Genomic DNA, 57,671 nt, shown 5'->3' on the forward strand with positions numbered 1-57,671 from the left:
TTTCGGGATTGATTTTGCCTTGATGGATTACAGATTGACAGGTACCTTGGATTATTTCAACAAAGTATCTTCAAATATCCTCCTTGAGGTAGTTCCGGCCGATCCGGTGCAACCAACCTCAACTTTTTGGGACAATATCGACAATATGGAAATCCACAACAGTGGAGTTGAGCTTACCTTGAATTACGCTAGCAAAGAAACAAAGTCATTTTCATATGAAATTGGCGGTAACATCACATTTATTCAAAACGAAGTAAGAGACTCTCCTTATGCTGTCTTGACTACTGGAGCAGCTCAGGGTGCCGGACAAACTGGCGCAACTATCAACGGATATATCAACAACCAGCCAATTGGAGCTTTCTATATGCTTGAGTTTGATGGAATCGGAGAGGATGGCCTCAATAGATTCGTAGACATCAACAATGATGGACAAATCCTGGACAATGACAGAAGTGTAGTGGGAAGCGCTATTCCAAAGGTTATCTACGGATTCAATACAAATTTTCGATTTGATAATTTCGACTTAGGACTAAACTTTAATGGGGCTGCTGGAAACAAGATTTACAATCACACCACCATGTCTTTGTTTACCAAAGCCCAACTTTCCAGGTCAAATAATACCACAGATTTTGCCGTACAATTTCCAGAAGAATCTTTCAACAACTCCAACACTGTGTCAACAAGATTCTTGGAGAGCGGCTCTTTCTTTAGACTGAACAATGCCACTTTGGGCTACAATGTGAATCCAAATAGCTTTGGAATGGGTAATACTTTCCAAAATATCCGCCTCTCAGTCACTGGTCAGAATCTCTTTGTAATCACGGATTACTCCGGATTTGATCCTGAGGTAAATACAGGCTCTACTTCTGCCGGTATACAGACTTTCGGAATCGACAGATTCACCTACCCAAGAGCCAGGACATTCACCATTAACTTAAATGTAACTTTTTAAACACGAACAGATCATTAGTTAATCTTTCAGAAAATCTTAAAGAAATGAAAAATATCAAGTTTAAAATAATTCTTCCAATTGCTGCATTTTTGCTGGCTTTTATCAGCTGTACTACTCTCGACGAAGAAATCCTCGATGAGTCGCTTACAGGCACAGGTGAAGCGGAAATCGTCAGCGGTTCCATTGCTCCGGTGTATGGCATGCTTCGTCAGGTATGGCTTCATACCGTGAATTTCGGACTTCAGGAAGTAGCGTCAGATGAGGGGATTCTTCCGTACCGTGGTGGTACGGATTGGTTTGATGGAGGTAAGTTTATCGCTATTCACCAGCATTTGATGACTCCTGGCAACAGCTTAGTTGGAGACGCTTGGACTTACATTACCTTGACGCTGTCCAGAGCTGTAGCAGCTGAGGAGCAATTGACACTCGAGGTGGAAAATGGCAATACCAACGCGCAAAATCCTTTGTATGAAATGGTAGCCATGAAGGCGTACTTGAATATGCTAGCGTTGGACAACTGGGGTCTGGTTTTTAGAAAAGACGCTTCTGACGAACAGTCTATCATTTTACGGGGTGAGGAAGCACTAGAATACATTGAAAATGAGCTACTCTCCGTAGTCAATGTGATCAGTAGTAGCAATGGTCCTGGACGTATGAATAAATCCGCCGTTGAGGGACTTCTGGCTCGCTTGTATTTGAATGCTGCTGTATACCGTGACCCATATGGTACGCCTGATTTCAGGACTGAAGATATGGATAAGGTGATCCAATACACAAGTAATATCATCAACGGACCTTACACTTTATCCCCTGAATATTTCGATTTGTTTAATGACGACAACAATACCAATAGGGAAATTATCTTCTCTCTCGACCAGCGTGGTGTCTTGCAGACTGAGCATAGCAGATGGCAATACTGGTCAATTTCGGGTGATCAGGTTCCAAGACCTGAGTACCCTAGCACTAGAGGAACTGATGCGGTCGCTGCAACACCGGATTTCGTGCAAACCTGGTATGACGCATATGGTAATGTGGATCCTGCGGATGCAGATGCACGTTTCTTCATGCGCAATACGATGGTTCCTGAAAATCTTCAAGACTTAACAGGGGTTAATCCTACAAATGATGAAGATCACTATTACACAGTAGAAGATACCGAGTTTGAAATGGATAGAGGGATTCTTCGAAATATTATCTGGGGACCGCGAAAAGATGAAACCGGAGCGATTATTCGGGATACTGATGGGAAAGTGAAAATCTATCCAGTGATTAACAGAAGAAGTAGTGGAGCAAATATCCGTTACGTGGATCACACCTTCCAGGTGGATTTTACCAGCGAGGGTAGCTTGCACAATACTGGAAATCGATTCTCTAAATATCAGTTTAGCCGAACCGCACCGAATTGCTGTTCAAATAGCAGTGTAGATATCGTTTTGCTGAGATTAGGTGAGGTTTATTTGATGCGTGCTGAGGCCAAGTTGAGAAAAGGTGATAATGCAGGGGCACTTGCAGATGTCAATACCCTCAGAACTTCGAGAACAGCTCGTCCTGCGCAAACACCTGCTCCTTTGGCTTCGATTGATTTGGATATACTATTCCGTGAATCTGGCTTTGAGCTTTATTGGGAAGGTTTGAGAAGAACCTATCAAATCAGATTTGGTAAATATGAAGATAGTTGGACAGAAAAGACCGATAGTGATCCCAACAAAAGACTATTCCCGATTCCGCAACGAGCGATCGATGGAGCTTCCAACATTGAAGGTTTCTTGGCTCAAAATCCAAGTTACTAAAGTCTAGTAAACCTTTAGAAATATAAAAGCCGGTGAGATTTCTCATCGGCTTTTGCTGTTTTTTTAGGTTTTTGTGTTACTGATCATGCCTTTGGCACTCATAAATTCAATAATGATTTTTCTACCCCGAATTTCGCTGCGCTGTATTCGGGGCTGGTATTGTGAATGCCCTTGGCATTCTTCATATAGAATGTCTGTTGGCCAATTGAATAATTAAAAGGTTTTTAAGTACTTACGTCAGTTGAATTTATTGGGCCTGCTATTATAACCTAGAAATAGGCTCATTATCCCGTTTTTATAATCTCGGCAGGATTTCCCTTGCCAACGGCAAGGCCAGTAAAAGCCCAGAATGCAATTCTGGGTTACTAGCGGATTTATGACATAGGAGAGTGCCAACGGCACGACCAATATGATTGACTTTGCTTCAATCCTGAATTTTCTTTATCGTATTGTTTTTCAGGTCAATGGAAAAATGGTCTGAAGGATTCGACTGATAGAGCTTCTCGAAAATCGCAAAAAACTGAATCAATTCACGGTTCAGGTTTTGAACCGAAGAGGAGAAGGTTTTTTTGCTGAGGGAAGTAATCAATTCCTCATAAAAGCTAAGTCTATCTTCAGGAATGAGGTTTTTTCCCAGTTCATCGCCATTTTTCAACAAGTAAAAATCATCGATAATAGAATGTTTGGGATTCATACCTCGTGAATTGATTTGTAGTGTTCTCAATTTCTCTTGTAGAAATCTATCACTTTTGATTTCGTCCATTTTACTCCATAGGATAAGCTCTTTAGGACTGAGATTTTCAAGCAGAATAGCCAGATTTTCTGGCCAATCGGATGGGATAAACCTGGATTTTGTTAATTCCCGAAGGTGATTTCTGGTGTATTCGAGATAGTCTTTGGAAGCCAGAATGGTGGTGTCCCAGATCCCTGGATCTTGGTTTTCAAGTAACCACCTATGCTCCATTCGATAGAGATCAAAGAATTCATTCATATGATCTACTTCTGTCAAAGGGATAGTCTCAATTTCAAAATTTTCTTGCGAAGTGATTGTGGCAGTCTTATAGGCAGGCGGAAAGGCCGCCAGGGAAGGAACTTGGATGTTATACATGGTATAGGTGGTTGATTGGTCTTGATAAATTCCGGTATCATTGATGTGCATGTGTCCCGCGAAATGGATGTTGATTCCTGCGGCAGCGTATAGTTCGCTGGTCTCCGAAGTAGGAACGCGTTCGAGTTGAAATTTACTAGGTCCAAAAATTGACTTCATCTCGGTAGATGCTCCGTCATGAAAATCAACCAAGGGATAATGGCTAAAGGAGATAAGCGCTTTACCTCTTTTCTCAGCTTCAGCAGTCACTTTTCTGATCCAGTCGAGTTGGTGATTTTTGTGATTCACAGCCTGATTGAACCCAACAGAGGAGCCGCTCCAATTACCCTCCTCAGAATGTGTGTATACATTTCCATCAAGCGCAAGTAGCCAAATTCCATCTACAGGTTCCACGAGATAGCTGGCATCAGGCAGGAAAAGCCCCGAATCTCCAGCTGGATAAACTCTGTTTTCAAGGTTGGAGGAAGCTTCGGCCTGATCAAAGCTGTAAGAATCATAATCCAGCTCTTCGAAAGGATGCGCCCAGAAAACATCCTGTGTGCTCGGGAAAAAGCCATAAGCAGCTAATGCTTGGGTGATCTCTGGATAACCCCAGTAATTGATCTGATCTGAGATTGCTGCGTCCGTATTTTTATATAAATCAACTGTCCCTGCGATTGCTTGCTCGGAACCATCCACCCCCAAAAAATCTCTTTTCCCGGCAATTCCCCCAAATGGTTTGACTGGATCATGATTTCCAGTAGTCACATAAAATCGCATTCCGAAATTTCTTGCGTAATGGTCAAGGATTTTCTTCAATACCAATACATTCATCGGCTGACCGTCATCGGTAAAGTCGCCCGGAAGTATCACGAGTTGAATTTCTTTCTTCTTCAGGTCTTCCAATGCACTGATGAAGGCAAAATAGTTTTCATTAAAAAGCCGGGTAGAATTTATTTGGCTTTTCATGGTCCGAATAGTCGCGTATTTGCCAGTTTTTGGATTTAACACTCCGGGGAAATCAGGTGACTGCAAATCTGCATAGACATCTTGCAGGTGGATGTCTGACAGAAACGCGATTTTTACCTCAGCAGATGATTGAGCAAAAAGCTGTGGTTTTGGGCTGATTAGGTGTATTGCTGCGCCAAGGATGCTAGGAATAATATATTTTTTGTTCAAAATATTAAGGAGAGTCTATTTGTTGACCAACACTGGATTAGGTCTTTGGTACAGGTTCCCTTCGAAACTAACTTTGTAAGCTGATTTAAAGAAAGTAGAAGGGGAATAATAATCAGTGGAAATTACCTGAGCTCCAGATGCTTTAGCTTTTTCGAAAGTAGAATAATCATTCGTTCTGGCCTGCTTAGTATCTGAATCAGCCCGCGTTCGGATCATGTACCCTTTATTGACCAGATCTCTAATGTAGGCTTCATCTCTCTCCGCATTATTTATAATCCTAAATCCAGCGGTAGAATTTCCTTCTTTTTTGTTGACAAAGAGTACTGCATTCTTTAACTCAGGCTTGGCAGTAAGGTATCGATCGATTTTCTCCTCACTTTCATCCAAAACAAAAAGGAATTTACCTTTTGCATCTTCCAGAGTTGGCCAGTTTCCGGCCAGCACTGCTGATTCCAAATCAGTAAAATCTCCTTTTACCATATCCGGAGTGATTAGCTTATTCATGCCTAAATGCGTTCTAATTTCCAAATCAATGCTGTCCAAAGCCGTGGCTGTGAAAGGCAGAACAGGGCGAGTGCCAGGGATATTTCCAGCTTTTGCATTGATCAAAATAAAGATGGGGTAGTGCTCAGGGTTATTATCGCTCCATTTTTTGAGTGCCGTCAAAGCATCTGCAAAAAGTAGGTAGTGAGATTGAAAATCTAAGTCCTGCACATGAAAAAGCTTCAGTCCCGACTTGGAAAGGGCATTGCCAGGGTCGTAATCAGGAATGGCTCCACCGCTGGTTTTGATGATTTCCAATCCTTTTGGGTTTGAATACCTTCCTCCTTCCGGATCGTGAAATACATCAAGTTCCAGGTTTCTTAAACCTAATTCCAATTGAGCTTCTAAAGGGATATGTGCATATTCCAAACTCTGGGCAGCAGGCGGGTTCACTTTAGCCAAATAAACCAGTAGTTCTGGTGCCATTTGACTCTTGTAGCTATTGTGACTACCGATTACCTGAATCTGGTTGATTTTGAGATTCTGAGCAGAAATGGATGAATAAAAAAACAGGCAAAAAGCGAGTAGAAGTAAGCTGGTGTTGGTTTTCATGAAGTTTAATTTAATTGGTAAGTTCCTAAAAATCCGAGGAGATTCATCGAATGTTGCTTCATGTTTTTGTTATGATTTAAGATGTGAAAAAAAACATGAGTTTATATGTAACTAGTTAATTTACAATAGGATATGGCGAGACTCAGAGTATTAGTGTTTTACCCAGGTGTCTCATAATTTATGAATATGTTAAGCCTTGACTTTTGGGGTTGAAATGTGTCACTTATTCTGGCGAATCACCTAATTTTAAGAATGAATAAATTCTTTTCAACTCAGCTTTTACTTCTGCTATTCCTTTCTTTTAGCCTCTCTGCGCAGAATCAATCGTCTTTTCAAATCCATTCTCACAACGATTACCTGCAAACCGTACCCTTTTGGACTGCTTATAGTGCGGGGGCAGCTTCTATTGAGGTGGATGTGATTCTGAAAGATGGTGCCCTCCTGGCTGCTCACGAAGTGGAAAGTATTGATCCACGACGAACCATTGAAAGCTTGTATTTGGATCCTATTAAAGAAGGATTGAAAAACGATGTTATTTCTACCATCAGTTTTCATTTGTTGGTAGACCTAAAGACGGAAGCCTATTCCACCTTGGAGGTATTAGAGAAAAGTATGCTGAATTATCAGGATGTGCTTTACTCGGAAAGTAATCCAGGGGGATTGAAATTGATCATTTCCGGAAATAGACCAAATCCTGACGATTATAAAAAATATCCGGATTGGATGTTTTTTGATTATCAAAGTAAGGAATTAAGCAAGGGTTTGCCATGGGAGAAAATAGGAATGGTGAGTATGAGTTTTCGACAGTTTTCTATTTGGAACGGTAAAGGAAGAATGGTGGAAGAGCAACGAAAAGCTGTCCAGGATTTTATTGATCTAGTCCACAGTTTTGATAAGCCTGTTCGCTTTTGGGGTTCGCCAGATAGCAAGTCTGCATGGAAGGCATTCTATGAAATGGGAGAGGATTTCATCAATACCGATCACCCAATTGCTGCGGCGGATTATTTAAGTAAGTTGGATCAAAATGTCTATCAGAACCCAAATCTTCACGAGGTTTACCATCCCAATTTTGATTCGGATGGAGCCGCAATTCCTGTGAAAAATGTGATTCTGATGATAGGAGATGGGAATGGATTGGCGCAGATTTCGGCTGCTCTCTTTGCAAATGAGAATCAACTGAACTTGACTGAGTTGAAGAATATGGGTTTAGTGAAAACCCAAGCTGCGGATGATTTTACCACAGATTCTGCGGCAGGTGCGACAGCCTACGCCACTGGTGAGAAAACCAATAATCGAGCAATTGGAGTGGATCCAGAAGGAAAAAGGTTAGAGAGTCTCCCTGATCTGCTCACAGAATATGGATTCTCCAGCGGGATCATCACCACAGATCAACTAACGGGAGCTACTCCTGCATCCTTCTTTGCGCATTATCCGGAGCGCGATGATTCGGATCACATTGCTGCCTATTTGGCTAAAAGTAAGCTTGATCTTTTCATAGGTGGAGGTAAATCCAGATTTGAAAAGGAGATGGTAAACCTCAGAAATTCAGAATTTACTTTGGTGGAAAGTCTGGAGAACTTAGGAGGAAATCGGGTGGGGTACTTTGCATCTGAAAACTCATTAAAAAAAGTTTTGGACGGGCGAGGGGATTATTTATTGAAAAGCACAAATGCTGCGTTGAAGTTTTTTGAGCAGAAAAAGCGCCCCTTTTTCCTCATGGTAGAGGCTGCGAATATAGACTCGGGAGGGCATTCTAATAGCACTTCTATGATCGTTTCCGAGATGCTTGATTTTGATCAGGTGATAGGGGAGGTGATTCGTTTCGCAGATTCACATCCGGGAACTTTGGTTTTGATCACAGCAGATCATGAGACGGGAGGAGTATCCATTCCGCAGGGAGATATTGCTTCAAATACGGTAGAATTGGCTTATCATTCCGATGATCACACAGGGATTATGGTTCCTATTTTTGCTTATGGAGCACATTCCGGTGATTTCAGAGGGGTGTATGAGAATACAGAGGTATTTCATAAAATCATGAAGCTGGTGAAGGAATATCACCAAAAGTAATTTGCTTGCTATCGCTTACCAACAAGTGTGAAGGGAAGCATAAAGATATTTCTGACTAGGTCAAAAGAGAGATCCACAGCAAATCCCAGTAACCTAAATGGTAAAAGCAAAAGCCACACAATAGGGTAGAGAAACAGTGCAATAATCGCTAGTGGCCAACATAGGATAAAAAGGATGCACCAAAGAAGAAAGCTAAGCATAGGGAGTTTTTAGGCTAATATCTTCAATACTTGTTCCAATTTAAAAAATGTCTTGTTGTAGCCGGGACGATCAGTTCATATGAAATTTGTGTAACGAAATCGAACATGATTAGCTAGGTTTCGGAAAATTTGACTAGTACAATTTAATTTTAACCGAAATGCGCGAGGATTACCAGTGGCTTGTGAAAGCAAATTTTTAGATAGGTGAAAATTTATATTCTTGTTGAATTTGGATAAATAGGGTTCATGATTCCGTTGAGATTGATATTTTTGTGTTGAATTGGAATTGAAGGCTTTTTAATAGACTATTTGTGCTAATATTATTGTTAAAAATGAAATAATAGGTTACTTATTTTGACTATTATAGTTTCTAAAATTTTTTTAGAATAGACCTAACAATTAAAATTTTTTTCTAAATTAGATCTGAGGGTATTTGGAAGGAGGGCCTCGGTAAATGGATTTATTTACATTTAAAGAAGGTTTTGTTCAATTAATTTAAAAGATGTTTAAGAAACATATTGAATTAATAATATTCCTTGAATTTTTCTTAATAAGAATGAGCTAAAAGATGAGTCTTAAATTAGATGTCAGATTCATTTTTTATTATATGAATAGCTAAAAGAAGTGTTTTTATAAAAATAGTGTGAGAGGATTGATTTCAATTGAGATTTTTCAAATAATTGAATTTCAAATAATTAACTCCTGCTTGATTTTGATTTCATTTTTGTGATGGGTGAAAGTGTTCAGGTTATTCCAGCTTGATCTGATTAATGTACTAGGTATCAACTAATTTTTACATAATTTTTATTTTAAAAAAAAACAGATTGCCAATGAACTGATCAAAGAGACCTTTGGAAGGAGCAGTCGAAATTTAAGAAGATCCCTCGCTGCGCAATATTCGATCCTCTGTGTTATAAATTATAATTACAGAAATATTTTTAGTAACCATTAAAATAAACCTCTTATACTATGAAATCAAAATTACATAGACGGCTTTTATGGGTGTCTAAAAGAATTCTATATGGATTCTTAATCCAACTTATGTTTAGCACTATTATAATGGCAAGTGCAAACGTAGCTCCCCTTATAAAAAATATACTGAAAGATGTAACTGTAACTGGGAAAGTTCTGGATGAAACTGGATTGCCTCTTCCCGGTGCAACGGTGTCTGTAGCAGGTACTACCTCTGGTACCATTACCGACATAGATGGGATGTACACGATTACTGTTTCTGACAATGCTGAGATAATATTTTCCTATATAGGATATGAGCCACAGCGAATTACAGTGGGTTCGCAAAGTGTAATTAACATAACACTAAGACCTGATGCCACAGCTCTTGACGAGGTAGTGGTGATTGGTTATGGAACTACCAAAAGAAGTGATTTAACAGGTTCTGTAGGCTCAGTTGGTGCAGAAGCACTGCGAGAGCGTCCGGCAGCATCTTTAAATCAAGCTTTGGCAGGAAGAGTGTCTGGAGTTCAAGTAAATAACAACTCAGGACGTCCAGGAGGAAGAACCACTGTTAGGATCAGAGGATTCAGCTCCATCAACTCATCCAATAACCCACTATATGTAATAGATGGTGTTCAGATGCCAATGGGTACTTTGGATCAACAAAGTAGTGCAATAGATTATATCAACCCGAACGATATCGTATCTGTGGAGGTGTTGAAAGACGCATCGTCTACTGCGATTTATGGTTCTAGAGGTGCGAATGGCGTTATTCTAATCACCACCAAAAAAGGTAAATCAGGCGAAGGTAGCGTAACATACAATGTGGATTTAAGTGTTCCTATCATAGGACCAAATAGACCTGAGGTGTTAAATGCCCAGCAATATTTAGATGTTGAGGATTTAGCTTGGGCTAATATGGCTAAATACGATCCAGAAGGATGGAATGCTGGCAAGTGGGCCTACCTAAACCCAGCCCTTAGAAGAACCGATCCCCGTATTTTTGACAGCCAGGGTAATCCTCTTTATGATACTGATTGGCTACAAGAAACCACTCAAAACAAGCTTTCCCAAAACCATCAGTTAGGCTTTACTGGAGGTAATGAGCGTACTTCTTACTCTCTTTCTTTGGGATATAGGGATGATCAAGGACTTGTAAAAACATCCTATTTGAAAAGATATTCTACTCGTTTCACTATAGAAGATAAAGTGAAATCATGGTTGACTGTAGGTGGTAGCCTTAGCTATAACAATCAGTCAGAAAATCTAGTCGATGTGTCTGATGCTGTTGCCAGACAGATGGTAGAAGATTTCCCATTCCTTCCTGTGAAATATGAGGATGGAACCTTTGCTAATAACAGAGATTATCCTTTTGCGGAAGGTACAATGAGTTCTATGCACAGGTTGTCTGGAAGAAGGTATATCCTTAATACTCAAACTACCTTGGGAAGTGCTTACACTAACATCAAGTTTTCTGATGCACTCCAAATGAGAACCGCATTGGGTGTAAATATCCTGACGCAGGAAAATGACAGGTCTGAGACCAGAACATTAGCTATTGGGCAGAGTGGAACTGCGTCCAAAAGTTTGAACAAAAATACATTTTGGTCTCTGGAGAATTACTTGACTTATAATAAAGTATTTGCTGAAAGACATGCTGTAGAAGGACTACTTGGTATTTCATGGCAGGAAAGTAATTCCTCATCTATGAGTGCAAGTATCCAAAATTTCTCTACGGATTACTTCCTGTACAATAATCTCGGTGCTGGTAGCCAGCTGCCAAGAGTAGGTTCGGGAGCTGACCGTGAAGCATTGAATTCTTACTTTGCCAGAATCAATTATATCCTAGATGATAAGTATTTGTTTACCGCTACAGGTCGTGCCGATGGTTCGTCAAAATTCGGTGATAATAACAAATATGCCTTTTTCCCTTCTGCAGCACTGGCTTGGAGGGTTTCTGAAGAAGGATTTTTGAAAGGCAATTCAACTATATCAAACCTAAAGTTGAGAACGAGTTACGGTTTGACAGGTAACTCAGAAATACCACCTTACTCGTCACTTTCATTATTAAGCTCTAATTATTCGGCTATTTATAATGAGAACCAAGTAGGCGGAACCGGTATCAATAGACTGGCAAATCCAGATTTGAGATGGGAGAAAACAGCTCAGACTGATTTTGGAGTTGAATTGGGATTGTTCAATAATCGCCTGAATTTGGAAGTTGACCTTTATTACAGAAAAACTACAGACATGCTATTGGATTCGCCTGTACCAAGAACAAGTGGATATGCGACCATCCGAAGCAATGTTGGTTCTATGGAAAATAAGGGAGTTGAATTCACGCTTAATTCTGTGAATTTTGATTCGGAGAATTTCAGTTGGAACACCTCTTTTAACCTCTCACTAAACAGAAATAAGGTGTTGTCACTAGCAACTCCGGCAGATATTTTCGGAGTAGGTGGTCCTAATTTCACCAACCAGACCAACATCATCAGAGTTGGTGAACCGGTAGGTTCTTTCTGGGGATTGGTACGATTGGGTACTTGGAGTGAAGCAGAAAGAGCAGAAGCAGCTGAATTTGTGAGTTATAGAAATGGACTTACAATTCTTCCAGGTGATATCAAATACTTGGATGTCAATGGAGATAAAGCAATCAACGATTCGGATAGAATGATCATTGGTAATGGTAGCCCTGATTTCTGGGGAGCAATTTCCAACAGTTTCAGAATGTACAATTTTGATCTTACTGTTGAGCTTCAATATAGTGTTGGAAATGATGTGCTGGACATGACCTTGCACCCAAGTGAAGACCGTCAAGCTTTGGCAAATAGCTATACCTCAGTGCTGAATGCATGGACACCTCAGAACCAAAACACAATGATTGCAGAGATCCGAGATACTCGGGCAGGATATGTGACTAATGTGGATTCTCACTGGGTTAAAGACGGTTCTTTCCTTCGTGGTAGAAACCTATTACTGGGATATAGTTTTCCAACCAATGTGACTAGCGCCATCAAACTAAGCAGATTGAGAGCATATGCCTCAGCTCAGAATTTCCTCCTATTGACAGGAAAAGATATCAATGGTGATCCAGAAACAACACCTATTCGTGGTGGTACCGGAAGTAATGTTTTCTCACAAGGTATGAACTGGCACAGTTATCCGAGACCGACAATTTTCATGTTCGGTCTGCAGGTGACTCTTTAATCCACTTTTTACTTAAAGCGATGTAATGCATGAAATCGAGCAAGACAAAGGCTGGACAAAGAAGTCTGGTTTTATCTCCATGCGAGATTACATGTGACCTTTAAAAAAAATATATACATATGAAAAATAACATATATAACAAAGCAGGCAGGTTGCTCCTTTTTGGAGCGTTGGTAGCAGGATTTGTAGGTTGTTCAAGTTTCCTGGAAGAAAAAGACCCTTCCAATTTGACACCTGAAAGTTTCTATACTATTCCTGACCATGCCGAAGCAGCACTCGCTTCAGTGTATGCCGATACACGATTTATTGGGGGAGATGGGGGAATCTTTTCTTCAACTTGGCAATTACTAGAAGCTCCAACGGGAACATCTACTACCGAGACAGCCCAAAATTCCGATTTGAATAACCTGTACGGGCTCATTTATGATGGAAGAACTCAGCATGTGATCAATTGGTGGAATGGATTGTATAAAGTAATAGCACAAGCAAATCTAGTACTGGATAAGGTACCAGCTATTACACCAATGGATGCGGCACAAAAGACGAAAATTCTTGGTGAAGCAAGGTTCCTAAGAGCTTGGGCATATTTCTATGCTGTGAGGCTATGGGGTGATGTTCCATTGATTACCATACCACAGACGGCTAGTTCTGAAAATTTCAGACCTGCGCCTGCTTCGCAAGACGCAGTTTATGCTTTAATCTTGGAGGATTTGAAAGCAGCTGAAGCAGCAGGATTGCCTTGGATGGACAATAGCGGTAGAGCATCCTTGGCGGCTACCAAATCAATGTTGGCGAAGGTCTATTTGACTATGGCGGGATTTCCTTTGAGTAAGGGAGCGTCTCATTATCAATTGGCTGCTGACAAGTCGAAGGAAGTGATTGACTATGCTAATAGTAATCCGCTTTCAATCAACTTGTTTCCAACCTACAAGGCAATTCATAACGAGAACAATGACAATAGACTAGAGCATATCTTTATGCTACAGTATAATGTGATTGTGGCTGGAAATCCAATGAACAATATGTTTCCGAACTTTAAGCCTGTGACCTTTGCGGGTCCATCAGGAACTGGAAGTACTGTTCCAACGGAAGATTTCTACAATTCCTATGAGCCTGGAGATAAGCGAGCAGTTAATCAGGAAGGATTCTTTTACACTACTTACTACACAAATGGTAGCGGTGCGGAATTTGACCTGGGTGCACCTTATATTTTCAAGCATTTTAACCAGCAAGCACTAGGCACTAAAGACCAACCAGGCACTAGGGCAAACAACCTGAATGTTCCTTTAATCAGATTTGCAGAGGTATTGCTGATCTATGCTGAGGCACAGAACGAAGTTGGTGGGCCAAACGCTTTAGCTGTTGAAAGTTTGAAAAGAATACGTGACAGAGCTGGGTTAACCACTCCAAGCATGGGCGGATTTACCTCAGATACGTTTAGAGATGCAGTTTTGAGAGAGAGGTGGCATGAGCTCTGCTATGAGCAGCTTACCTGGTTTGATATGCTTCGCTTACGCAAAGTCTACAATGAAGCCAACAATGGATTTGATAATTTTGAAGGACATACTAATCCAAGCTCTAATCAGACCTTACAAGCCAAGCATTACTTAATGCCTTACCCGCTTCCAGAAATGCAGAATAATCCGAATCTAATGCCTCAGAATCCAGGGTATTAAGCATGTGTTTTAGAATTTGATCAATGAAAAAGGACTCCAATTTTGGAGTCCTTTTTTAGGGTCAAGAAAGATTACTTGTCTGTTTTAAGCAGCAAGCTGTTCATCCGTCAAAACGATGGAGAAAGTGGTGCCTGGGTTCGATTGGATAGATAGATTCCCATTAATCTGTCTGGTGAGTGTTCTTACTAGCCTTAGGCCCAAAGAGGAAGTTATCACTATATCCAGATCCTTGTCCATTCCTATACCAGAATCGTTGATTACCAATTTGAAATGTACCGAGTTGATGCGGATGAGATTTACTTCAGTTTCCCAGTCAGAGTAACTTTATAGTCATAAGTGAGAATATTCCGGATTTATTAGACTACAACTTTTTCACAAAAAAAATCCCCGAACTTTTTATAATTCGGGGATTGGTAATAAAAAAACATGTGGAGTTAATGAATTGGATCTCCTCTTTAATAGCTAGTAACCAGGGTTTTGGACAAGCTGCTTATTTCGATCAATCTCACTTTGTGGTACTGGATACCAGTAGTTTTTGTCCTCCCAGTCAGCTCTAGTATATACCACTGACCTTTGGTGAAATTCTGGTGATGATATTTCATTTCCTTGGTCAATATCCATTCCGTGAAATGCCCCTCCTTGATGATATTCCGGTTGGTCAGCTACTTTCCATCTGCGAACATCCCAATACCTGTGACCTTCAAACATTAATTCAACCTGTCTTTCAATATGAATGACCTCCCGCATAGTATCCTGTCCCATATCTCCTTCATAATCAGGAAGACCAGACCGATTTCTGAGCTCATTTAGATAAAAGAAAATATCCTGGTGACCTGGAGAATATTCGTTCAATGCTTCAATGTAATTCAAGTATATCTCTCCTAGTCTAATGTTCATAGCAGGCCTACTGAAGCTTCTTCCATCTCTATAATCATTATTAGGGTGGATATTTTTTCTGGCGGTGTAGCCTGTAGAAGGATAATCCCTAGTTGCACCCTGCTTTCCTGAGTTACCTGTATAGAAAAACTCCACTACATTACTCCATCCAGGATTTGGAACTACAGGACAATAAGATCCATTAAAGGTAATATTGACATAAAATCTAGGCTCACGGTCTACATACATCTTGAATGTACCTGGAGAATAGTAGGTGTTTCCCTCTTCCACAAACCCCTCCTCAGAATATCCACTATTAGTGTCATTTATGGTTAATCCATTTGACATCCTAAAAGCATCAACCATCTCTTGAGGAACTGCAATACCACTCCAAGCATTACCATTTGAATTACGTGGTGAAGCGTGTCTCTCCCAGTTTCCGTACATATTTGAGTTAGCTCGAAGCCAGATTCCTTCAGTTCTCCAGCCTTCAAACATGAGATTTCTGTAGGATAAAAATCCTGCACGGAATGGATCATCATCTTCTACTTTAAACAGAGAATAGTAGCCTAAGTCTATTACTTCTTTGGCAGCGTCTGCTGCGCGCTTCCATTTATTTTCATCATAGGTTTGGTTAATTAGTACTGTACCATCTGGATTAACCAATCCTGATAAATCGCTATTTCCATTGACTAATGGACTGGCATGAAATAAGAGTATTTGTGACTTAATTGCTTTAATGATAGGCTTACTGATTCTGCCAGTTTGCGCTTGATCTAGTTCCTGTGGATTGTTAGGATTTAGATGCTTTTCTGGCACATCTGCCATGGCAAGGTTCATCTCTGAGAGCACAAATTCTATTCCGTCATCCCAAGTACTTCTAGGTATTTGAAAGTCAGCATCTGGCGGTAAAGAATTTTCACCCATCAGAACAACTGGACCATACTGTCTCATTAGCAACCAGTAATAATATGCCCGAAGGAATCTTGCTTCACCTTTGTACTGTTGAATTAACCTATCCCCATTTGGTTCTGCAGGTATCTCTTGATTCATGTCTACATTTTCTAAAAATATTGCAGCGTATCGAATCGCCTGATAATAGCTAGACCAAACATTGTGATTTGTATTATCTGGCGTCATTGCGCCGGAGTTCATCAGTGGAAAAACCCATGCGTAATCCGCTTCATCACTTTGTCCTGCCCATTGTTGATTATAGGGCTGATCCCACATGTCTGGTAAGGGATTATATATTCTTGCCAGCCATTGCTCGGTCATGCCTTTATTGGTGAATACATCTTCCAGAGCAGTTATGTTATCTGGTACAGTATCCAGAAAATCTTGAGAACAAGAGAGGGTCAAACCGATGCATAGAACAGTGAGATATTTTCCTATTTTATTAATAATGCTATTCATGATTTTGTTTGAGTTTTATTGAAAACTAGCTCTTAGACCGATATTGTATGTAGTCGTGTTCGGGTAACTTGTACCTCTTCCATCTCCTAGTTCAGGATCCCATATTTTCCAAGGACTAAAGGTTAGGAGGTTTGTTCCGTTCAAATACACACGTAGGTTTTTCATCCCAAACTTCTTCAGTTTAGTCATATCGAAATTATAAGCTATTTCAGCATTTTTTAGGCGTAGATAGTCAGCTCGGTACAGCCACCAGGTACTTCCGTAATAATTTGTGGTAATGTCCTCTCTAGTGGACATTCTAGGATAGAAAACATCCTGAGATGGATTTTCAGGTGTCCATCTATCCAATGCCATGTCATATAAGTTGCCTCGTGTAGGGCCATCAAAGAATGGATTTGTTGCTTCACCTCCAGAGTACATCATATCAACTAATCCGGCACCTTGGAAAAATAAAACTATTTCGAACTTTTTAATACCTGCTCCTAGATTTAATCCATACATGATTTGAGGAATAGATCCATACCCGATGGCTCGTTGGTCATAGGTATTTATTATTCCATCTTCATTAAGATCTTGGTATTTGATATCCCCTGGACGCACATCACCCGCTTGCACTGGAGAGTCAGCAATTTCTTCTTCACTCTCAAATAGACCTGTTGCTATATAACCAAAACGTTGATCTATTCTTCGGCCTATGCGGTTTAACCATGGGTATTGCCATTCTGGCAACCCGTCGTATACATTTTTATTTTTGTTGTAAGTGAATGTTCCTCTGAAGGTTAAGAAGTTGACTAGTGAATTGCCGCCGAAATGTTTGTTGTAGTTCAATGTTAAGTCAAGCCCTCTATTTTCTGTAATACCAATATTTCCGTATGGAGTATTAGCCCCATAGCCAGAAGCAGCAGGGATATCATTTAACTTCATAAGGATCCCACTTCTGCGTTCCTGAAAAAACTCGACAATAAAAGAAAGATCATCATTGAAGAAATTCACTTCTAATCCTAGATTGTGTCTTTTTCCAGTTTCCCAAGTTACATTGGAACCGACCTGCCCTTCCTGCATACCTCCATATCCTCTAGTATTGCCAGGAACTCCAAAGGTATAGCCATTACCGCCATCAATTCTTGTTTGAAAGAGGAATCGATCACTAGTATTACTGTTCCCCGTTAATCCAAAAGTATATCGCAATTTCAGAAGAGAGATCACGTCCTTCATAGGTTCAAAAAAAGATTCATTCGATATTACCCAGCCTGTACCAAATGAAGGGAAAAAGCCATATCGACTGTCTGGAGAGAAGTTTTCAGAACCAGAATAACCAAAATTTGCTTCAACAAAATACTTGGACTTATATCCATAGGTACCCCTTCCTGAAAAACCTCTAAGCCTAAAAGGAATTGAAGAAACCAAGTCACCGGCATCAGCATTGATATAATCTGATTGGTAATAGAGCAGCATTCCGGATACATCATGATTCTCACCGAAAGTTCTGTTATAGTTAAGTGCAGATTCTGTATAGAATTTCCTGTTTCCTCCTCTTGATTGAGCAAAGCCCAATACGTCTGACCCTTGATCAACGAGTTCAGTAATAAGATTTCCTTCTTCATCCCGACCAGTAGCGTAATAGGTTTGCACATTTCTCGTTCTATTCAAATTGTTCCAGTTATAGGCATCGAAAGAGAACATCGTGGTGAATTTCAATCCTTGCGTGATCGAATTCAAATCCTGCTTCAATCGGATATTTGACCTTATGGTATTTCTATATTCAGTTGCATAGCCAGATTGAGTAAGCCTTTCATAAGGGTTATTGTAACCTCCGGGTACCCTTGGGAATTGTCCGTTTGAATATTGCGGAGGTGCAATGTGAGGAGGACTCTGCGTAGCCATATTAAATAAAGTTCCAGTTCCAACTCCGGGATAATTTGAATTTATAATGAACCCGTTGATACCAAGTTCTATATTCGTAGACTTAGTTAGATTCACATCTACATTGGTCAAAAATGTAAATCGGTCGAGAGAAAGACGGTTATTATAGCTTTCTACACCACCTGTTTTAAACATTCCTGTTTCTGAATAGTAACCAGCCGATATGTAATATTTCGCGTATTCCGAACCGCCTCGAATGTTGAGGTCAGCACTTCGGTTTTGAGCATACTTATTGAATATTTCATCATACCAATTTACGTTAGGGTAGAGGTCAGGGTCTTCTCCAGATTCTACCATTCGTATTTGCTCTTCTGAGTATTGAGGTGTTCTACCTCTCATCACCAGGCCTTCATTGTATAGCTTCATGAAATCCGGCCCATCTACAAAACTAGGCAACTGCGTAAATGAAGTGACCGCTTGTCTTACTTCAACATTAATTATTGGTTTTCCAACTAGTCCTGATTTGGTATTGATAATAATTACACCATTTGCTCCTCTCGCACCATAAACTGCTGTAGCGGAGGCATCCTTTAGGATAGTAAAGCTTTCTACATCTTCTGGGTTGATGTTGTCAATTGGTCGATCTGGCACGCCATCTACTATCAATAGAGGTCCGCGAGGTGAAGAACCAAAAGTGGCAATCCCTCTTATAAAAATCTGAGCTCCATCGTAGCCTGGCTCACCACTTCTCTGTACTGAAACTAATCCCGCTAGACGGCCGCCGAGAGCATTGGTAAGATCTCTAACGGGCAGCTTCAGCTCTGAAGGTTTAATGGTAGATTGGGAGCCTACAAGGCTTATTTTCTTCTGCTCTCCAAACCCTACTACTACAACCTCATCAAGTGATGCTTGGTCTTCCAATAGTATTATTTCGTAGGTCTCACTAGGGCCGATAGTTACAGTCTGACTTTCAAAACCAATGTATGATACCACAATTTTAGGTTCTGCAGTGATCAAGTTAATACTGAATTCCCCGTCATTACCGGTCACCATACCATTGGTGGTTCCGACTTCCATAATGTTTGCTCCCGGCAAAGTGAACCCATCAACGGATTTTACAACTCCTGAAATTTTCCTTTCTTTTGATTCTACACGCATTGGAGAGAGATCTTTTCGGATTTGTTTTACGTGAATTACACCATTGATTTCTTTGAACTCGAGTTCAAATTCTTTAGAAAGGGTATCTAAAATACTTTTAAGGGATTGCTTTCCCTTTTTTATTTTAACATAATCCACGCCCTTTAATTTGTCCTTATCGTAAGCAAAATTGAAGTCGGTTTTACGTTCAATCTCCAAGAATATTTCAAAAATAGAGCCTTCTGATGTTTCTATATTTACGACGACATCAGACTGAATATTAACCAAAGTATTACTAGACGAACTAGCTTGTACTATAGAAATAAGTAAAAATAGGATCAGAAATGTCAGGCTAGACCTCCATAGTCTTCCTGCAATAGGTATTTTTTTTACCATAATTTTTCGGGTTATTATTAGTTGAGGTTTATTTTTTTTAAAACATTTTCTCTAGGGTTTCCACTTAATTATTTATTGAGACACATAGACTAAATCTGATTTAATCTGAAATTTTAAATCAGATGCATAGCCTAAGCCTTGTAATACATCATCGAGTTTTTGATCGCGATAGGTGGCGCTGTAAAGACCTTGTAAATCAAGATTTTCATCATAAATAAATTCCACACCGTACCAATTCGATATTCTCTCAAAGACTACTTTGTAAGACTCGTCTTTAAACTTCAGGATGTTCTTTCGCCAGCCTAAAATCTGATCTTCATCAAAGCCCCCTTTGCTTAATTGCTTGTTTTCATAGTTTATATAAGCGGCTTCGTGTGGTAGTAGGCTTATTTCTTCTTCATCCTTCATAGTCACATTTACTTTGCCTGTGACTAATGCAACGTGTCCATTTCCCCTGCTACTATCGGTATTCATATCGAATGAAGTACCTAACACTTTCACATCAAACTCTTCAGAAAAAATCTCGAACGGTTCTCCATTTTGCTTTTTCACTTCAAAAAATGCCCTTCCTCTCAGGTTAACTTTACGTCCCTGTTCAAAATCTGTCAAATATTCTAGGGTTGAATACGAATCAAGGATGACTGATGAACCATCTGGAAGCATCACATTTCTTCTTTCTCCTCTATCAGTAGATACAGTTATACAGTTTGCGCCTTCTTGATTTCCCGTCTTCAGGTAAGTCCAACTTAGCCCACCCAAAACAAGAAAAAGGATTACTGATGCTGCTGCAACCCACTTATATTTCTGCCAGTTGAAAGAAGACTTTTTATTTCCGTATTGAGCGATATTCCTTAGCTGTCTTTCATTTGCCTGCACTAACTTTTTACGGATACTATTCAGTCTTAAATCATCAATTTTTTCATCCCCTGAATATTGAAATGAATTAACAATGGCTTTTGCCTTGTGGAAAAATTCAGCTTTGTCAGGATTTTCCCTCACCCAACTATGCCACATTTCAGTGTCCTGCTCCTTTTGGTGATTTACCCACAATACGAAATCCTCATTTTTCAAAAAATCATACTCACTTTTAGGGTTGAATTTCATATGTACAGATTAGAAGTAGATATACTTGCTTTTACCCATAGAGAGAGAAAGTCTATAAGTGACATCAACAAAAATCCAACTTCAGGTATTTATTTTTTAAACAAGGCTTATTTTGGATACCACAAGCCATTTGGATTGAAATCCATTCCATGTAAATCTTATCGAGGAGATTTACCTGATCTACTTAATCATTTGCAGGTGGTACCTGGAAAAATGGTAAATGTTCCGAGATGCTTTGCTAGGACATTTGATTTCCTATCTCAACTTTTTTAATAATCAGTAGTTTGAAATATTTTTTTTGGTAGAGAATATAAAAAGTACGGCAGAATTTAGTTTCTTGAGTGCTGAGTTCACCAAATAATAAATTAATCTAGAGGCCATTTTCGGATTTTTAATTATGTTTTTAGCTTTTGTATGTATGTTATACTTTGTGTAAAGTGGTTTTTTAAAAAATTTAAACAAAGAGTTTTCATCTAGCAGTAAACGCCATGAATGAGAGAGATTTTAAGCCATTAGGCCATTTCGATCAGAGTTTAGAAAGTGATACCGGAGAGAGCGAAGGTATTAGTGATAATGAATTGTGGATTGGTATTATCTCAAATGAAAATAAAAGCATGGAGATGTTGTATAATCGCTATGCCTCAATTCTTTGTAAATATGGATTCCAGATTACCCAAGATGAATCGATAGTTTATGATTCTTTGCAGGATACTTTCCTTTATCTGATTCAGAAATCAGGAAATCTCAGCTCTACGGTAAATGTTAAGGCATATTTATTTGCGAGTTATAGGAGGAAAGTACTTTCATTTCTAAAAGATAGTAGGAGTGAAAAAGACAAACATGAGGAGATATTGATGCATGAGGAGTTTTTTGACAATGGAGATTCCATTCTTTTACATGTCAATGAGGATTATAGGCCAGAGATAAAAAAATTGATACTTGCCTCTGCCAGTCAATTGTCAGCTAGGCAACAAGAAATTATTTTCCTGCATTTTTATGAAGGCCTGTCGTACAAGGATATTGCAGATACTATGCAATTTAAAAACGTGCGTTCAGCCAGGAACCTTTTGTACAAGGCTATAGATATCCTATCGGTAAGTTTAAGAAAGTATAAAAGTGATATTTGGCCTATAATATTGTCTTCAGCATTGACTAGCCTAGCCTGATAGCAGCCTTATATTAAAACTTTTCACTAATCTAAATCTTCAAAATATCGCTTCAACGTGTACTCTGGCTGCCAGCGATCTGGTTTTCTAGTAAGCCTGCTTGGATCATAATCCAATGGTTTGATCACTTTAGTAGTCAAAGCTGCAGTGTCGCCAGAGCTTTTTTGCCATTCTTTTAGTGAATTCATCAATTCATCTTTGGTGGAGGAGAATTCCTTGTTTTCCGCTAGATTATTCAATTCCAAGGGATCATTTTTCAAGTTGAAAAGCTGAGTATAATCTCGCTCAGGATATCTAATGAGCTTCCATTCAGGAGTTCTGACTGCCCGAACGGTATATCGGTAAGCGGTAAACAAACTGCCTCTTACTTCAGTGTCTTTCCCGAAAAGAATAGGAGCCAAGCTCTTTCCATCTACCTGATTTGGCTTAGGTAATCCAGCTAATTCTGAAAGGGTAGGGTAAAGGTCGTAGAGATAAACCATAGCATCGAAGGTCTCATTCTTAGGAACTCCTGGACCTTTGATGATCATCGGCACCTTGGTGCTATGTTCATAGAGACTTTGCTTACCTAGCAATCCATGACTTCCCGCTGCCAAACCATTATCAGCAGTATAAACGATGATGGTATTATCGTATAGATTATTGTCCTTAAGAGTCTGAATGATTTTTCCAATTTGGCTATCCAAATGAGTTACCAAAGCATAATAGTCAGATAAAATCATCTGTATGACTTCAGGCTTTCTTGGCCAACCCGTAAGCAACTCATCACGAACCATCAAGTCATCAAACTGAAAAGGATGATTTGGTTTGTAATTACCAGGTAGCGGCAAAGACCCATCTGGGTAATGATTGATGTAGCCAGCTTCTGGGGAATAAGGATCGTGCGGCGCGGTGAAAGCTACATAAGCAAAGAATGGCTTATCCGAACCTGACTTCACATGAGAGTTGATGAAATCAATAGCGCCTTGGGCAAAGACTTCTGTAGAATAACCTTTGCCAGTTGGCTCACCTAGCTTTCCATTTTCATCGTAATCCCGCATCGCTACGCTATAGTGGTCTGCCATTCCTCCTAGATAGACATTCTTGCCCTGTTGAAAACTAGCTTCGAAAACTTCTTTTTCATTGTGCCATTTGCCAGTGCCAAAGGTAGAATAGCCCGCTTCAGCAAAATCCATTGGCATGGTTCGTTCGCCTTTCAGTTTATCATAAACATGGAATAGGCTCCTGCCACTGAGCAACATTGCACGACTTGCCGCGCAAACTGCACCATGATTTCCACCCATTACATAGGCATTTTCGAAGCGACTGCCTTCACTTGCCAACTGATCAATATTTGGGGTTTGTATATAAGGATTCCCGGCAGCTCCTATTGCATCTGCACGTTGATCATCGGCAAAGAGAAAAAGTACGTTAGGTTTTGAGGATTTTTGCTGCGCAAAGCTTGGTTGAAATGCGGCAAGGAAAAGCAGGAGGATTCCAAATCCAAATGAGCTGATTTTAGACTTCATTATTGGGGTTTATTGAATGTACCCGTATTGGGCTACTGTTTTTTCTAGTTCTGTTTTTCCTTTTTCGGTTAGATAAGGCCGGATTACTGCCCAAATACTTTTAACCATAGATCCTTTTTCCGTGTATTTTTCAGTAGCCAATACTTCTCGTTGAGATAGCCAGAAAGTGATGATTATGCGGAGGATGTGCTGAATGTTTTCATAGACCTCAGTTTCAATATTGCACATGAACTCATCGTCTATAAACTCCTGAAAAAGAACATTCATCTGTTGCTTTCTATATTCCGATGTCTTCTTTAAAAGATCTGAAATTCTAGGATAAGCTCTTGATATTTCCAACACATCCAAGTTCATAAATCTATACCGGTATTGAAACTCCTCCAATTGTATTAGCAATAGATGGACATGTTCAACCGAAGAAGAATTTTCTTTTCGGGAGATAAAATAATCTGACATCTCAGATCTCATTTTATCATAAATAGCCAAGATAATGTCTTCTTTGGTTTTGTAGTGGTAGTCAAGATTACCATGGCTAATACCTATTTCGTTGGCAATATGTCGGCTGGTAATACTTTGTACCCCAACTTCATTGTATTTCTCGATGGCTGATAATAGAATTTTATCCTTTGTTTTAATCTTTTTAGTGTTTCCCTTCATGAATATTAATAGTTTGAAAAGTAAATACGTTGAACGGTAGGTAGAATGATTAATGCGGTGATTTATAACCCTTCATTTTTACGTTTGATATCCTACCTGCGTTTACCTTTTAATACATTTTCATTATGCTAATTCAAATCAAGACTCTTCGCCTACAAAAATTTAATTTTGGATAACTCTAAGGCTTGAGGTACTTGAGCATCTATTTTTTGTATGGTTATGAGTGGTTAATTTAAAGATAAACAATCCAAAAAGTCTGATGAATTAAAAAAAATTAGTGTGTTTGCACTAAAAAAACTGGCTGATTGGAAGTAGTATTAAGTGCTTAAAGCAATCGGGATTATCATATTAAGAGAGCTTTGTTTGCTTACTTTAAACCCTGCAGGGATAGTGTGGACTTACCCAGTTTTTTTCATTTCGGCTCCCTATAAGTTATACCCAAATCATTTTTCCTAACCTCTGCTAGTTTTGCTGCAAGTCGATTTTGCATCTCCAGGATTACGGCTTTGTAGGCCGGATTCAAAGCCAGATTGGTGAACTGCTCTGGATCTTTTTTCATATCGTATAGCTCCATGCCTGACGATGCATCTTCATCGTACTGAATGAAAGCGTACTCATCGGTGCGAATTAGAAATGACTTTCCTCCTTGAGTTACCGAGAATGCAAAATCACGAAGCTCCTGAGTTGGATCATCCAAAATAGGCACCAAACTTTTACCCTGAATAGCGTTGGGATAGGCTAAACCAGCTAACTCAGCAAGGGTGGGATAGAGGTCGAGCAACTCTGTAAATGAGGTAGTGACCGCAGGCTTTTTGCCAGGCACCTTGATCATCATTGGTACCAGTACGGATTCTTCATGCAGACTGACTTTCATCCAAAACTCATGCTCATCCAAATGAAATCCATGATCTGAGGTGAAAATAACAATCGTATTATCTTCCAAGCCTTCGTCTTTTAGCGTTTTTAAAACCTTCGCTACCTGAGCATCCATATAGGAAACCGAGGCATAATAGGCTGCAATTGCTTTCTGCTTTTGCACAGCATTCATATCAGCATTTACACTTGTGACGTAATTGATTCCTCGTTCAGGAATATCATCCCAGTCATTTTCCACTTGCTTTGGAAGCTTAATGCCTTCATATGGAAAAGGCTGAAAATAATTTGCAGGAGCTACAAAAGGCACATGCGGACGCACAAATCCAACGGCCAAAAAGAAAGGTTTGTCCTTATGTTGACGAATTAATTCAGAAGCTTTTTCGGCAGTTTTTCCATCGGAGTGAGCCAAATCTCCGCCAGATGCTTTGACGATAGTCATCACATTTCCGCCTTTTCGCTCTATGCTTCCATCCGGATTATTTTGTACCAATTCAGCTTCTCCCTCTGCTTTCCATTCTGGGCCTTGGGAATTATATTTCTCAGTCCAAGAGGCTGGATCATCGGTGCCATCGGAGCCATTTTCTATATCGATGGGAACTCCCATATGATAGATTTTACTCACCCGTGCAGTGAAGTAGCCATTCTGTTTAAAAAGCTCTGCCATCGAAGGTCTGTCAGGCCCGACGTTCTCTCGCCCACTTACATAGCCATACGTTTGTGTTGCATTTGGATAATACCCAAACATAAAAGAGGCTCGGGAAGGCCCACAAACTGGATACTGAGTATAGGCGCGGGTGAAAACTGTACTCTCCTTTGCTAATTGATCAATTGCTGGGGTGTGAGCATTTTCATTGCCATAAGCACCTAGAGCCGTCGTGGTCAAATCATCAGATATGATGAAAAGTACATTTGGCTTTTTTTGCTGTGAAAAGGCATTTACTGAAAACAGAAATGTGACTAAGATTACTATTCTTTTCATCGGTATTCGGGGAGAATTATCAAATCTACTCATCCAAAAGGAATCTCTACTATTGAAGAAAACTATAAATAGTAGGCCGTTTGTCCTAATGTTTATTATCATTAATTAATTTAGAATTAAATTGAAGTCATTAGATGCCACTTGTGTTCAAGTATATTTTTGAATCAATGTTCTTTAGACCATTTTCTTTTAATTTCCATTTTCAATAAACTACCAACATATGTCTTGGACCAAAATCAATCTCCTGTTCATAGTAGCTGCTATGGCAGTTGGCTGCAGTGCTAAAGAAGAAGAAAAGCCAGATGCAAGGCCCAATATTATCTTTATTATGGCAGATGATCATGCCTATCAGGCGATTTCTGCATACGGTTCTGGTCTAAATGAAACGCCGAATATTGATAGAATCGCCAAAGAAGGCGCCATATTCACCAGAGCTACAGTGACCAACTCTATCTGCGCTCCAAGCCGTGCTGTGCTACTAACTGGTAAGCACAGTTTCATGAATGGAAAGGTCGATAACATCCAGGCATTTGATTGGGATCAGGATAATTTCCCGAAACTGATGCAGGCAAATGGATACACGACAGCTTTGATTGGTAAAATTCACCTAGACGGGCAGCCTCAGGGTTTTGACTATTCTATGGTGCTACCTGGGCAGGGAAATTACTACAATCCAGACTTTTTAATCAATGGCGAAAAGAAGAGAATCGAAGGCTATGTTACGGATATTACCACCGACTTGGCTCTGGACTGGTTGGAAAATGGAAGAGATAAGGAAAAGCCTTTTGTGTTGCTTTATCACCAAAAGGCACCACATAGAAACTGGAAACCAGCACCTGAATATTTGACGCTTTATGATGACAAGGAATTTACGCCACCGGCAAATTTCTTTGACCATGAAACAAACTACCAAGGAAGAGGAACTGCTGCTAAGGAGCAGGAAATGGAGATCGATGAGATCATGCGCTGGGGTAGAGACTTGATGATGGAAGTGAATCCTTACGGAGATAGCACTGGATTGGCTGGAGAGTTAAGGCGATTCAATCCTGAGCAATTGAAAGCTTGGAGAGAAGCATTTGATCCAAAGAATGCTGCTTTCCTGAAAGCTTACGGACAATTGGATGAGAAGACCTTGACATTGGAAAAGAAGCGGGAAATCGCTACCTGGAAATACAATCGATACATCAAAAATTACCTTCGTACGATAAAGTCTGTGGATGATGGAGTAGGGGAGGTTTTGGATTATTTGGAGGCAAATGGTCTGGCTGAAAATACCATTGTAGTTTATACTTCTGATCAAGGGTTTTACTTGGGAGAGCATGGTTGGTTTGATAAGAGATTTATGTACGAGGAGTCCTTCCGTACGCCACTTTTAGTGAAATTCCCGAAAGAGATCAAGCCGGGTACTACCATCAAAAACTTGGTTCAGAATCTTGATTTTGCTCCTACATTCCTGGACTATGCAGGAATCAAAGCTCCAGCAGAAATGCAAGGGGAGTCTTTCAGAAAGCTGGTCAGCGGAGAAAGTGACAAATGGAGAGATGCCGTTTACTACACCTATTACGAATATCCTGCGGAACACAGCGTAAAGCGGCATAATGGGGTTGCGACCGATCGATATAAGCTGATTCACTTCTATTATGATATTGACGAATGGGAGCTTTACGATCTGGAAACAGATCCGCATGAAATGAATAATGTGTACGATGATCCTGCCTATGCTGAAGTGAGGGAAATGATGCATAAGAAGTTTGTCGAGGTTCGCGAAAAGTATGGTGATAGTGACGCCAACGACAAGCGCTTCCTGGACGAGTACATGGAGGTTTATAATAAGAGAAATGGTAATTAGGTAGTTGCAAGACTAAACTTCAATCATCTTTTCAAGTTGCTATGGAGGAAAGGAATCAAAGTCTGAGGCCATCTGTTACTTTAAAAAAAATTGAAACAAAATGAGCAATACTAAAAAAGCATACATCGCAGGCGGTTGTTTTTGGGGGATGGAAGATCTCTTCAGAACACGTCCTGGAATAGTAGATACAGAAGTTGGATATCAAGGAGGGCAAAACGAAAACCCTACTTACAGAAACCATCCAGGTCATGCCGAAGGCATAGAACTTACCTATGACCCAAGCCAAACATCTTTCAAAGAGATTCTGGATTTTTTCTTCAGAATGCACAATCCAACTACGGTAGATCAACAAGGAAATGACATGGGGTCGAGCTATAGATCTGCGATTTTCTATCAAAATGAGGAGGAAAAAGCCGAGGCTGAAGAAATGATTGCTTTGGTCAACGAATCTGGAAAATGGCAGGATAAGGTGGTGACTACTTTAGAGCCTTTTGCTCCTTTTTGGGTGGCTGAGGATTACCATCAGGATTATTTGGTGAAAAACCCGAATGGGTATACTTGTCATTTCTTGAGGTTTGAAGAGAGTTTTATTGAGGGGTGAGGAGGCTTAATGTCAGGTGACCGATGACCGATGACCGAAGACGGGAGACGGGAGACGGAAGTAGCCTAAAATCTAGAGTTTAGCATATCTTATGATGCTTTTGTCTCTTTGCCTTTCTGCCAGCATGAAAATAAAAGCCAGTAAAAAGAGGATAGAGCTATCGTTGAAGCTACTTCGGACATCCGTCATCCGACATCCAGCAAACCAAAGAAACTACGGCAACTGGCCTCATTGCTAACAAACATTTATACCCAAAAAACCACCCCAAAAATGAAGCACATTTTAAAATCCATTTTATTAGGCTCCTTGGCAATTCATGCTTTTGCATGTAAAACCGAGGAGGCTGAAAAACCTGCGGACAGGCCAAACATCATCTTTATCATGTCGGATGATCATGCCTATCAAGCAATTTCGGCCTACGATAACACGCTGATCGAAACTCCAAATATCGATCGCATAGCAAAGATGGGTATGCTTTTCACCAATGCCTCTGTGACTAATTCCATTTGTGCACCTTCGAGAGCGACAATTTTGACAGGGAAGCATTCTCATATCAACGGCAAGGTGGACAACCACTTTCCTTTTGATACCACCAATGTGACTTTCCCCCAGATTCTTCATGACGCGGGATATCAGACAGCCATGTTTGGTAAGCTTCACTTCGGAAACAACCCAAAAGGATTTGATCAATTCAAAATATTACCGGGTCAGGGAGCCTATTACAATCCTGATTTTATCACCAAAAAAGAAGGCAATATCAAGGTGGAAGGCTATGTGACGGATATCATCACTGACATGACCTTGGATTGGTTGCAAAATGAGCGTAAGGCAGACCAGCCGTTTATGTTGATGTACTTGCATAAAGCTCCTCACCGAGAGTGGCTTCCAGCTGAGCGCCATGTGGAGGAATTTACCAACAGAACTTTCAAAGAGCCAGCTACGCTTTTTGACGATTACTCAGGTAGAGGAAGAGCTGCGCATGAGGCGGAAATGAATTTACTGACTGATATGCACTGGGGAGGAGATTCTAAAGTGTATCCCGAGGTGATGGATGAGTTAGGTATTTCTGAAAATTCCAGTTGGGATAAGGCGGCACTAATGGGAGAATTGAACAGAATGAATGAATCTCAGCGCGCGAACTGGGATAAGGCCTACATGAAAGTCAATGAGGATTTCAAGAAAGCATATCCTTCCATGACTGAAGAGGATAAAATGAAGTGGAGATATCAGCGCTACATGCAGGATTATCTTGGAACGATTAGGGCTGTGGATGAGAATGTAGGTCGGGTGTTGGATTATTTGGAAGCAAATAACCTGATGGAAAATACGATCATCGTCTACACTTCTGATCAGGGATTTTACCTGGGAGAGCATGGTTGGTTTGACAAGCGCTTTGTGTACAATGAGTCATTCAAGACTCCACTTTTGATGGCTTGGCCAAGCAAAGTGAAGGCCGGAAGCAAATCTGACGAGATGGTTCAGAACCTTGATTTTGCACAGACTTTCCTAGCTGCAGCTGGAATAGAAGCTCCTTCGGATATGCAAGGTGAGAGCTTACTTCCTTTGCTTACCGGAGAAACGGATAAGTGGACCCGTGATGCGGTTTATTACCACTACTACGAATATCCGTCGGTCCATATGGTGAAGCGACACTATGCGATCATCACACAGGATTACAAATTGGTACATTACTATTTTGACAATGATGAGTGGGAATTGATCGACAGAAAGAAAGATCCAAATGAGATGACAAACGTCTATGATGATCCTGCTTATGCTGAAATCAGAGCAGATCTGCACAAGCAGCTGGATGGATTGCGGGAAAAATATGGTGATAGTTCAGAGCTTAGTCAGGAATACATTGATAAGTATTTAGATTATCTCCAAGAAAATAATTCCTATGCCGGTGGAAAAAACACGGAGTTGATCGATAAGATTTTTGATAATAGAGAGAAGAAATAACTGAATGAAGTCTATATGAAGCCCTGATGAGAATTGGGGCTTTTTTTTAACCGCAAAGGTCGCGGAAGTTAACGCAGAGAACGCAGTTTAAGTCAGGCTGAGCGAAGTCGTTGTCAGGCTGAGCGAAGTCGTTGTCAGGCTGAGCGAAGTCGAAGCCCCATTTTTCAACCTAGGAATTCTCTTCATTAGTTTTGGAAATCAGTAAATTCTCCTTGAAATTTTTATGAGAAGTCTCATTCTTGCATTCCGCTAATTCTTTCAATTTATCCCACTCGCCATTAATCATTGCGAGTTTTTTCTTCCTACTCCATCCTTTGATTTGTTTTTCAAAAGAGATAGCCTCTTTGATTTCTTGAAATTCCTGCACAAACACTAACTCCAAAGGCCTTCTTTTTGCAGTATAGCAAAAAGGATCTAAGCCTTCAGAATGTTCAGTCAATCTCCTTTCCAAATTATTTGTAACTCCTGTATAGAAAGAATTATCGGAGCATTTCAGTATGTAAACGAGATAGATTTTCATACATATTCAATAAAAGGAGTCTTACAATTATAAGGTGTTAATTACCAGCACATAATGTAGATGTCAAAGGTGAGTTTAACTAAAATTAGTGTGACTTTTGAAAAAAATATTTATTGTCCTCGACTTCGCTCGGACTGACACAAATTTCCGCTCGGACTGACACAAATTTCCGCTCGGACTGACAAGAGTTTTCCTTCGGACTGATAAAGTATGAGGATAATCACTTTAAAAGCTAAAAGCAAAAGAGGAAATGTTAAAGCCAAGAATTGAGGCTACTTCAGTCATCCGTCCTGCTGAGCAAAGAAATTTAGGCTACTGGCATCATTCCAGATAATCGTATTAATTTGAGTATAAATAACCCGACCCATGAATAACCTAGCCCATCACTATCCAATTTCTCCTGAGGCAAAAGCTTTTTACCAAGAGAATAACTTCATCAAACTCAAGCAGGTGCTCAGTCCAGCCGAAGTCGCGCATTTCAATGAAGTGATTTCTGCAGAAGTTCAGCGGAAAAACACACAGGAAAAACCGATCGAGGAGCGGGATACCTACAGCAAGGCATTTTTGCAGATTTTCAATTTGTGGACTGAAAGTGAAGAAGTCAAAAAACTGGTGCTGAGCAAGCGCTTGGCACAGATTGCATCGGATTTGATGGGCTGTGAAAGAGTGAGGATTTACCATGATCAGGCGCTTTTTAAAGAAGCGGGTGGAGGAATTACTCCTTGGCATGCGGATCAATATTACTGGCCGATAGATACTGATAATACAATTACCGCTTGGATTCCTCTTCAGGCAACTCCGCTGGAGATGGGGCCACTGGAGTTTTCGGCCGGAAGTCAGCAGATTGTATTCGGAAGGGACTTAGAGATAGGGGATGATTCTGAGGTGCAAATCAAGCAGAATCTTCGTATCAACAACTTTGATCATGTGATCGAAGCATTCGACTTGGGAGAGGTGAGCTTCCACTCAGGATGGGTTTTCCATAGAGCAGGAGCTAATCAAACGGATCAGATGCGAAAAGTAATGACGGTGATTTATATGGATGCAACCGCCAAACTGAAAAATCCCGAGAATGATAATCAGATCAACGATTGGAATACCTGGTGCCCTGGAGCGAAGATCGGCGAGGTAATCGATACGGAGCTGAATCCTGTGGCGGGGGATTTTGTATAAAGTTGAGTAGATCTATTCTCCCTGTTTTACACTAAATCCATGAGTACTCAATTCCCGGCTCTTCACTAACCGCGTATCTAATGTTTAAGGTTAATCCTTTTTGATGAGCTGAAAGGTCTTCTAATATCAGTGGAATGGTTAGCCCGCTTTCATTGATACTGATTTTATCTTCACCGAACACCTGAATCTCCGTAAGGACTGCCAACTGGTTGAATTCCTTTAAGTCTTCCATTTTTAGATTAATCGACTTTTGTGGGAACAGTAATTTCCCATTCTCCAGATGACTGCTCAGCTCATACTCTTTTATTTTCTCTCGGCTTAGTTCAAAAAAAGCACCCAACCGAATGCAATACTCCTCTTCTGTGTTTTTCTCTCTTGCATGAAGTTTTGTAAAGTTCATTAGGCAAACATCAAGTGTGATCTTTTCAGGAATTAAAATTACTTCTTTCTTCACTTGACGCATTATATTCAACACTATTGGAACTTGTTGTTCTCGTTTCAATCCCTGCTGCATCGTCTCGCTTACTACAATGTCAATATGATGGTCAGAATTGACTACATATTTTGTTGCGTCTTCGTTTGTCGAAGCTTTAATGTAACCGCCAAATCCTAATTTATTGATTACTTGATTGACAGTGTCAAAACTTACCTTATTCACTTCCAATAGTGTGAACTGTACTTCCGCTTCCGAATAGGTAGCCATTACCGGCAATATCAACGTAGCAAAGGGGCCAGTTCCTGCATAAAGAACATTTACAGAACCCTGTTTTGTTTTTTTAACCTGTTCTATAGCATTAAAAAGCCCTTTTATAAAAATTTTTGTGCGAATCAGATCTCTTATGCATAGAGCTGCCCAAGTGGTGCCCAATGCTTTTCCGGTATCAAAATGAATGTCCTCTCTGTTTGATTCATTTTCGATTTCAATAGTTGATAACGCGAAAACCAAACTTTCATAGTCTTGGATTGCTTGAGCCAACTCCAAATAATCTGTCTGGTCTTTTCGCAAAACGAAGGCTATTTTCTCAAGTGTTTTCATTTTATAAATTAAGCATAACAACGCTGCATACCCAACCAAGGACGTATACTTCCTGCCTTTCTTTTATATCATTCTCCTCCAAACTTTAATTTTTGCACCTTGAAGAGTTAGTCTTTCCAGAAAGTGAGTTTTAGGATCGACTTCTCGCCCTGTAGATGATGTTTTATTCTAATTTGGTTTTTCATTCCTACCAGCCAAATAGTATGCTAATCAAATCAATGATTAGAATACCTGGTTCCCGAAAGCAAAGATCGGCGAGGTGATTGAAACGGAATTGAATCCTGTGGCGGGATAAGATAACTATTTTATGATGGCTTGTAAGTAAAGGATTACTTAACTGTCTTGTATTATTTTTTCGAATTCTTTCTCTAATTCTTCTTTCTTAGGGAGATACAGTTGGTATTTACTAGCGAGAATATTAGTGTTATGTTTAGGAAGGGCATATTCTACCATGGTACTGTTCTTATCTGCGCAGAGTATAATACCGATAGTAGGGTTTTCATCTGCCTGCTTTTCAGTTCGATCGTAGTAATTGACGTACATCTGCAGTTGTCCTAAATCTTGATGTGTCAGCTTGTGTGTTTTTATTTCTATCAATACAAAACACCGAAGTAGCCGATTGTAAAAAACCAAGTCTATGAAATAGGCATCATCTTCCAGTTGAATTCTTTTCTGTCTGGCTACAAATGAAAAGCCATTACCTAGCTCCAATAAAAAGGACTGCATATTGGTGATTAGCGCATTTTCCAGATCTTTTTCGTAGTACGAAGCTTGTGGTTTTAATCCTAAAAACTCCAACACCATAGGGTCTTTAATTATTTCTCTGGGACTTTCAGGTTGAGCTTCTTTTTTTGCTATGGCAAGTACTTTTTCTTTTTCATTACTGAGCAAAAGACGCTCGTATAGCTGACTGTTAATTTGCCTTTCCAGTTGTCTTGCACTCCAGTTGTTGCTGCAAGTTTCTTCTATGTAATAAGTTCTTTTGTCTGAATCATCAATGCGGACAAGAAGTTTGTACTGAGTCCAGTTTAATTGCGAACGCAGTGCGTTCGTATTTGGAAAGGAGTTGAAAAATTGTCGACAAAGTTCTAATTGCCTCACTGAGAAACCACTTCCAAAGTCCTTCTCCAATACTTCAGCTAGGTTTTTTAGGAGAAAAGTCCCGTAATCTGCGCGCTCCTTTCCGTTTTGCTCTTCTTCTACGATATGCCGACCGATTTCCCAATACATTAATACCCGCTCCTGATTTATCGCACGAACAGCATTTGCTTGCGCCTGAGAAATGATTTGCCGTATATTTTCTACAAACGATTTAGAGATTTGCTTCATAGTGTCTTGATAGCGAATGATATACTAATATAAATGCTAATCTGTATTTGTGAGTCTAAGCTTTGGCCTATTTAAGAAAGAGTAGTCAAATAGATAGAGTCATATAGGTTGAGTACAGGATTGCTGAAATCCCAAAAAGCCCTATTTTATGGTTTCATTTTTCCCAAACCCTAACCTGATCCCATGAAGCCTATCTATACTTACAACCAAACTTATCTTTGGCTGATTAGCCTCACTGCAGCGTTGGGAGGGTTTTTGTTTGGGTACGATTGGGTGGTGATAGGAGGGGCCAAGCCATTTTACGAGCCTTTTTTCAATATTACTTCGGTGGGCGATCAGGGTTGGGGAACAAGCTCAGCATTGATTGGCTGCATGATCGGAGCGGGGATCTGTATCTTGATTTCGGATAAGTTAGGAAGGAAAAGATTACTGATCGCTTCTGGTTTATTGTTTTCCATATCGGCTATAGGAACTGCCTTGGCTGGTACTTTCTGGGAATTCAATTTCTATAGAATCATCGGCGGTGTAGCGATGGGAGTAGCGCTAAACCTCTCACCGCTTTACATCGCCGAACTTTCGCCTCCAGAGAAGCGGGGCAAAATGGTCACGATCAATCAGCTCCTGATCATGATCGGAGTTTTACTGGCTCAGTTGATCAACTGGCAGATTTCGCTTGCAGATACCCAATTGGCTGATGATGCTAGCTTCGAGATGATCGCAGCGAGTTGGTCTGGGCAAAACGGCTGGAGATGGATGTTTGCTGCTGAAGCAATCCCAGCACTTTTGTTTTTTGTGTTGATGTTCTTCGTACCCGAGTCCGTGCCTTGGTTGATCAAGAATAAGGAAGAAGATCGGGCGCGTACCATCCTCCAGAGAATCGGAGGAAATGCCTATGCCGAAGACTCTATAGCCGAGGTGAAGACAACTTTAAAAGAAGGGGATTTTGGGCAGGTGAATCTGAAGGAATTGTTCCAGAAGCGGATAATGAAGCTTCTGGGAATCGGTATTTTTCTGGCTTTTCTCCAACAATGGTCTGGGATCAATGTGGTGATCTATTACGCTGCAGATATCTTCCAGGCGGCTGGTTATAATCTCAAGCAGATGATGTTAAATATCGTGGTGATTGGTGGTGTGATGGTGCTATCGGTGTTCATCACCGTTTTCACTGTGGATAGATTTGGGAGAAAGAAACTTCTGCTAATCGGTACTTCCGCGATGACGATTTTGTATGGTCTGATTGGCTACTTTTTCTACAGCGATCTTGGCGGAAATGCAGTTGTATTTGCTGTTTTGACCAATGTCATGTTTTATTCCTTCACTTTGGCGCCCTTGCTTTGGGTGGTGCTTTCGGAGATTTTCCCAACAAGAATTCGTGGTGCAGCCATTTCCATCGGAGCACTTGCGCACTGGGTTGGGAATTTTACCTTGACCTATTTCTTTCCAGCGATCCGTGAGAATTTAGGCTGGGCAAATAACTTCTGGCTGTACGGAGGAATCTGTGCCTTCGGGTTCCTGGTGATTTACTTTGTGCTACCTGAGACCAAGGGCAAGTCTTTGGAGGAAATAGAGAGGGAATTGATGGGGTGATTTTATCCGATAAAAAGCATGACTAAAGCAATCAACAATTGTCTACTTTCATTCCAGATTCTTTTGGCTGAAATCCTGAAAATGCAACCAGTCCTCCCAGGTTAAATTATGCTTTCCTTCCCGAATATGATAGCCTAATCTTTCTGATATTTCCCTGACTTCCGAGAAAACTGCCAACCTATCTTTTTTAAATCTAAAAGAATTAGAAAACACCAGATTTAGGAGTTAGTGGTCTGGTTTTTATGAATCAAGGAAATGGCCGAAGAGATTTCAAGGAGGAAAAAATTTGAATGTATAGACTTATAAAATGGAATTGAAAAAGCTTGACTTTGGTTAGGTTGAAAATAATCCCGTCAAGCCATGGAAATAGGAATAGATAGTTTTGCAGCAGCAGCGCCTGCAGGAACAGATAGTCAAACTGAAAACCGTAGAAAATCATTAACTGAACTCATAGGCAGGATCGTCTATGCAGATGAAATGGGCTTGGATGTTTTTGGAATAGGTGAGCATCACCGCAAGGAGTTTTTGGACTCTGCTACTGCGATTATTTTGGCCGCCGCGGCAGCTCGAACTTCCAGAATCAAACTTACCTCAGCGGTTACGGTGTTGAGTGCTGCTGACCCAGTTAGGGTTTTTCAGGAGTTTGCGACCATAGATTTGATCTCCAATGGACGTGCAGAAATCATCGCAGGAAGAGGCTCTTTTACGGAGGCTTTCCCACTTTTTGGCTTGAGATTGAATGATTATGATGCGCTTTTCTCCGAAAAACTGGAATTACTTCTGAAGATCCGAGATGAGGAGATCGTGACTTGGAAAGGTCAGTTTCGCCCTGCATTAAATCAGCAGGCAATCTATCCCCGACCAGTTCAGGAATCGCTTCCTATTTGGCAAGGTGTGGGCGGAACCCCGGCTTCTTTTGCAAGAGCAGGTACGCTGGGTTTGCCTCTGATGGTGGCAGTGATAGGCGGGGAGACGCATAGATTCCGTCCGCTGGTGGATCTGTATAGAGAAGCTGGGGCCAAAGCTGGGCACGCACCGGAAAAATTGAAAGTTGGATTGCATTCTTTGGGCTATGTGGCAGAGTCTACTGAGCAGGCCGTGGAAGCGTACTATCCAGGATATGCCGAGACATTTACCCGAATCGGAAGGGAGCGAGGTTGGCCGCCAGTAACCAGAAATCACTTCAATGCACAGACTGGACCTTTCGGGGCGTTGGTAGTGGGTGGAGTTGAGGATGTGGCTGATAAAATATTACGCCATAGCGAATCTCTTGGAGGGATCGACAGGTTCACTTTTCAGATGGATAATGCTAATCTGAGTCATGAACAATTGAAAAATGCAATCGAATTAATAGGAAAAGAAGTGATTCCGAGGGTGAAAGCTGGAGAATAGGAGGAGGCTAGCCAATTGGAGAAGCTAGATGTTTAGTGTTGAATACGCTTGAAAACTTAGTCGCCCGAAAAGGTTTATAAGAGAAGTATGGTGATCAAACCGAATACCTTGAACTCATTGCCAGGACAAAAGGAAGCATGCAAATTACGCCTAAGATTAGCGGTTGAAGATTAAAAATCACCAATAGGAAAAGAATAAAGAAGGATAGGTAGCCTGAAGATAAGGACTTGCTGAGTGCATTTCTACCTTTGATCAGTCCATAGATTCCCATATTTAACGTCTGGAATAAAAGGAGTAAAAACAACAGATTTACAAGGTTTTCTACACTCCCAAATTTGTAAACCAACAACATGAATTCAGGTAAAAGTATCAGCATGATCGTGATGCTATGCTGTTTGAATTTCCAGCCAAATCGAAGTGGCATTGCGTGAAAATAGCTGAGTTGCTCAGACTCAAAAGCATGCTTATCCAGCCAAATGGGGAAATGGGCAAAGCTTGCGCAAAGCAGTCCAAACTCAAGCCATCTCAAGTCGTAACTTCCTTTAGAAAAAGCATAGAAAAATCCGTTCAGTAGAGTGATGCTGACAAGCTTTACTCCAAGAATTAATAGGGTTCTCTTTTCTCTTAAATGCATCAGAAACCAGAATTGAAATTTCAGCTTTTTGGTGATTCTCGATCGAACTCGGATGTAATCAGGGTACGGCTTTTTGAGTCTGAGATAGGTTAAGGTGAGATCCGCTAGAAAAATCCCAGCGATAAATATCCAAAGCAGGATAAGCTTTCCACCAGTATTGATCCCAATTGCTACAAAGCTCAGAAGTGCTCCATAAAGCAGAATAAGCAGATGATTTGCAACCCATATAGGAAGGAAATTACATGCGAGTTGGCGCCAAGTCAGGAAACCTAAGTGATGAAAAATTCTATAGCGCTTGTCATTCATAAGCCGTAGCTGAAACCGCTGTTGGGCCATGGCAAATGCAAGAAAAAAAAGAAGGATAGCATAAAATCCTAGGGTATTTTGGAGCAATCGTTCAGCAATCATCAGGTGTTGCTTCAGCTCCATAAAAACTCCGAATATGAGGATAATCAAGATGAAAAAACCCAGAAAAGCCTTGTAAAATGGAATTACAAAACTTTTAAATAACAGCTCATTCATGGTTTTGGAGAAGGCTGCCATTGTAGATACTCAAGACTGAATTATAATCGAAAAACCCTTCGAAATCTGCGATATGCGAGGTAAGTAGAAAACTGACTCCTTTGTACAATTCGCGATTGATCAGCTCAGTTAGTCTTTTCTGAGTTCCCACATCAATCGTAGTATAAGGTTCGTCCAGAATGATCATGCTGGGCTTCCCTAGAAAAGCTAAGATCAATCCAGTCTTTTTCAACATTCCCGAGGAATAGGTAGCAATGGCATTCTTGGAAAAGTCTCCGATTGCCAAAATCTCTTTGAGAGATGTGATCTGAGTTTTATCCGCACCTTTGGTTTTAGCTACAAAGGCTATCAACTCATCCAGACTTAGGAAGTCAGGAAATAGAGGTTCTGCTTCGGAGTAGTTGACCAGCTTTCGAAAGGGGATAGGATCTTTTTTCAGCGAAATGTCATCTAAAAAAATCTCTCCCTCGAAGCCATGAATTCCGGCAATGGCCTTAAGTAAAGTTGACTTTCCATAGCCATTTTCACCTTTGATCAGGTGTATGCCCTTAGTCAATTGAAGAGAGTCAATCTCCATTTGAAAACCCGTAGGATATGATTTTTTGAAGTGCTGGATTTCTAACATAGGATTTTAACCACAGGAGTACACAAAGGTCGCGCAAAGGTCGCAGTTGTCCTGCTTCTCCAGAAGCTGGACATGAGTTATTAATTCTAATCCATTTTGGGGATTTTTATACATAATCGTTTTTCAAAAAGTACTGGGTTCAATATCTGAATTTCTGGGAATTAGTGAGGGAGGGGTTTAGGAATTTTAACGAACCTGGATCTGGATTTTCTGCTGTACAGAAATATTTAATGGTGATATGCTTTATTTCTCTTGAGCTAAAAGTTGCCTGTATGTAATAGAGGGTAAATAAATCAGCCGCTCTTGTTTCCAAAAGCGGCTGATTCATTGAAGTGAAATGCTGGAATTCTATCCTCTTACTGGATAGTCTCTCCATGCTGGGAAATATCCAATCCTACTTCTTCGTATTCCTCGCGTACACGAAGGGTGACAAACTTATTTAGGATAAAGAAAATGGCATAAGACATAGCAAAGGAAAAAATGCACACGCCTATCAAAACCAGCATGTGAGATCCGAATACGCCAATTCCTCCATGAAGTAAGCTTGAGCCTTCTTTTCCTGCAAAAATAGCTGTCAAAATCATCCCCATGATTCCTCCAATGCCATGACAGGCAAAGACATCTAACGTGTCATCTATTTTCTTTAGGAACTTTGCGTTCATAGCCAAATTGGAAACAATGGCGCCAACTGCACCGAAGAAGAAACTCTCTGGAACCGTGATGTAACCAGCGGCTGGTGTGATCACTACCAAGCCTACTACGGCTCCTATACAAGCCTGAAGAGCGGAGATTTTTCTTCCCTGAATTCTATCAAAAAGCACCCAGGTCATCATCGCTGTGGCAGAACTGATGGTCGTGGTAGCGAAGGCTAAAGCTGCCGTTGCATTTGCTCCAAAGGACGAACCTGCATTGAATCCAAACCAGCCAAACCATAGCATACCGGTTCCTAGAAGCACATAAGTGATGTTCGAAGGTTCGTGGTGAGGTTTGTTTCTTTTTCCCAAAAACAAAGCTCCAGCCAAGGCAGCCATACCTGCGCTGATATGTACAACTGTACCTCCAGCGAAATCAAGAACTCCAAAATAAGATCCGATAAGTCCATTTGGATGCCATACCATGTGGCAAAGTGGGGCATAGACGAAAATTGAGAAGATCCCGATGAAGAAAAGGTACCCGATGAATCTCACGCGCTCTGCAAAGGATCCTGTTATGATCGCAGGAGTGATCACAGCGAATTTCATTTGGAAGAGGGCGAAAAGAATAAAAGGAATAGAAGTCCCCAAGGTTTTATGCGGCAGTTCGGCCACCTGATTGAAGAATAGGTATTGGAAAGGATTACCAATAATTCCGTATTTCACCCCGTCAATAGTGATTCCGATAGGATCTCCGAAAGACAGGCTAAAACCTACCACCACCCAAAGCATGGTGATCACACCAAGGGAAATAAAGCTTTGAAGCATGGTGGAAATCAGGTTTTTCTTGTTGACCATCCCTCCATAAAACAGGGAAAGCCCTGGAGTCATCAATAAAACCAGACAGGAAGCTGTGAGTAGCCAGGCGATATCCGCAAAGACCAAATCTTCCTCAGTACCAAAATTCTCAATGAGAGGTTGGCTTTGTTGCCAAAATAACCCCAGTATCGGAGCAGCAATAGTAATTAGAAAAGCAACTTTCCACTTGAATTTCATTCCACTTTTTTCCATGGTTCAAAAGTAAAAAAATTAATCTTTTATTCTGTGTTATTTGACTATTGCAGAATTAAAAATTATATGAGATGCTAAAGTTGTTATAAAGTAGGGGAGTAGGGGTTATTTATTTATTGCGTCTAATTCAATATAAACCAGACTTTTACCCACTATTTTTTAGAATATTCGATTGAGGGATTTTTCGTTTGAGATTTTTTTAATCAAATGCTGACATGAGGATTACACTGAAATCAAAACAGTATAAGCACAAGTAAATAAATCCACTATAAGGAATTTGTGATAGCCTGGAAAAATTTAATTAGAATAATTCTAATCAAGAATTGTTTAGAATTATTCTAGATAGTACGTTTGTGTTGTTATTTTAAACCAGTCTAAATAAACACCCAATGAAAATACGAATACTTTATTCCGCTCTTTTCATCTATTTATTTTCTTTAAGTATTGCAATCGCCCAACGTAATATGATTCAGGGCAAAATAGTAGATGAAGCCAAAAACCCAGTGGCGGGCGTCTCTGTTTCTTTAGAAGGAACAGTAAGAGGAGTACAATCTGACCAAAATGGGAATTACCAGTTAAAAGATATTCCGGCAGGAAAGTATGATTTGAAAGCCAATATGATTGGATTTAAAACGCAAAGTTTATCTTTTTCGATTGGCAATGACGAGAAGAAAAACCTTGATTTTTTATTGTTGGATGATGATATCTGGATGGAATCATTTGAACTGATGGCAAGCCGGGGAATGAATGGGCAGGGTAGACTACCTGAAGTGGAAGATTTCCGAATCAATGCTGGTAGAAAAAATGAAGTTATTCGCTTAGCTGAGATTGACGCCAATCTAGCCATGAATAATAGCCGACAGATTTTTGGGCGAACGCCTGGTATTTCCATCTGGGAAAATGACGGTTCAGGAATTCAACTTGGCGTTGCATCCAGAGGATTGAGTCCAAACAGATCCTGGGAATTTAACGTCCGAATGAATGGCTATGACATCACTCCGGATCCAATGGGCTACCCAGAAGCCTATTTCACTCCTCCAATGGAAGTGGTAGAAAATATTGAAATCATTCGTGGCGCTTCCTCTTTGCAGTATGGGCCTCAGTTTGGGGGACTGTTGAATTTTGTGTTGCGCAAACCAGACGCATCTACACGATTCACGGCTGAGACCATCAACACGGTTGGGAGTAATGGGCTTTTTAGTACATTCAATTACATCGGAGGAACAGAGGGGAAATGGGATTATACCGCCTATTACCAAAAAAGAAGAGGAAATGGCTGGAGAGAAAATGGGTTTTTCAACACAGATCACGCACACTTTGAAGTGAATTATGCAGTAAATAACCGTCTGAAAATAGGGACGCAAATGACTTATATGACTACTAAAAGTCAACAACCCGGAGGTTTGACAGATGCACAGTTTGCAGAAGACCCAAGTCAAAGTACCCGATCTAGAAACTGGTTTAACACGCCTTGGTTCATTCCTTCGCTCAATGCAGATTATATCGTCAGCCCGAAGACTAAGTTAAATCTGAAAGCTTTTGGAAGTATAGCTCAGCGAAATAGTGTGGGTTTTATGAAGCCAATTACCGAGGAGGATGACCTAGGAAACCGTCAGGTAGACCGAGATAAGTATCATACTTTCGGTACTGAACTGAGATTGAGTACTGCTTACCTACTTTTTGGTAAAGAGCATAATCTAGTATTTGGGTACCGATTCTACAAAGGAAATATAGATAGAAACCAAAGAGGCGTAGGGGATGCGGGAACTGATATGAATTTTGATCTGGTAGAAGCAAGCTATCCCCGAGACTTGGATTTTGTGAATACGAATCACGCGGTTTTTGTTGAGAACATGTTCAATGTCACGGATAAGCTATTACTTACTGCAGGACTTCGATTGGAGAATATTTCTTCCAATATGAGCGGAATCCTGAATACTGTAAATGGAGTCCCACAGCAACTGACTCCTGAAGAACGTAGCAGAACCTTTGCTTTGCTGGGTTTTGGAGGAGAATATCACTTGACAAAGACGACTGAGTTTTATACGAATTTTTCACAGGCGTATCGGCCGGTTTTGATTTCTGACTTGACTCCACCTGCGACTACAGACGTTATTGATCCGAATCTTCAAGATGCCAGAGGATATAATTTTGATTTAGGATATAGGGGGAATTTCGGTTCATTTTTGAACTTCGATGCGAGTTTTTTCTACCTGAATTATGCAGACCGTATTGGTACCCTCACGCAGACAGCTGCTGATGGAACTCGTTTTCAGTATCGTACCAATTTGGGAACTTCAGTGAGCCAAGGAGTAGAAGCGTTTGTAGAGTTTGATCCAATCACGGCTTTCGTAGGCAATTCTAATTTTGGTTATATACATCTCTTTGCATCGCTCGCTTATGTCAATGCTGAGTATCAGGATTTTGAGCGGACCAGCGTCAGCAATGGTGAAATCGTAGTGAGTAATCTAGCGGGAAACCGAGTAGAAAATGCTCCTCGAAAAATCAACCGATATGGAGCTACTTATCGCTTCAAAGATTTCTCAATGACTTGGCAGTTGAGCGATATCGGGGAGACTTTTTCGGATGCTACAAATTCCATCGAGCCAAATGAAGCTGCTACTTCCGGTTTGATTCCAGCTTACTCTGTTCAGGACCTTTCGGCGGGTTATACCCTCAAGAAAAAATACAGCTTAAAGACTGGTGTAAATAACCTGACGGATGCCGCTTACTTTACTAGAAGAGCTGGTGGTTACCCAGGCCCAGGAATTATGCCTGCCGATGGTCGGACTTTCTATGTGACTCTCGGAGTGAAATTCTAAGGATAAAAACCAATAAACAAATAGCCACTTCCAGTATGGAAGTGGCTATTTGTTTTTATGATATATAAGAAACTGTAGGTAAACTACCACCGCCCAAATTTATAGGCTAGGCAGTGGTTATTGATGTCAATGCCTTCGTTTTCGCAGATAGAAATTCCTTAGTTTTCTCTGCATATACTAAGAATGAGAAACCATTAGCTGCTCAAGCGCATCATTGATTTTATCCTCGCCTGCTATCATTTCAAAATAGGTATCGGGTGCTGTGTCAGATTCTAGCACAGCGATCAAAGTCTTGGCTACGTCTTCTCGAGAGATTTTACCCCGCTTGCTTAGACTTTCTGCCGCTTCGATTTTCCCTGTACCGGCATCATCTGTAAGTCCTCCTGGACGCACGATGGAAAAGTTTAAACCACTTTTAATTAAATGCTCATCTGCCTTTTTCTTTGCTACAAGGTAGTGGTGCATTGGAGAATCTTTCATTTGATCTGGGTTTTCAGCACCCATTGAACTTAGCATTACAAATTTCCCCACTTCATGCTTTTTGGCTAGATCAATGCTTTTCATAGCACCTTCTTGATCTACTGCTTTTGTTTTTTCTGGACCAGTTGAACCTCCAGATCCTGCTGCGAAAATCACTTTGTGTATTCCTTTGTATGCGGATTCAAAATCTTTTTCTAAATCTCCCAAAACGGTTTCTATACCAACCTGATTAAATTCATTCGCTTGAGAATTTTCCCTGATCATCGCGATAGGTTGGTACTTGGATGAATTTCGTAGAAGATTGCAAATAATTTTTCCGGTGCTTCCATTAGCACCGATAACTAGTACTTTATATTTTTCGGTATTCATGATTTTTTTATAATTACTAGTCCAATAAGCTAGCCAGACACCGTTTTGTATCGCTTCTATGACGGTCAGTTTGGATATGAATTAGTGAAAAACTGTCAAGAAGAGAAACTTACTAATCTTGAAATAAGTATGCTCTGGAATAGTCAAATTGCCTATTTAATGTATTTCAGCTTCCCTATTAATTTGAATTATAAATAGGTTTAAAAAACTGATTAACAAGTATTTAATTTGTTAATAGTCTAATTGATTCGAATCAGAGGTTTATTTTTGAATAGCAATTCTTTCAATAGATAAGAAGAGATTTACTCATAATTATTTTCGTGATTTAAGGGCCTCAATTGAACCCTTCCATTTTTCTCAACAGCAACTCTCAGTGGCTCAATACTTGAAATCGGGATGCAAGTCAAACGGCAAGGATATCCCCATATCGTATAGGTTTTTCCAGTATGGCTCTATCAGTTTTTGGAAATCATTTTTAACTTGATAGAAACTAACCGTATTAGCAGATGAGATTTTTTGAATTTGTTCAAGTTGGAAGAAAGGTGTCTTTGGTTTTAATCATTTGTGCTTTATGCGCATGCGCAAAAGAAGAATCAGATTCCAGCACACAGAAAGATCCTTTTGCAGCGGCTGATTGGATTGATTTATCCTACGCTTTTGATTCCACCACTTTGTATTGGCCGAATAATCCGGATGGATTTCAGCATAGAGTGGATGCAGAAGGAGTGACGGATTTGGGATATTATTATTCTTCCTACACCATTTTGACTCCCGAACATGGAGGTACCCACTTGGATGCTCCGATTCATTTTTATGAAAAAGGAGAAACGGTAGATGAGCTTCCGCTTTCCAAGTTGACCGGAGCAGCAGTGATGATTGATGTCAGTGCACTGGCTTTAGCGGACAGGGATTACCTTATTGATTCAGCAGCAATCATGAATTGGGAAGCAGAGCATGGGGAAATTCCAGAGCAGGCGATGGTTCTGTTTCGCACTGGATTTGGCAAGTTTTATCCTGATCGAGAAGCATATTTTGGAACAGCCAAAACAGGTGCTGATGCTATTCCAGAACTTCATTTTCCAGGAATTCAGCCCGAAACAGCTCTTTGGCTGGCAAAGTCCAGAAATGTAAAAGCAGTAGGGTTGGATACGCCAAGTTTAGATTATGGACAATCCAAAGACTTTGCTGCACATCAGGCCTTAATGGAAAATCAAATTCCGGGTTTTGAAAATGTAGCTAATTTGGATCTGTTGCCAGCAACGGGCATTTATGTCATTGCCCTTCCAATGAAAATCAAGGGAGGCAGTGGTGGTCCGCTACGGATTATCGCTACGGTAATAGAATAGTTTAGAGAGCGTACTTTTTTAAGAAGTAACCCTGCTATGCAGTTCCTTATTCATCAACTGAGTTTATCCTTCGATAATTAGGTTATAATAGCTAGTCTTTGATTTTTATTTACTTGTATTCAAAAATCTCTTCAATAGATTTTTCAAATAATCTTGACATCTTAAAAGCTGTGGGTAAACTCGGATCAAATTTTTCTTTCTCGATGGCATTTATAGTTTGCCTTGAGACACCAATGATTTCTGCTAAATCTTCCTGAGTCATTCCCTTTGCTGTACGAAAATCTCTGACACGATTTTTCATTTGAAGCGTCTAGTATTTATAAGCATTGACACCAAGTAGGTAATTCCTATAAACATGACAAGAAAGGCTATATCAGCATCGAATGAGATTAAATTCAGTTGGTCAAGAAGAGAAAATGTAAGTCCGACCACTACTGCAAGGCCAAGGGAAATAGCCATACTTTCCAGGTGAATTTTCTTTTCTAATTCATCGAAATGATTAAAAAGGTTTCTGTTGGCCAAGATCATCAATATGCCATTTGCTAAATTAACTATGATTGCGAAGTAGGTGAGGAAGGCATTTTCATCCCAAATAAACATAGGTCCAAATGTCGCTATTGCCAAAGTCGCTACCCAGGTCCAGGTCCAAAGTGCCAGTTTCTTTAATCTTTTGTTGCGTTCCAATTTCATTGTTTCCATTCTGTTTTTGTAAAGTTGACTTTACAAATGTAAACAAGACTTTACAAAAGTCAAGTGTTATTTACATTTTTTTATTCTGGAGATGAATTTTGAGGTTTTTAGGGTTTTTTACTTACCAGTAAGTCGAGAGACAATAATCCCTGATTGGGATTTGTTTCCAGCTAGATAATCGCTCAACGGCTTTTCGGAAATTTCCACTTTCATGTTTTTAGAACTTGCATGAAGCAAATGAATTCTACCATTTTTCTCAAATGCAAAACCTGTGTGCACAATGTCCAGATTGGGCATAGAAGTGGTGATGGCGATCAAATCCCCTGATTGAATATTTTTTTCAAGTGTTGCAATTTCACCTTTTGGAATATAGAAATAGCCGCGCTTTTCAATTTTTGATTCGGTCTCTTTTATTGCGTCCAGATTCTCGGATTCACTCAGCTGTCTGTAAAACTGAGGGTTTTCAGACATAAAAGAAGGAGCATTTGCGTAAGGAGACCCGCCAACTTCCTTGGTCACATCTTTCAAAATTCCCTTTTGCTCATTTTCAAAAATCCAATCCGAAAAGTAATGTAGTCTTGAAGGGTAGCCTTCATTATTTCCTTCACGGTATCTGAGCTTTTCCAATTCTCTTTCGAAATCCTCAAAAGTGAATTCACCTGCTTCTGCAAGTCTGCTCATTGTCACTACTGTCTCCAAAAAAGTGGTGCAGTCTACTCCAGTGAGATTGATGACCAACTTCTCGGAACCTGGCAATTCCAGTGTTTTTTCCACATAAGGAGTTGCGAGAAACCACTGCCCGATCTCAATATTCAGCTCATTTGGAGATTTGCCAGAATAGTCACTTTCCTTTAGTTTGGCTAAAAAGCCTTCCAGTTTTTCACGGCTTTCCAGCGTGCAGACAGTTTGGGCTTGGGTGAAAAGAGGGCAAAAAATAAATATGAGTAAGATGAAGCGTTTCAAATGAACAGAGTTAATTATTGGATACTTGAAATTTACGTTTTTCTTAAAACTTAGATTCGACACTATTTTTCCCACTGCATCCACTTAAAGACAATTTCCTTGTAATCATCTCGCTCGAAGAGGATTCCTAAGGTTTGGGAATTTAGCAAAACCAAATCACTGTAAGCCGTCCAGGTTTTTCCTTTGGGAACGTCTTTTCGGTCAATCAAGATGGATTCTGGCCAAGTCTTGCCTAAGTCTTTACTGATTTTTAGTGTTAGGTTATTTCTATTTTCAGTATCGGCATTATTGGAATGCGCGAGAATGGTTTTCCCGCTTTCATCTTCGAAAGACAGAATTGAGGCTTGACATACAGGATCCGGTAGGCTTTCCTCAAAGTATTGCTCAGACCAAGTTGCTCCTCCATCCTCAGAATAAGCAAGAATTCTGCTGCGAATATCTCCTCGTTGATTTCTCGTACTCATGATCATTCGGCCATCCGGAAGTTCTGCCGCAATGGACTCGTTTGAACCTGGGAATTTGATTGACTCGGAGATTTTGAAGGTTTTGCCATGGTCATCCGTATAGAATCCATGTGCTTGATAATCTTTGAACCCATCCTGTGCGTCACCTTTTGAGTGATTTGCGGCCACATAGATTCTTCCTTGGTATTCTCCATTCTGAAATTGAAATGCATGACCAGGAGTATTTGCATAGTGCCTCCAATCTTCTGGATTGGTGTATGCGGCATTGAAAGCTGGGTTATTTGGCTTGTGAACTTGGCTGGTGATGTTTACCGGTTCTTCCCAAGAATGGCCCAAATTAAGTGACCGAATCATCCAAACTTCCCGAACTCCCTTATTCATTCGGATATCATACTCATGATTGTTTCCGGTGTTGTAGAATAAATAGACCACGCCTTTCGGATGTGCCGGGTCAAAAAGATCGATTACCGGAGCTGGATTTCCAGCTTGCAAGTCGTCGTAATCCACAATCGTCTGGAGTGCAGACCAGGTTTTTCCCTTATCATCACTTCTCTTTAGGACCAGATTAATATCACCATAGTCATTGGATCCATTTACTCTGCCTTCGGCAAAAGCCAAAAGTTCTCCGCTTGGTAAGTTGATGATTGCAGGAATTCTGTAAGTCGCATGACCTTCTTGGCCGCCCTGGTAAACGATCGTTTCCTGTGCAAAGAGGGTGGTGAATTGGAAAAGAATGAAAAAGGCTAAGAGAACTTTCATGGTTTTGGGTTTTGACTTTTTAAAAATGATTAATTAATCACTAACTCATCTACAAAGAGAAATCCTCGCTGAACGTTAAGAGCGACCACTTTTACGTATCGAGCTTCTTTTCCTTCCAAGGATCCTTTGAAGTCCTTAACCACTTTTTCCTTTTCAGTGACTGGAACATTATTATCTATTCGGAGGGCGGTTTCGAAATTCTCACCATCATCGGATATTGAAACCTCTACGTACTCTGGCATAAATACACCAGGTCCTGCAGCCTGCATAAAGCTTGCCGAGAAGGAGTTTAGCCTAGTTTTCTTGCCCATATCCACAGTCACTTCAAAGTCATTCGTGAACCCTTGCCAAATGCCATCATTGTAGGATTCTCCTCCGCGGTAGCCATCCGTCATGCTTCCTGCATCACCAGCAGGGTAGGACTTGTTCCAAGGTTTGTGGTATTCTACTGATTTCCCAATAGCCTGGTGATAATCCACTTGCTTGTGAAGAATTGGTTCGGTGATTTTTCCGTCCTGAAAAATTGCCGCGGCAATAGAGGCACTTCCTTTTACAAAGAACTCACCTTCATACAGGTTAGAATCAGTGGTTGGCTGAGATCCGTCAGTTGTATAATATATAGTTGGCTCACTGATCTCGCTTTCCAGAGTAATCCCAATTTGTTGTAGATCTGTGTCAACGTTCATGAAAGGGACAAGCTTGGTTGTCGGGTTGTATTTATACTTCACGCCCAAAAGATCCAGACGAGGAAGTTGATTTACTAGGCGGCTTTTAAATGAATCCCAGTCTTGCGATTCTTCTGAGGACCAAGCTCTTTCGGCCAAAGCCAGAACATTAGGGAAAAGCATAGCGTCTCCTAAGGCTTCAGAAGGAATAGTTTCCGTCCAAAGACAAGCTTGTATGCCTTTGATTTTATGTGAAAGCTCTTTAGGGAATTTCGATCCTAACAAAGGCTTATTGTAAATGTCGAATAGCTTGGAATTAGGAGTGGAAAAGTAAAAAGGATCTCCCGGGGCTAAAATTACCTCATTTCCATTCTGAACGGCTTTATCGGGGACTCCAGCAACCCAGTTTCTCCAGTACATTACCTTCAGTTGAGGATCAATTCCACCAGCCATCGCATCATCCCATACTACTACTTCTTTGCCATTTTCCTGAAGGAAGGTAGAAACTCTATTTACAAAATAAGACTGCAATTCATTGACGTTTTGCATGCCATTTTCTTTCATAAATTGTTGGGCAACAGCAGATTCCTCCCAAGTCTTTTTCTCTACTTCATCGGCTCCGATATGGATGTATTTTGAAGGGAAAATGTCCATTACTTCTGTCAGTACATTTTCTACAAACGTATAAACCTCTTCATTGACAGGACAAAGTGGGGTAGAAAACAAGTCTCCCCATGCGGCTTCGCCATTACATGCAAGTTCGGGAAATATCGCTATTGCAGCCATCATATGGCCCGGCATGTCAATTTCAGGGATAATTTCTACGTGCTTTGTCTTTGCATAGCTCACAAATTCTTTGAGCTCCTCCTGAGTATAATACCCTCCATAATATGGAGTTCCATTCCTCATCTCTATGTGCTTTGGCTCCAAGGCAAAGCGAGGATCTTCTTTGGATTTTTCTATGCAAATGGAATCCTGATCGTTGAAAGTTCTCCAAGCACCTTGCTCAGTGAGTTCGGGGTATTTTTTGATTTCTATTCTCCAGCCTTGATCGTCCGTCAGATGTAGATGAAGTTTGTTGAGCTTATAAAAAGACAATAGATCTACGTATCGGCGCAAATAGTCCATGGAGAAAAAGTGTCTGGATACATCTAGATGCATCGCCCGCCAGTCATAGATTGGTTGATCATGAATCTCCAACTCAGGCAAAATGATCGTTTCTGAAACTTCGCCAGCTTCCATTCCTATTGGAAGCAATTGGCGTAAAGTCATCAATCCATAAAACATCCCTTCGGCAGCTCCAGCTTCCAATGTCATTTTGTTAGCTGTAATTTTCAGATGGTAAGCCTCTGGATTTTCAGAGCTTTCGGTTTTTCTGATTTCAATGATGTTTTCGCCTGATTTATCTGAGAGCTTTTGGCCTATGGCCTGCTGCATCATGGATTGGAAAAAGGCAATTTCTTCCGAAAAATCCCCCTGATCGTCGATAATGAGCTGGGTGCTTGAACTTAGGTTGAAGCGATCAGGTCCAGTTTCCAATGAACTTGGATAAGGAACAAGTGAGATTTCAATTGGTTCTGGCGTGTTGCAAGATGCAAGTCCTAAGAAGGCTGCGGCAAAAAAAGCAAGATACTTCAAGGCGAATGATTCTAGGTGAATATCAAAGGTAGAGCTGATTTCCAATTAGATGAAATGGAATCTTCTATAAAAATGCTACTTCATTAACTTAGTTAATCTTAAGAACAGAACCTACCTGAGCATCTTTTACCAATTCATCATTCAGTAAAAACTCATAATCAAATCGGTAGCTATAGGTTCCTGTTGGACTGTCTTTGCTATTAAAACTTCCATCCCACGGTGTGTTTCCTACATAAATCAACTGTCCCCATCGGTTGAAAATAGAAAGCGTGAATTGTAGCTCTCCGCAATTAGAAATTGGTCCAAATTCCCCCTGTTCCGAATTAAAACCAGTTGGAAAGCGGAATTTTGGAGCTACTTCCAGAAGCCTGATGCTTCCAACCGCAACACAGCCTTGAGCATCTTTTACTCTGACCTCATATTCCCCACTTGGTAGCCCCTCGTTCAATTGATTCGTGCTGCCATCACTCCATTCATAGCTATATGGGCCGCTTCCACCAGGGAGTTCTGCTAGAATTGATCCATTGGAATTGCCGAGGCAAGGATTGCTGACTACAGTTAACTCAACCTCCAATGGGTCGGGATCAGTTAAGGCAATCGAAATTTCTACTTCACAATTTTCGGCATCTATTATCTGAAATAAATAGTTTCCGCCCTCCAAATTATCCAAAGTCAGTAGATTTTGATTGACCGTATATTCAGGGTTGAAAGACCGATAGGGAGGTGTTCCTCCTTGAATTTCAAAAGAGATACTTCCATCAGTATTTCCGAAGCAAGATGGATTAGTCTGTTCAACAGTTGTTATTTCCAAAGCTTCGGGCTCTGAAATTTCCAGATTTTCGAGAAGGATTTTACAGCCTTGGCTATCCTGAATTGTGGCAGTATATGTTCCTGGAGGCAGATCAGAAGCTATAGCGGAGTTAAGGTTTTGGTCGTGAGACCAGGAATAAGTGTAAGGCGCAATTCCTCCTTCTATTTCTAGGATTATTTCCCCGTCTTCCGCTCCAAAACAGCTCACATTCGATTGTGTACTGACATTAGCCTGAAATCCAGTATTGAGGGCTACGATTAATTCAGGTGAGATGCCCTCGCAAAACTCATCCAAGATGCTAAACTCACGATAAAAAAGAATCCCCTCGCTTTCTGTTTCATCCCATCTTACATCTACCTGCGGCCCCATGTTTCCACCAGTAAAAACTCCTCCAATTATCTCCCACTCGTAGCTTCTCAAGGAGTTGATCTCTGGCACAGTGTACGTGTAATCCATTACCAAGTCACAAATGAAGACCGGTCCCAAAGGTAATTCCGGCTCTAGTTCCTGTTTGATTACCACGTTTAATTCAATTGGAATTCCCACGCAGCCATTAGTGCCTACGGGAGTTGCCTGAAGTATGGCATTGGGATTAGTGGCTCCCCAACGGACTACAACTTCCTCGTTGGTTTGGGAAATGATTTCTCCACCAGTGGCCTGCCATAATACTTCTGAAATCTCACCTTCTCCTTCAAATAAATAAGTTAGCTCCTCTACATTTGGACAGGCAGTGGTTGGTCCGGTAAGTTCTCCGTCAATTTCGACTACTTCCACTTCAAATTCATGGAGTTCGGTTTCCTCACATCCAGAGTCATCCAAAGATGCAAACACCTTCACAAGGTAAATTCCTGGTTCTGTGTAAGTATGAGTCACTTCTTGTCCTGGTTTTTTAGGAGATTCATCTCCAAAGTCCCAAAGGAAATAGGAGTAGGAGGGATCTGAAACGTCGACACTCCAGGTTCCTTCCTGATCTATGCAGGCAATCCGTGGTGATCCTGTGGTGAGATCATCAAAACTCGAAAGGATTTCGTAATCATTATTTTCAAAATCTATCCCAAAATCAACAGCATAAGACTGGGAAGGCCCTACTGCGTAGAAATAGCCCGAAAAACCAGCTGGATTGCTTAGTGTGTGAACTCCCGCCAAGAGAGGAATCCGAGCAAAAGAGTAGTCAGGGTTATTGGCAACAGGACTGAATTGATTTGCCACAGAAACTCCATCTACTTGCATTTGTCCTACATCACTGCTTCGCGTGACCAGTTGTGCAAAATGGGTTAAAGTGCCATATACTTTTTGGAAATTAACAGTGAGTTGAGTTTTGGGAACGTCAAATGGGGCATAGTTAACCATTTGCGGGTTTCCATAATTTGCTACATTGGCAGGAGCCAGAACAGAGTTTTCATCAAGGATCTCACAGGAATAGGATTTACCAAAGCCGAAAACTCCAATTGGTTTTGTAGAGGTGAAGTGTAGCGCAAGGTTATTCTGAACGTCCAAAGTGTAAAACTCCCCGGCATCGATGGTTGCTATTAGATCGGTTCCATTGAAAATTTCTGTATTATCAAATGCAGCGATGAATTTGACCAATTCGCCTAATTCTCTATCCTTCAGTGGAACGTGGAAAAACTCAGTTCCCCATGAGGATACGGGTTCATTTTGATTAAAAATATGAGAGGTGGAAAAGGGGCCACAGACAGGATCGCCAATGTCAGCATACTTATTACCTGAGAAAACCGCAATTAGGGAACATTGCTCAGTAGAGTTAATGACTGAAATTTCGGTGCCTGTCAAATCCCCTTTTGATTTGAATTGATAGGTCTCGCCAGCATTTAAGGTTACCGTAAATGGATCAATGGAGTTGTTAATAGGTGATGTGGGGACTACTTGGATTTGGGTGTTATCTTTGGTGCCCACAACCAGAACTTGACTTTCGTTATTGAATTGCCTTTGTGAAAGTCCAATGCCCTCGGTTTGATTTTCATAGTGGGAAGCTATAAAATAGTTTGAGCCCAATTGATCCAAGGGAAGAACTAGGCTGCCATCAAAAGTACCTGGCTTAAGTCCCAGGGCATAAACTGATACTTCTCCTTCTGAGTAGATATGGATACCCTTATCTTCGATAACCCGATTGGTTTGCACCACGAGATTGTTATTCGCTTCAAACTCAAAAATTTCACCCAATCCCAGTGTAAAGGGCACAGAGTTTCCTCTAAATTCAATTACCCCTTCTACATCCTCCTCCAATGCTGTAATTACCAAGGTAGGCTCTAGTGGATCACCTACTTGTAAATTGTCCATAAACCCTACAAAATAGTGATTTACTTCCTTGGTACTCGGCAGATTCTGGCTATGAGCAAAGGGCGACGTTATAAACGCAAGGAGGGTGAATTGGATAAGTACAACGAATGCTTGCTTGAGCATTTAGTAAGAAGATTTTAAAAACCAGTTAATAGGTTGTGATTAAAGAAGATACGTAAGCTTATATCTTTTGATATGAGAACTCCTTAATTTTTAAATTTGGATAGAGATGCTGTGAAATGCAATAAAAAATTAGATTACCGGTCTGTTCCTTATAAATTATTTAACTGGTTCAGGGTTCTTTTTGTATTTCAGACTTTCTACCATGATAAGTCGCTTCATGGGCTAGCTTGAACTCGTTTTTTAAATTCCTTCGCATTTTTTTACGCTGGAAAGGACAATCATAGTCTAAGGGCGATACTCTGAAGTATAAGTTGATGAGGTGCTTTCGTAACGTTCCAAAAGTCGTTTTTTGGGGTTTTCACTATACCCAATATGGAATTTATCATGGTAGACTGAGTGTAGTATGTATATAAAAAGTCCATGCCGAAATTAAACAAAAAAGCCTCAAATCTTACGAAATGAGGCTTTGGGAGCTCCTCCTCAAGGACTTGAACCTTGGACCCTCTGATTAACAGTTCTAAATTTGTAGTTTTTCTATTTATTGTTTATTTTTAAATAGTTGTATTACAGTCCTTTACATGTTTTAATAGCTTAGTCTATTTACGTGTTTTAGTGCTTATTAGGGTAGTTTTTTTGCAAATTTTTTGCAAATTTTATAGCTGTATATGATAGATAATAAGAGAGTTAAGTCAGAAAAGCGAGCGATTTTATCGTTAATTTTAGATGTAAGAAGAAAAAAATCGGATGGATTATATCCTTTAAAAATTCGAGTTTATGATACATCTGTTCAAAAAAACCGGTATTATGGAACAGGGTATGACATGGATTTATCTACTTATAAAAAGGTATTTGAATCACCGAAACCTAAAAGAAATGAACGGGAAATCAGGGAGGAAATAGAGGAGCTTTTGTATGAATATAAAATCGTTGCTCAATCAATTGAGAATTTTACCCATGATATTTTTGAGGAGAAACTTTTTAAGCCTAAGGGAGAGCCCCAAGATGCTTTTTACCAGTATAACATTAAGATTGAGGATTTAAAATCTCAACACAAATTGGGAAGTATATCATGTTATAAGTCTAGTTTTAATTCCTTGAAATCGTTTTTATCTGAGACAAGATCCCGAGTTCCAAAGCAATTACATTTTTCAGAAATAACCCCCAAATTCCTTCAACGCTATGAGAAATGGATGCTTGACAAAGGAAAGTCAAGGTCGACGGTAGGGATTTATTTGAGACCTTTAAGACACCTTTTTAATGTTGCTAAACCCTCTAACTATCCTTTTGGGAAAGATGGTTATGTCATCCCGAAAGGGAGAAACAAAAAAAAGGCAATTAATAAGGAAGGACTCAAACTTTTGTTTGAAACACAACCTGAAAATGAATTTCAACAGAAAGCCAAAGATTTTTGGTTCTTTTCATACCTCTGCAAAGGGATGAATATGAAAGACATTCTCTATTTGAAATGGGAACAGGTTAAACCGAACCATCTTGAATTTGTAAGGGAAAAAACAAAGACCACAACAGATGAGGTTATCGTTATCCGTGTACCGCTTACAGATTTTTCCAAAGGGGTAATTGAAAAATACTCCAGTAATCAAAGGGCTAAGAATGACTATATATTTCCTGTCCTTAACCATTCAATGAACGAGGAAGAAAAATTCAAAGCCAAGCAAAATTTCACAAGGTTAGTTAATCAGCACATGAAACGCTTTGCCAAACATGCTGGATTTACAGAAGATATTAGTACTTATTGGGCTAGACATAGCTTCGCAACTATGGCAATCAGGAAAAATGCATCAATTGAATATGTAGGAGAATCCCTTGGTCATGCAGATATTCGAACAACTAAATCCTATATCGATAGCATCATGGATGAAGAAAGTGAGCAGAAACTGATAGAGGGGATGATGGATTTTAATTAAAACTACGGAACTAAATTAATTTACTTTTTCCAGTAATAAGGTGCCTATGAATATTTGAGAACGAGTGCTAAGGAAGAAAATATTATTGAGTTCGACATTTTTGGAAAGAGTAACTTTTCAGGCTGAAAAGTTCAAACTCTCTAAGTCAATAAATTTTTTAATCATAAATACCTGATTAATATAGAGTTGTATAGTAAAAATAAATGCAAAAACCCTTCAAATATGGATTTGTCTCGTCAGGAGGAGCTGGCGATTCAGAAGTCGAACTCTTTTGAGGAGGATTTAGAGCTTTTGGGTAGGTTGTTCAGATTTATAATAAATGTTTAGGGTGAACGTTGTCTTTTAAGTCAGTTTCAAGTCATTTTTGACTTCCAAAGCAATTTCTATCTCTTTTGTCAATTCTTCCAGCACCTTAATGTTTTTGAGATTGCCTGAAGGAAATGAAAACAGTCCATTTTCATTTTTCACCGCTAGGTAAAGTTGCTTGTTCTGAAATGACAAGTAGATGGAGTTATCATATTTTTCTTTTAACTCCAAAATTCTCTCCATCAATGAAGTGGATAAAACATACCTTGCTTCTACTTGATCTGTCCCATAAACAATAAAGTTTTCTGTAAACCTAGGGTCTTCCAGATAGATTTCCTGCTCCTCTCTGAATTTGAAGCTGGACCAGCGATCTAATTTAATTCCTTGATTTCTTGATAATACCACCGTATGTCCATCTAGCTTTTTTTGGAATTTAAGCCAACAGAACATCCCACGAAATGAATAGGGGAGATTTTCTTTAGGCTTGTTTGAAACTAGATTTTTGAATACATAGCGATACATCACCACTGCCTGGTTCAGAAGCGGAATCTGCATTACCGCATCAGTTGCTTTGTTAGACAGGTCATTTTCAATGATTCCGATGTCGGCAAGGTTGAATTCCACCTCCCTTGATCTGCTTCGAAGTTGACCGAAATTATACACAGGATCCTCGCTTTTGAGCCAAGCAAAAAGTTTACTGCTCAGGATTTCCTTTTTAGGAGGGCTGGCTCCTTGTGTAAATTCCAAACCAGGGAATAGTTTCTGAACCATGCCGGCTATGGTTTTCATTTCTTGGGTTTTGAATTTTTGAAATGCCTGGATGAAAAAGGAAGTCGAGAAATAGATCAATACCATCAATCCGGCTATTGGCAAGACCTGAGCATACGGATTACT

General features: G+C 40.2%; 38 protein-coding genes (2 of these 38 cut by a window edge). 15 read left to right on the forward strand and 23 right to left on the reverse strand.

The window, feature by feature from the left end; translation table 11 throughout:
- A protein-coding gene (locus ACPUEN_RS00200; RefSeq protein ID WP_425637831.1) for a SusC/RagA family TonB-linked outer membrane protein crosses the window boundary here: on the forward strand, positions 1-952 show its 3' portion. It extends 2,120 nt beyond the left edge of the window; 952 of the gene's 3,072 nt are visible here — the last part of the coding sequence; the start codon falls outside the window, past its left edge; it ends in the stop codon at positions 950-952.
- A 44-nt stretch (positions 953-996) separates the two neighbouring features.
- Entirely contained in the window at positions 997-2,742 is a 1,746-nt protein-coding gene (locus ACPUEN_RS00205; RefSeq protein WP_425637832.1) for a RagB/SusD family nutrient uptake outer membrane protein, read from the forward strand.
- Between the two features lie 424 nt (positions 2,743-3,166).
- Here ACPUEN_RS00205 and ACPUEN_RS00210 read toward each other — a convergent pair whose 3' ends face one another.
- On the reverse strand, positions 3,167-5,008 hold the full coding sequence (locus tag ACPUEN_RS00210) for a metallophosphoesterase family protein (protein WP_425637833.1): 1,842 nt from the start codon (positions 5,006-5,008) through the stop codon (positions 3,167-3,169).
- 15 nt (positions 5,009-5,023) lie between these two features.
- On the reverse strand, positions 5,024-6,103 hold the full coding sequence (locus ACPUEN_RS00215; protein WP_425637834.1) for a phosphatidylinositol-specific phospholipase C1-like protein: 1,080 nt from the start codon (positions 6,101-6,103) through the stop codon (positions 5,024-5,026).
- Positions 6,104-6,355: 252 nt separating this feature from the next.
- Here ACPUEN_RS00215 and ACPUEN_RS00220 point away from each other — a divergent pair, with 252 nt between their 5' ends.
- The 3 genes from ACPUEN_RS00220 to ACPUEN_RS00230 all read left to right on the forward strand — a co-directional run bounded on the left by ACPUEN_RS00220 (position 6,356) and on the right by ACPUEN_RS00230 (position 14,210).
- Positions 6,356-8,173, forward strand: a complete 1,818-nt coding sequence (locus ACPUEN_RS00220; protein ID WP_425637835.1) for an alkaline phosphatase — start codon at positions 6,356-6,358, stop codon at positions 8,171-8,173.
- A gap of 1,259 nt (positions 8,174-9,432) precedes the next feature.
- Positions 9,433-12,534 (forward strand): SusC/RagA family TonB-linked outer membrane protein, encoded by a 3,102-nt coding sequence (locus tag ACPUEN_RS00225; RefSeq protein ID WP_425640218.1) that lies wholly within the window; start codon positions 9,433-9,435, stop codon positions 12,532-12,534.
- A gap of 119 nt (positions 12,535-12,653) precedes the next feature.
- Positions 12,654-14,210 (forward strand): RagB/SusD family nutrient uptake outer membrane protein, encoded by a 1,557-nt coding sequence (locus tag ACPUEN_RS00230; protein ID WP_425637836.1) that lies wholly within the window; start codon positions 12,654-12,656, stop codon positions 14,208-14,210.
- Between the two features lie 84 nt (positions 14,211-14,294).
- Here ACPUEN_RS00230 and ACPUEN_RS00235 read toward each other — a convergent pair whose 3' ends face one another.
- From ACPUEN_RS00235 to ACPUEN_RS00250, 4 genes are all read right to left on the reverse strand, one after another.
- A complete protein-coding gene (locus tag ACPUEN_RS00235) occupies positions 14,295-14,501 on the reverse strand; it encodes an ATP-binding protein (RefSeq protein ID WP_425640220.1) in 207 nt (68 codons plus the stop codon).
- A gap of 171 nt (positions 14,502-14,672) precedes the next feature.
- On the reverse strand, positions 14,673-16,499 hold the full coding sequence (locus ACPUEN_RS00240) for a RagB/SusD family nutrient uptake outer membrane protein (protein WP_425637837.1): 1,827 nt from the start codon (positions 16,497-16,499) through the stop codon (positions 14,673-14,675).
- A 15-nt stretch (positions 16,500-16,514) separates the two neighbouring features.
- A complete protein-coding gene (locus ACPUEN_RS00245; protein ID WP_425637838.1) occupies positions 16,515-19,895 on the reverse strand; it encodes a SusC/RagA family TonB-linked outer membrane protein in 3,381 nt (1,126 codons plus the stop codon).
- A gap of 72 nt (positions 19,896-19,967) precedes the next feature.
- A complete protein-coding gene (locus tag ACPUEN_RS00250; protein WP_425637839.1) occupies positions 19,968-20,999 on the reverse strand; it encodes a FecR family protein in 1,032 nt (343 codons plus the stop codon).
- Between the two features lie 488 nt (positions 21,000-21,487).
- On the opposite strand from ACPUEN_RS00250, the gene ACPUEN_RS00255 reads away from it, so the two are divergent.
- Positions 21,488-22,165: an RNA polymerase sigma factor gene (locus ACPUEN_RS00255; protein WP_425637840.1), complete on the forward strand. Its 678-nt coding sequence runs from the start codon at positions 21,488-21,490 to the stop codon at positions 22,163-22,165.
- 26 nt (positions 22,166-22,191) lie between these two features.
- On the opposite strand, the gene ACPUEN_RS00260 is transcribed toward ACPUEN_RS00255, so the two are convergent.
- From ACPUEN_RS00260 to ACPUEN_RS00270, 3 genes are all read right to left on the reverse strand, one after another.
- Positions 22,192-23,673: a sulfatase-like hydrolase/transferase gene (locus ACPUEN_RS00260; protein WP_425637841.1), complete on the reverse strand. Its 1,482-nt coding sequence runs from the start codon at positions 23,671-23,673 to the stop codon at positions 22,192-22,194.
- A 9-nt stretch (positions 23,674-23,682) separates the two neighbouring features.
- Positions 23,683-24,330, reverse strand: a complete 648-nt coding sequence (locus ACPUEN_RS00265) for a TetR/AcrR family transcriptional regulator (RefSeq protein ID WP_425637842.1) — start codon at positions 24,328-24,330, stop codon at positions 23,683-23,685.
- A gap of 412 nt (positions 24,331-24,742) precedes the next feature.
- The gene (locus ACPUEN_RS00270) at positions 24,743-26,185 is read right to left on the reverse strand and encodes a sulfatase (RefSeq protein WP_425637843.1); all 1,443 of its coding nucleotides are present in this window, start codon (positions 26,183-26,185) and stop codon (positions 24,743-24,745) included.
- Between the two features lie 220 nt (positions 26,186-26,405).
- Between ACPUEN_RS00270 and ACPUEN_RS00275 the strand changes: the two genes are divergently transcribed.
- From ACPUEN_RS00275 to ACPUEN_RS00285, 3 genes are all read left to right on the forward strand, one after another.
- Positions 26,406-28,034: a sulfatase family protein gene (locus ACPUEN_RS00275; RefSeq protein ID WP_425637844.1), complete on the forward strand. Its 1,629-nt coding sequence runs from the start codon at positions 26,406-26,408 to the stop codon at positions 28,032-28,034.
- A 100-nt stretch (positions 28,035-28,134) separates the two neighbouring features.
- Positions 28,135-28,635: a peptide-methionine (S)-S-oxide reductase MsrA gene (msrA, locus tag ACPUEN_RS00280; protein WP_425637845.1), complete on the forward strand. Its 501-nt coding sequence runs from the start codon at positions 28,135-28,137 to the stop codon at positions 28,633-28,635.
- A gap of 270 nt (positions 28,636-28,905) precedes the next feature.
- Positions 28,906-30,597 carry a sulfatase family protein gene (locus ACPUEN_RS00285; RefSeq protein ID WP_425637846.1) on the forward strand — a complete coding sequence of 564 codons (1,692 nt, stop codon included), beginning with the start codon at positions 28,906-28,908 and terminating at the stop codon, positions 30,595-30,597.
- A 169-nt stretch (positions 30,598-30,766) separates the two neighbouring features.
- On the opposite strand, the gene ACPUEN_RS00290 is transcribed toward ACPUEN_RS00285, so the two are convergent.
- Entirely contained in the window at positions 30,767-31,117 is a 351-nt protein-coding gene (locus tag ACPUEN_RS00290; RefSeq protein WP_425637847.1) for a GIY-YIG nuclease family protein, read from the reverse strand.
- A gap of 366 nt (positions 31,118-31,483) precedes the next feature.
- On the opposite strand from ACPUEN_RS00290, the gene ACPUEN_RS00295 reads away from it, so the two are divergent.
- The gene (locus tag ACPUEN_RS00295; RefSeq protein WP_425637848.1) at positions 31,484-32,290 is read left to right on the forward strand and encodes a phytanoyl-CoA dioxygenase family protein; all 807 of its coding nucleotides are present in this window, start codon (positions 31,484-31,486) and stop codon (positions 32,288-32,290) included.
- 31 nt (positions 32,291-32,321) lie between these two features.
- Here the strand turns inward: ACPUEN_RS00295 and ACPUEN_RS00300 are convergent, their stop codons facing one another.
- Positions 32,322-33,326 carry a hypothetical protein gene (locus ACPUEN_RS00300; protein WP_425637849.1) on the reverse strand — a complete coding sequence of 335 codons (1,005 nt, stop codon included), beginning with the start codon at positions 33,324-33,326 and terminating at the stop codon, positions 32,322-32,324.
- Positions 33,327-33,659: 333 nt separating this feature from the next.
- Positions 33,660-34,655, reverse strand: coding sequence for a PDDEXK nuclease domain-containing protein (locus ACPUEN_RS00305; RefSeq protein WP_425637850.1), 996 nt, complete (start codon positions 34,653-34,655; stop codon positions 33,660-33,662).
- Between the two features lie 183 nt (positions 34,656-34,838).
- Between ACPUEN_RS00305 and ACPUEN_RS00310 the strand changes: the two genes are divergently transcribed.
- Positions 34,839-36,242 (forward strand): sugar porter family MFS transporter, encoded by a 1,404-nt coding sequence (locus ACPUEN_RS00310; RefSeq protein ID WP_425637851.1) that lies wholly within the window; start codon positions 34,839-34,841, stop codon positions 36,240-36,242.
- 360 nt (positions 36,243-36,602) lie between these two features.
- Positions 36,603-37,634 carry an LLM class flavin-dependent oxidoreductase gene (locus ACPUEN_RS00315; protein WP_425637852.1) on the forward strand — a complete coding sequence of 344 codons (1,032 nt, stop codon included), beginning with the start codon at positions 36,603-36,605 and terminating at the stop codon, positions 37,632-37,634.
- 94 nt (positions 37,635-37,728) lie between these two features.
- Here the strand turns inward: ACPUEN_RS00315 and ACPUEN_RS00320 are convergent, their stop codons facing one another.
- From ACPUEN_RS00320 to ACPUEN_RS00330, 3 genes are all read right to left on the reverse strand, one after another.
- Positions 37,729-38,790, reverse strand: a complete 1,062-nt coding sequence (locus tag ACPUEN_RS00320; protein ID WP_425637853.1) for a hypothetical protein — start codon at positions 38,788-38,790, stop codon at positions 37,729-37,731.
- Complete coding sequence (locus tag ACPUEN_RS00325) at positions 38,783-39,415, reverse strand: ABC transporter ATP-binding protein (RefSeq protein ID WP_425637854.1); 633 nt, start codon at positions 39,413-39,415, stop codon at positions 38,783-38,785. The genes ACPUEN_RS00320 and ACPUEN_RS00325 overlap by 8 nt, the downstream gene beginning before the upstream one ends.
- Positions 39,416-39,771: 356 nt before the next feature.
- A complete protein-coding gene (locus ACPUEN_RS00330; RefSeq protein ID WP_425640222.1) occupies positions 39,772-41,103 on the reverse strand; it encodes an ammonium transporter in 1,332 nt (443 codons plus the stop codon).
- 404 nt (positions 41,104-41,507) lie between these two features.
- Between ACPUEN_RS00330 and ACPUEN_RS00335 the strand changes: the two genes are divergently transcribed.
- A complete protein-coding gene (locus tag ACPUEN_RS00335) occupies positions 41,508-43,940 on the forward strand; it encodes a TonB-dependent receptor domain-containing protein (RefSeq protein ID WP_425637855.1) in 2,433 nt (810 codons plus the stop codon).
- A gap of 177 nt (positions 43,941-44,117) precedes the next feature.
- Here ACPUEN_RS00335 and ACPUEN_RS00340 read toward each other — a convergent pair whose 3' ends face one another.
- Positions 44,118-44,789, reverse strand: coding sequence for an SDR family oxidoreductase (locus ACPUEN_RS00340; protein WP_425637856.1), 672 nt, complete (start codon positions 44,787-44,789; stop codon positions 44,118-44,120).
- 506 nt (positions 44,790-45,295) lie between these two features.
- Here ACPUEN_RS00340 and ACPUEN_RS00345 point away from each other — a divergent pair.
- The gene (locus ACPUEN_RS00345; protein WP_425637857.1) at positions 45,296-46,135 is read left to right on the forward strand and encodes a cyclase family protein; all 840 of its coding nucleotides are present in this window, start codon (positions 45,296-45,298) and stop codon (positions 46,133-46,135) included.
- A gap of 109 nt (positions 46,136-46,244) precedes the next feature.
- Here ACPUEN_RS00345 and ACPUEN_RS00350 read toward each other — a convergent pair whose 3' ends face one another.
- The 6 genes from ACPUEN_RS00350 to ACPUEN_RS00375 form a co-directional block, all read right to left on the reverse strand.
- On the reverse strand, positions 46,245-46,436 hold the full coding sequence (locus ACPUEN_RS00350) for a helix-turn-helix transcriptional regulator (RefSeq protein WP_425637858.1): 192 nt from the start codon (positions 46,434-46,436) through the stop codon (positions 46,245-46,247).
- Positions 46,433-46,825, reverse strand: coding sequence for a hypothetical protein (locus tag ACPUEN_RS00355; RefSeq protein ID WP_425637859.1), 393 nt, complete (start codon positions 46,823-46,825; stop codon positions 46,433-46,435). Before ACPUEN_RS00355 ends, ACPUEN_RS00350 begins: the two co-directional genes overlap by 4 nt.
- 117 nt (positions 46,826-46,942) lie before the next feature.
- Entirely contained in the window at positions 46,943-47,788 is an 846-nt protein-coding gene (locus ACPUEN_RS00360) for an N-acetylmuramoyl-L-alanine amidase-like domain-containing protein (RefSeq protein WP_425637860.1), read from the reverse strand.
- Positions 47,789-47,850: 62 nt separating this feature from the next.
- Complete coding sequence (locus ACPUEN_RS00365) at positions 47,851-49,011, reverse strand: sialidase family protein (protein WP_425637861.1); 1,161 nt, start codon at positions 49,009-49,011, stop codon at positions 47,851-47,853.
- 29 nt (positions 49,012-49,040) lie between these two features.
- Positions 49,041-51,314 carry a family 20 glycosylhydrolase gene (locus tag ACPUEN_RS00370; protein ID WP_425637862.1) on the reverse strand — a complete coding sequence of 758 codons (2,274 nt, stop codon included), beginning with the start codon at positions 51,312-51,314 and terminating at the stop codon, positions 49,041-49,043.
- Positions 51,315-51,402: 88 nt separating this feature from the next.
- Entirely contained in the window at positions 51,403-54,546 is a 3,144-nt protein-coding gene (locus tag ACPUEN_RS00375; RefSeq protein ID WP_425637863.1) for a PKD domain-containing protein, read from the reverse strand.
- A gap of 665 nt (positions 54,547-55,211) precedes the next feature.
- Here ACPUEN_RS00375 and ACPUEN_RS00380 point away from each other — a divergent pair.
- Positions 55,212-56,471: a tyrosine-type recombinase/integrase gene (locus tag ACPUEN_RS00380; RefSeq protein ID WP_425637864.1), complete on the forward strand. Its 1,260-nt coding sequence runs from the start codon at positions 55,212-55,214 to the stop codon at positions 56,469-56,471.
- Positions 56,472-56,813: 342 nt separating this feature from the next.
- Here ACPUEN_RS00380 and ACPUEN_RS00385 read toward each other — a convergent pair whose 3' ends face one another.
- Positions 56,814-57,671, reverse strand: the 3' portion of a protein-coding gene (locus ACPUEN_RS00385) for a DUF3137 domain-containing protein (protein WP_425637865.1). The gene runs 216 nt beyond the window's last position; the window shows 858 of its 1,074 coding nt (coding positions 217-1,074); the start codon falls outside the window, past its right edge — the gene reads right to left on this strand; its stop codon occupies positions 56,814-56,816.

This window comes from Algoriphagus yeomjeoni (assembly GCF_049821175.1).
GTDB lineage: Bacteria > Bacteroidota > Bacteroidia > Cytophagales > Cyclobacteriaceae > Algoriphagus > Algoriphagus yeomjeoni_A.

Excerpts from the sequence above, each read along its gene's own strand:
- ACPUEN_RS00265 (WP_425637842.1), bottom strand. The coding sequence starts at position 24,330 with ATGAAGGGAAACACTAAAAAGATTAAAACAAAGGATAAAATTCTATTA.
- ACPUEN_RS00345 (WP_425637857.1), top strand. The coding sequence starts at position 45,296 with ATGAGATTTTTTGAATTTGTTCAAGTTGGAAGAAAGGTGTCTTTGGTT.
- ACPUEN_RS00315 (WP_425637852.1), top strand. The coding sequence starts at position 36,603 with ATGGAAATAGGAATAGATAGTTTTGCAGCAGCAGCGCCTGCAGGAACA.
- ACPUEN_RS00375 (WP_425637863.1), bottom strand. The coding sequence starts at position 54,546 with ATGCTCAAGCAAGCATTCGTTGTACTTATCCAATTCACCCTCCTTGCG.
- ACPUEN_RS00330 (WP_425640222.1), bottom strand. The coding sequence starts at position 41,103 with ATGAAATTCAAGTGGAAAGTTGCTTTTCTAATTACTATTGCTGCTCCG.
- ACPUEN_RS00325 (WP_425637854.1), bottom strand. The coding sequence starts at position 39,415 with ATGTTAGAAATCCAGCACTTCAAAAAATCATATCCTACGGGTTTTCAA.
- ACPUEN_RS00365 (WP_425637861.1), bottom strand. The coding sequence starts at position 49,011 with ATGAAAGTTCTCTTAGCCTTTTTCATTCTTTTCCAATTCACCACCCTC.
- ACPUEN_RS00295 (WP_425637848.1), top strand. The coding sequence starts at position 31,484 with ATGAATAACCTAGCCCATCACTATCCAATTTCTCCTGAGGCAAAAGCT.
- ACPUEN_RS00285 (WP_425637846.1), top strand. The coding sequence starts at position 28,906 with ATGAAGCACATTTTAAAATCCATTTTATTAGGCTCCTTGGCAATTCAT.
- ACPUEN_RS00260 (WP_425637841.1), bottom strand. The coding sequence starts at position 23,673 with ATGAAGTCTAAAATCAGCTCATTTGGATTTGGAATCCTCCTGCTTTTC.
- ACPUEN_RS00320 (WP_425637853.1), bottom strand. The coding sequence starts at position 38,790 with ATGAATGAGCTGTTATTTAAAAGTTTTGTAATTCCATTTTACAAGGCT.
- ACPUEN_RS00220 (WP_425637835.1), top strand. The coding sequence starts at position 6,356 with ATGAATAAATTCTTTTCAACTCAGCTTTTACTTCTGCTATTCCTTTCT.
- ACPUEN_RS00380 (WP_425637864.1), top strand. The coding sequence starts at position 55,212 with ATGATAGATAATAAGAGAGTTAAGTCAGAAAAGCGAGCGATTTTATCG.
- ACPUEN_RS00205 (WP_425637832.1), top strand. The coding sequence starts at position 997 with ATGAAAAATATCAAGTTTAAAATAATTCTTCCAATTGCTGCATTTTTG.
- ACPUEN_RS00355 (WP_425637859.1), bottom strand. The coding sequence starts at position 46,825 with ATGAAATTGGAACGCAACAAAAGATTAAAGAAACTGGCACTTTGGACC.
- ACPUEN_RS00255 (WP_425637840.1), top strand. The coding sequence starts at position 21,488 with ATGAATGAGAGAGATTTTAAGCCATTAGGCCATTTCGATCAGAGTTTA.
- ACPUEN_RS00300 (WP_425637849.1), bottom strand. The coding sequence starts at position 33,326 with ATGAAAACACTTGAGAAAATAGCCTTCGTTTTGCGAAAAGACCAGACA.
- ACPUEN_RS00310 (WP_425637851.1), top strand. The coding sequence starts at position 34,839 with ATGAAGCCTATCTATACTTACAACCAAACTTATCTTTGGCTGATTAGC.
- ACPUEN_RS00225 (WP_425640218.1), top strand. The coding sequence starts at position 9,433 with ATGGCAAGTGCAAACGTAGCTCCCCTTATAAAAAATATACTGAAAGAT.
- ACPUEN_RS00290 (WP_425637847.1), bottom strand. The coding sequence starts at position 31,117 with ATGAAAATCTATCTCGTTTACATACTGAAATGCTCCGATAATTCTTTC.
- ACPUEN_RS00215 (WP_425637834.1), bottom strand. The coding sequence starts at position 6,103 with ATGAAAACCAACACCAGCTTACTTCTACTCGCTTTTTGCCTGTTTTTT.
- ACPUEN_RS00230 (WP_425637836.1), top strand. The coding sequence starts at position 12,654 with ATGAAAAATAACATATATAACAAAGCAGGCAGGTTGCTCCTTTTTGGA.
- ACPUEN_RS00240 (WP_425637837.1), bottom strand. The coding sequence starts at position 16,499 with ATGAATAGCATTATTAATAAAATAGGAAAATATCTCACTGTTCTATGC.
- ACPUEN_RS00250 (WP_425637839.1), bottom strand. The coding sequence starts at position 20,999 with ATGAAATTCAACCCTAAAAGTGAGTATGATTTTTTGAAAAATGAGGAT.
- ACPUEN_RS00340 (WP_425637856.1), bottom strand. The coding sequence starts at position 44,789 with ATGAATACCGAAAAATATAAAGTACTAGTTATCGGTGCTAATGGAAGC.
- ACPUEN_RS00270 (WP_425637843.1), bottom strand. The coding sequence starts at position 26,185 with ATGAAAAGAATAGTAATCTTAGTCACATTTCTGTTTTCAGTAAATGCC.
- ACPUEN_RS00245 (WP_425637838.1), bottom strand. The coding sequence starts at position 19,895 with ATGGTAAAAAAAATACCTATTGCAGGAAGACTATGGAGGTCTAGCCTG.
- ACPUEN_RS00335 (WP_425637855.1), top strand. The coding sequence starts at position 41,508 with ATGAAAATACGAATACTTTATTCCGCTCTTTTCATCTATTTATTTTCT.
- ACPUEN_RS00305 (WP_425637850.1), bottom strand. The coding sequence starts at position 34,655 with ATGAAGCAAATCTCTAAATCGTTTGTAGAAAATATACGGCAAATCATT.
- msrA (WP_425637845.1), top strand. The coding sequence starts at position 28,135 with ATGAGCAATACTAAAAAAGCATACATCGCAGGCGGTTGTTTTTGGGGG.
- ACPUEN_RS00275 (WP_425637844.1), top strand. The coding sequence starts at position 26,406 with ATGTCTTGGACCAAAATCAATCTCCTGTTCATAGTAGCTGCTATGGCA.
- ACPUEN_RS00350 (WP_425637858.1), bottom strand. The coding sequence starts at position 46,436 with ATGAAAAATCGTGTCAGAGATTTTCGTACAGCAAAGGGAATGACTCAG.